Below are 57,671 nucleotides of genomic sequence, written 5' to 3' on the forward strand. Positions count from 1 at the left end.
ACTCGGGGCGAACGGAGCTGCTTGACCGGTTGAATGCTAGTGTCTGTGAATACTGCACCCAACCCTCGGGTCGTCTGGAAGTGCACCATGTGCGCAAACTGAAGGACATCTCGAAGGGTACGGAGCCATGGAAAAGGCTCATGATGGCAAGACGCAGAAAGACCCTGGTCCTATGCTTTGACTGCCACCGTGATCTGCACAAGGGGACACTACCCGACCTACGCGCTTTCCGGAAAAAGCTTGTTGGAGAGCCGTATGCATAGAAATGTGCACGTACGGTTCGGTGGGGGGGCAACGGCTAACCTCTTTGTGAGGCGCACGTGCCCTACCCAACCGCTTCAATTCGTTATGGTCGAATGGTTTTAGAGAACGCTTATGGCCCTGAAACCCTCGATCTGGCGATGCCGTTTGAAGTCCAGATCTGGAACGGGACTGATTTTGAGCTGCACAGTGATGAAATTTGCTGGGCTTACAATACCGCTGATGCGGTGATAACGGACATACCTCCGAACACCTCCGTGGATGCCAATTCAGGGACAATCAATAGCGGTCGGCCTGCCGCTGGAGCGCCGATCCGTCTCACTGCGCCGGGAGAAGGTAACACCGGTAATGTTCAGGTTGAATATCCCGTGCCTCTATATTGGCAGTCTGACTTCGACGGCGACGGTGTTGAGGAAAATCCGCAAGCAACCGCGACATTCGGCGTCTATCGGGGCCACGACAGAGTGATCTACTGGCAGGAACGATAAAAAAGGGCAGGACCTGAGTCCTGCCCCAAAACATCAACGAACCCCGGCGGTTCGCCAATCGTCAGTCGTCTTCGTGTTCCGGATGGTCCATCCCCAGTTCGTTGATCTTCCGGGTCAGCGTATTCCGTCCCCAGCCCAGAAGTATTGACGCATCACGGCGTCTGCCGCCGGTGTGCTTCAGGGCGGTCTCGATCATGATTTTCTCGAACTCGGGCACGGCCGTATCGAGAATGCCTTTCTTGCCCCGCTTGAGTTCCTGTTCGGCCCAGTTTTTCAGGCCTTCCTGCCAGGTTGTCCCGGTGGTCGGTGTTTCTGCCTGGTGCAGCAATTCCGGGGGCAAGTCATCAATGTGGATCTCGCGACCGCTGGCCATGACGGTCAGCCAGCGGCAGGTGTTCTCCAGCTGGCGGACGTTGCCCGGCCAGGGCAGGGTGGTCAGGTATTCTTCCGCTTCTTCACGCAGGATCTTCGGCTCTACGGCCAGCTCTTTTGCGGCCCGTTTCAGGAAGTGCTGCATCAGGCGGGGGATGTCTTCCCGCCGCTCGGCCAGCTTTGGCAGATGCACGCGAATAACGTTCAGGCGGTGGAAGAGGTCTTCACGGAAGGTGCCCGCCTGGACCAGCTTTTCCAGATCCTGGTGCGTTGCCGCGATGATGCGCACATCCACCTTTATCGGGGTGGTGCCACCTACGCGGTAGAACTCGCCATCGGCCAGAACCCGCAATAGTCGGGTCTGGGTGTCCGCGGGCATGTCGCCGATTTCATCGAGGAAAAGGGTGCCGCCGTTGGCCTGTTCAAAACGACCCTGTCGGGCGGCGCCGGCACCGGTAAAGGCGCCTTTTTCGTGGCCAAACAGTTCGGATTCAATCAGGTCCTTTGGAATAGCGGCCATGTTCAGGGCAATGAACGGGTGGTTGGCCCTGGGGCTGTGGTTATGCAGTGCCTGAGCCACCAGCTCCTTGCCTGTGCCGCTCTCGCCGTTGATCAGCACGGTAATATTGGAGTGGGACAGCCTGCCAATGGCGCGGAAAACTTCCTGCATGGCCGGTGCTTCACCAATAATTTCGGCGTTTCGCTGGGCCATCTCGGCCTGAGGCTCACCACTGGCCCGCTTCTCGTGGCTATGGGCCACAGCGCGTTTGACCAGCGCCACGGCGTCATCCACATCGAAGGGCTTGGGAAGGTATTCAAACGCGCCGGTCTGGTAGCTGGTCACCGCGCTCTCGAGGTCCGAGTGGGCGGTCATTATGATCACGGGCACGTCCGGGTGAACGTCCACAATCTGGGAAAGCAGGGTGATGCCGTCAACGCCGGGCATGCGGATATCGCTGACGATGGCATCCGGCTGTTCGTGCTCCAGCCGCATCATGATGCTTTCACCACTGTCAAAAACTCGGGGCTGCATACCGGCCTGGTTAAGGGCGCGCTCCAGCACCCAGCGAATACTGCGGTCGTCGTCTATGATCCAGACGTTCGCCGGTTGGCTCATGGGGTGTCCTCCAGAGGCAGGAAGATGATGAAGTCGGTTCGGCCTGGTTCGCTTTCGCATTCAACCAGTCCGCGGTGTTGACCGATGATGCTCTGGGTGATGGAAAGCCCCAGACCGGTGCCACTGGCACGGCCACTGATCATCGGATAGAAAATGTTCTGCACCAGCTCCGGCGGAATTCCGGGTCCGTTGTCGATCACGTCGACCCGACACACCAGTTTGTGGCGGCGGTTGCCAATGGTGAACTGACGCAGGGTGCGGGTGCGGAAGGTAATAGTCGGCGGTTCCTCGGAACTATGCCCCGCCTGGTTTTCGAAGGCCGCTTCCATTGCGTTCCGGGCGATGTTTAGAAACGCCTGGATCAGTTGTTCCTTGTCACCCTTGAACTCCGGAATGCTGGGGTCGTAATCCCGTTTGAAATTCAGTCGCCCTTTGCTCTCAGCCTCGAGCAGTGTGCCAACTCTTTCCAGTATTTCATGGATGTTGGTCGGCGCCAGCTTCAGTGCCTTGTTGGGGCCCAGCATCCGGTCAACAAGGCTTCTGAGGCGGTCTGCCTCGTCAATGATGACCCGAGTGTATTCCCGCTGGTCTTCACTGCTGAGTTCACGATCAAGCAGCTGGGCCGCGCCACGGATGCCGCCCAGCGGATTCTTGATCTCGTGGGCCATGCCCCGCACCAGGATACGGGTGGTCTCCTGCTGGGAGATGATGTCTTCCTCACGGCTGATCCGCATCAGCCTGTCCCTGGGCTGGATTTCGATCAGCAGTTCCGTCGGCTCCAGGCTGATAGGCGTTACGGAATAATCCACAGTGAGTCGGGAGCCGCTGGCGAGCAGAAACTCGGCTTCGCGGCGAGTGTAGGATTGCCCGTTACGGACGGCGGCAAACAGGGTTTTCAGGGCGTCTTCGGACTCGACCAGAATGTCCTGGAAGGGCTGGCCCTGGCTTCGGGTCATGCTGGTTTCGAACAGGCTTTCGGCGGCCGGATTAAGATACTGAATGCTCAGATTATCCTCGAGCACCAGGACGGCCGTAGTCAGGCTGTCGAGAATGCTCTTGTATCCGTTTTGCTGGGCCGAAGGCAATGCCATGCGTGAATCCCGTTGGTTCGACAAAGTGTGACCTCCGGAGTTTTGCAAAAAGCGAACCACTTTAGCCAGGTTCACAAATGAATGAGCAAAGTGCGGGCAAAAGGGGACATTGGCGCGGAAAAGTGCCGTAAGCTGGTGCAAATGGAAAGAAAGCCTCTGATCAGTCCGGAAAATGCGCCCCGTTGCTGATCAGAGTATGGCTGCTTTTTGGTGCGATCGCACCAAAATGGTGCGGATATGTGGGCGGCTTGGCTAGTTCAGAGCGGAAGGACGGTGAACCGTGAAGGTAATCGGTGAGCCGGTTTTTACCTGAACCCCGTTTTCATCCACGATATGGACCCGGGCTTCATGGGTTCCACGAAACACGTTGTTGACGGTGATTGAGCCGGAGGTGCTTTGCCCGACAGGCTGCCCGTCCAGGGTCACTTCGTATTTGTGGCCGGGCTGGAGGCCGGGGGTGCTGCGCACCTCGAACTGGACATCGCCGCTGCCACTGTAGAACGCCTGGTTGTTATCCGGATAGGCGAAGGACAGACTTTCGTAGGCAGCGCCTTCTCGCTGAACTTCTTCACGAAGCTTTTCGGTTTCCTGCACAGCCTCTGGCTTGGGCAGGGTGATCGTCGTGACCGGCTTGACCTCTACCGCTTCAGCGCCTTCGCTGGGCTCGTCAGAATAGGTGACGTTGCCGTAGGCATCAACGTTGCGATAAACCTCGGCCGAGACCGGAATCGCCAGAAAAAACAGAAGGCCGGTAACCAATCCAGACTTTGGATTCATAAGCTCACCTGTTATTGGGTTTCCCCGATTATCGGTGGCGCCCGGGGTCTTTTCAACGTCTGCAGCCCCGGATGTTGGTTACATATCGTTAAGGGCTGCAGGCACTGTGCTTTTGCTCAAAAAAAAGCCCCGCACGAGGGCGGGGCTTGTCTGCTTTCTCTCTAAAGAGAGATATTAGCAGGAGTAGTACAGATCGAACTCGACCGGGTGAGTGGTCATGTTCAGCTTCTCGACTTCACCGCGCTTCAGATCCACGTAGCCCGCGATCATGTCCTCGGTGAATACGCCGCCACGGGTCAGGAACTCGTGGTCCGCTTCCAGGCAGTCCAGGGCTTCAGACAGGGTTTCGGCAACCTTCGGAATGCTCAGCGCCTCTTCCTTCGGCAGGTCGTACAGATCCTTGTCCATGGCATCGCCAGGGTGGATCTTGTTCTGGATGCCGTCCAGGCCGGCCATCATCAGCGCCGCGAACGCCAGGTACGGGTTGGCCGCCGGGTCAGGGAAGCGAACTTCGATACGACGCGCCTTCGGGCTGTTCACGTACGGGATACGGATGGAGGCCGAACGGTTGCGGGCGGAGTAGGCCAGCATAACCGGTGCTTCGTAGCCCGGAACCAGGCGCTTGTAGCTGTTGGTTGCCGGGTTGGTGAAGGCGTTGATGGCCTTGGCGTGCTTGATAACACCACCAACATAGTACAGTGCCGCTTCGCTCAGGCCGGCATAGCTGTCGCCTGCGAACAGGTTCTTGCCGTCTTTGCTCAGGGACATGTGTACGTGCATGCCGGAACCGTTGTCACCAACCACCGGCTTGGGCATGAAGGTGGCGGTTTTGCCGTAGGCGTGGGCCACGTTGTGTACGCAGTACTTGAGAATCTGTACTTCGTCAGCCTTGCGGGTCAGGGTGTTGGCGCCAACGCCGATTTCACACTGGCCGGCAGTACCGACTTCGTGGTGGTGTACTTCAATTTCCAGGCCCATGGATTCCATGGCGGCACACATGGCGCCACGCAGGTCGTGCAGGCTGTCCACCGGCGGAACCGGGAAGTAGCCGCCTTTAACGCCCGGGCGGTGACCGATGTTGTTGCGGTCGAAATCTTCGCCGGATACCCAGGCGGCTTCCTCAGAGTGGATATGGTAAGAAGCGCCCTGCATGTCTACATTCCACTTCACGGAATCAAACACGAAGAACTCCGGCTCCGGGCCGAACAGCGCGCCATCGGCGATGCCGGTGGACTTCAGGTATTCCTCGGCACGGCGAGCAACGGAACGCGGGTCACGCTCATAACCCTGCATGGTAGAAGGCTCTACGATGTTGCAGGTGATGTTGACAGTGGTTTCTTCGGTGAAGGGATCAAGAACGGAGGTTTCGTCGTCCGGCATCAGGATCATGTCGGATTCGTTGATGCCTTTCCAGCCCGCGATTGAGGAGCCGTCAAACATCTTGCCGTCTGCGAAAAAGTCTTCATCCACTTCGGTGGCAGGCAGTGTAACGTGCTGCTCTTTACCGCGGCTGTCGGTGAAGCGCAGGTCAACCCATTTGACTTCGTGTTCTTTGATCAAATCAACTGTCTTGGACATTGTGCATGCTCCGTAAGTTATACCGCACAGGCGGCTGTATTCATGTTCGTGGTGCCGGATCGCCCGGATAAACGGGTTCCGATCTGTTTCTCAGGTTCGCGCAGCTTAGCAAATGCCGTTGCGTCTTACCTGCAAATTTCGGCTGATTTCGATAAAGCAAGGCGCTTGCCAATTTTTAGGGCATGCTCCAGAACAGCGCAACTGCAAGGGTTTGGGGCATGTTCACGAGAAATTAGTAGCTCTGGGCTGGTCGCTTGCACTTAATTGGTGCACCGCGTTGGTGCATTTATTGGCTATGCGCCCTAAATGAGTGCGAGTGCTTAGTGTAGAGAATAGGCGTTTTTCTTCATATTAACGACACAGACTTTTCGCTATACTGCGCGCCGCTTCATTTTTTACCCTGTCATTTCTTGATCGTGGATCGGAAAGCACCATGCAGGGTGCCGGGCAGCCAGCTCCGGTGAATGAGTTCATTTTACGGATTTGAGACGGCATGTGCTGGGATTCTCCCTGCGATAGACCTTCTCAGGTCATTGAGTGCATGCCGCAGGAATATTTTTGTGATTGAAAAACTTCGTAATATCGCCATCATCGCCCACGTTGACCATGGTAAGACTACCCTCGTAGACCAGCTCTTGCGCCAATCCGGCACCCTGGATCGGAAGGAGCTCGATAGCGAGCGGGTCATGGATTCCAACGATCAGGAAAAAGAACGGGGCATTACCATTCTGGCCAAGAACACGGCCCTGAAATGGAACGACTACGATATCAATATTGTGGACACCCCGGGCCACGCTGATTTCGGCGGTGAGGTTGAGCGAGTCATGAGCATGGTCGATTGCGTGCTGCTGGTGGTTGATTCCATTGACGGCCCCATGCCTCAGACCCGGTTTGTTACCCAGAAGGCATTTGCCGCGGGCCTGCGCCCGATCGTCGTGGTTAACAAGATTGACCGTCCCGGCGCTCGTCCAGACTGGGTCGTGGACCAGGTATTCGACCTGTTTGACAACCTGGGAGCCACTGATGAGCAGCTGGACTTCCCGATTGTGTTTGCCAGCGCTCTGAACGGCATTGCCGGGATGGATCACGAAAACCTGGATGACAACATGGATGCCGTGTTCCAGGCGATTGTTGACCACGTGCCGGCGCCGAACGTGGATCCGGATGGCCCGTTCCAGATGCAGATCTCCCAGCTGGACTACAACAGCTTCCTCGGTGTGATCGGTATTGGTCGTATCATGCGCGGTAAGGTCAAGACCAATTCGCCGGTAACCGCCATTGGCGCCAACGGCAAGAAGCGTAACGGCCGTATCCTCAAGATCATGGGACATTCCGGTCTTCAGCGTGTTGAAGTCGAAGAAGCTCAGGCTGGCGACATCGTCTGTGTCAGTGGCATGGACGAGCTGTTTATCTCTGACACTCTTTGTGATCAGGCCAACGTTGAAGCTCTGCCGGCACTGACGGTGGATGAGCCGACCGTGTCCATGACCTTCCAGGTCAACGATTCGCCTTTTGCCGGCAAGGAAGGCAAGTACGTCACCAGCCGGAACATCAAGGAGCGCCTTGAAAAGGAGCTGCTGCACAATGTGGCGCTGCGTGTTGAAGAGGGCGACTCCGCGGACAAGTTCAAGGTATCCGGTCGTGGCGAGTTGCATCTGTCTGTACTGATTGAAAACATGCGTCGCGAGAACTTTGAGCTGGCGGTTGGTCGTCCGGAAGTTGTTATCCGCGAAGTTGACGGCGTGAAGCAGGAGCCTTACGAGAACGTCATTGTTGATATCGAGGAGCAGCATCAGGGTGCCGTCATGGAGCAAATGGGGCTGCGTAAAGGCGACCTGACCAATATGGTTCCGGATGGCAAGGGCCGGATGCGTTTGGACTATACCATTCCAGCCCGGGGCCTGATTGGTTTCCGGAACACCTTCCTTACCATGACTTCAGGCACTGGCATTCTGACTTCGACTTTCAGCCACTACGGCCCGATCAAAGTTGGCGATGTAACCAGTCGCCAGAACGGTGTCATCGTTTCTATGGCTACGGGTACCGCTTTTACCTACTCTCTGGAAACCCTGCAGAGCCGTGGCAAGCTGTTCCTGGATCCGGGGCAGGAAATTTATGAAGGGCAGTTGTGTGGTATTCACAGCCGGGACAACGACCTGGTGGTCAACCCCACCAAGGCCAAAAAGCTCGACAACATGCGGGCCTCTGGCAAGGATGAAGTCATTGGTCTCGTGCCGCCGATCAAGTTCACCCTTGAGCAGGCGCTTGAGTTTATTGATGACGACGAGCTGGTTGAGGTAACGCCGAAGTCCATCCGGCTGCGCAAGAAACTTCTGACCGAAAACGAGCGCAAGCGCGCCAACAAGAAGTAACCGCCCGGCTCTTATCGAGCATGGGTAACAAGGGCTGGATGAATCTTTCATCTGGCCCTTTTTTTATGGTGTTAAGCTAAACTCCGGTTAAATCCTTCACGCGGAGCGTTTCATGCTCACCCTCTACCCGGAAATCAAGCCCAATGCCCAGCATCGCATAGCCGTTGATCCTCCCCATGAACTCTACGTTGAGGAAAGCGGGAACCCGGACGGGATACCTGTCCTGGTGGTCCACGGCGGCCCCGGTGGCGGCTGTGAAGACTACCATCGGCGCTTTTTCGACGCTGAGAGATTCCGGATCATTCTGATGGATCAGCGCGGCGCCGGGCGGTCCAGCCCCCTGGCAGAGCTCGAAGGCAACAGCACGGACAAGCTGGTTGAAGACATGGAAGTGGTACGTTCGTTTCTCGGTATCGACAAGTGGCTTCTATTTGGTGGCAGTTGGGGGGCGACTCTCAGCCTGGTATACGCCGAGGCCCATCCGGAAAGGGTGTCGGGACTGGTTCTTCGTGGGATTTTTCTCTGTCGGCCGCGGGATATTCACTGGTTTTATCAGGAGGGGGCGAGCCGGGTGTTCCCGGATTACTGGTCTGACTTCGAGGCGCAGATTCCGGAAGCCGACCGGGCTGACATGGTTTCGGCCTACTATCGCAAGCTGACCAGTTCCAACGAGCTGGAGCAGATCCAGGCGGCCAAGGCCTGGTCGGTCTGGGAGGGCAGGTGTGCGACGCTGCACCCGAACCCGAGGGTCGTTGAGCACTTTGGCCATCCTCATGTGGCCATCGCCCTGGCCCGCATTGAATGCCACTATTTCATGAATTCGGCCTTTCTCGAGCCGGACCAGATCATTCGCGATGCAGGCCGCCTGGCGGACATTCCCGGAATAATCGTCCACGGCAGATACGATATGGTCTGCCCTCTGGAGAATGCGCTGGCACTCAGCAAGGCCTGGCCGGAAGCGGAATTCCAGATCATTCGCGACGCCGGCCACTCGGCTTCCGAGCCGGCGATTGTTGATGCCCTCATCCGCGGTGTTGAGTCCGTTGTCGCGAAAACTGAAAAAAGTGCTGGCTGAATCCCGTTTTCAGGGTTGCGGCCCGTAATGGCCACGGATACACTCTTGCCCGATCTTAATGTTCGCCTGTTCAAACGTCCTCAAGGCAGTGAATGAAAGGATTGATCCAGCGAGTGTCGCAAGCCAGTGTTACCGTGGACGGTGAGCAGATAGCCTCGATCGACACAGGCCTTTTGCTGTTGCTGGGTGTGGAAAAGGGAGATAGCGAGCACGAGGCAAGGGAGCTTTGCCGAAAAATCCTCACTTATCGTGTGTTTCCCGATGAGACTGGCCGGATGAATCGTAGCCTGCTGGATATCGGTGGTTCCCTTCTTGTTGTTTCCCAGTTTACTTTGGCGGCGGATACGTCCTCCGGAACCAGGCCGGGCTTCTCTCTTGCAGCGGGGCCGGATGCCGCCAACACGCTGTATGAACGGTTTGTGGTAGAAGCACGTTCCGGTTTGGGGCCGGAAAAGGTGGGTGAGGGCAGATTTGGCGCAGATATGAAGGTCGGGTTGGTGAATGACGGGCCCGTCACGTTCATGCTCGAGACTCGATAACAGAGTGTATAAGTATTTGCGCTATTGTAGTGCGCGGGTGGTCATGCCGGCCTTTAATGGTGCGGAAATGTCCTCGGAGTCGTTGCGATCCAAGGGTTTTTTCAGTCTAAGTTTTGTTGATAAGGGGTTTGTTAAAATCTGGCCTCGGATTTGATATGCAACTGTAACGCAGCTCACGAGCACAAAATTGCATAAATGATTGCGTTTCTGGTGCCAAAAGAGCTAAAAACGCACTGCAGTTAATTTGCAAAATGAGAATGATTGTATTAAAGCATTTTCATCATCCAGAACTTTAAGAAAGTTCGATAAGTGATTGAGCTGTATAGATCTGGAATCTGCAAGATTTATTCGAAAAAGAAGAAAAGTTACTCCTTTGTCATAAAACTGACATAGGGTGATGCAGAATCGGCCTCATCCAGCCTGACTGGTGAAGCCTTACAAAATCGGGATAAGAACCCGTCGCTAAAACCTGAGTTAACTCAAAAAGGAAGGCGCAACATGAAAAAAACGCTCCTCGCATCTGCTATCGCAGTCGCAACGTTCTCTGGCTCCGCGCTGGCCCAGGAAACCATGTCTGCTTCCGAGCTGGCAGCCAAAATGGATTCCATGCCGACCGTGTAAGGTAACATCCAGTACGTTCTGTACCATGACAGCGTCAAAGGCGGAAGCTCTGAAGTTGAGCACGCTGACAACGGTTCCACCATCGGTGTTTAGCACGACCACGAATTCGCCCCTGGCTGACGACGCCAACGACACTGAAACTTCTACCGTAACCTTCCAGGCTCTGCACAACCTGTCTGACCACATGTATGTGTACTTCGAAGGCTACCTCGGTGGCGGTGACGACGGTGTATACGGCGTTGCTGACGAAAGCGAGCGTTCTATCGCTTCCGTTGGTGGTGTTTACTACTTCTGATCAGCCAATCGGCTAATCCTGTAGTATGAAAACCGGCGACCTCAGGGTCGCCGGTTTTTTGCGTTTATGAATCCCGAAAAATAAGGCATTGGCATGGCAACCGAACTGGAAATCAAGCTCAGTGTTTCTGAGGCCGCACAGGCACAGGCTTTAAAGTGGCTTTCCTCACTTCCTGAAGTCCGAGCTGGAAAAACCAAATCCCTGATCAATCACTATTTCGACACGCCCAATGCCGATCTGAATCGAGCCAAAGCTGCGCTGAGGGTTCGCAAAGCAGGTGATGACTATATCCAGACCCTGAAAACCCGGGGCGAATTCGTTGATGGCGCCCACCGACGCGAGGAGTGGGAGTGGCCTGTATCCAGTCCTGAACTGGCTTTGTCGTTACTGGAAGACACACCGCTGAATGCCGGGTTGGACCTCAGCCGGCTCCAGATTGTGTTTGAAACCAACTTTCAGCGCCAGGTGCTCTGGCTGGAAGAAGGGCAGACTTCCATTGAGATAGCAGTCGATTCCGGCACTGTGGCCGGCAATGATGCCAGGTGGCCGCTCCACGAGGTGGAGTTTGAGCTCAAGAGTGGGGACGACAGCAAGCTGGTGGCTTGGGCGCTCGAGCTGGCCAGGGAAGTGCCGGTTTTCCTGAATCTGGTCAGTAAGGCCGAGCAGGGCTATTTTCTGGCGGGCCTGTATCACCCGGAGCCGGCGCGTAAAAGCGAGGCGCTTTCCATTACCGAATTCCTTCAGGCCTTGAGTGTCTGTTGGTTGCTGGATCAGCCGTTTCCTGCACAGGAATACGACCTGTCGCGCGTCGCAAATGCGGCTGGCGCCGCAGGGTGCGGTGAACTCTGGGAGTGTGTGATGTCTGATCTGGCCACGGGCGCTGCAATTCGTGATCTCGCTGAAGGCTCCACGACGTTGGGTGTCCTCCAGTTACAGCTTGCCACTGCCGGTCAGTAATCGCCGGTTTCCTGATCCGCGGAATGGGCGCGCCACTGCTTCAGGAATGCCCGGTACCGCTCCAGTGCTTCCTGCACCACAGAGACCTCCGGTGTTTCAGAAGATTTAACCAGTACTATCAGCCCCTTGCCTTCGATTTCTTCGTTGGTTGGCGGATGACAGATAACCTCGTCATCTTCATCAATGTAGGCGAGAGCGGTGCCAATGCCATGGCGTACCAGAGCGCTTACGATGTCGGCCCAATTCAGGTCGTCCAGCTGCAAGTCATAACGATGAGGGTGGTCATGCTCGTAGTTGAACATATCTTCCAGCACTTTCTCGGAACCGGGTGCAACCACAGAACGAACCATAATCTCCGGGTATGTTCTCACTGGGCGGAGCACAATGCGCACTCCGAGGGATTTGAAGCGCCCACGGTTCTGGTCGTTTACACACTCGACAATGGTGCGATGGCCCAGATTGATTTCTGTGAGGCGGTGGGCAATATCGAACGTCAGGCTGTCTGAAAATGGGTCCGCTTCGTCTGCGGCCAGCACAATGATATGCCTCGCGCTGCCTGCATGGACGGCCTTCAGCGCCTCTGGATCAAAGCCTGCTCCGTGGTGATGCACCACCCCGATGTCCGAGAGCTCGGTGGGTAGCCCCATTGGAAACTTCCGGGTCAGAATCATGATTGGAATGGTTTCGTACCCTGGAATCTCCCGAATCTGGGAAGCAAATCTCATAAAATACTGGTCGCCGCCGTGCTGGGGCGTGTTAATGATGATGATGTGGTTATTCATTTTATAGATCCACCTTCCCGACAAAATACGTTCCCGGCGGTAGAACCGGTATTCGATATAGTCGCTGACGATCAGTGTCAGCAGCGTAATTGAGGAGATAAACATCAGCACAATGGTGCTGAACCGCCCGATCATCGTCTGGGGTGCGTAATCGCCATAGCCGACCGTTACCAGCGTGGTCATGGTCAGCCAGGCGGCTTCGAATAGTTCCAGGTCCTCGACCGCCCAGATGATCAGGACCTGCACCAATAGCAGTGTTCCCAGGATCGCAAAGAGGCGCTTCATCCGGCTCCGAATCATCCCGCCCATGGGCAGGTGAGTTTGCTGATGCTCCGGATTCAGTGGGCGGCGGTTTCGTTGCATCCGTGTCTGCGGCCTGTTCAGTTGCGGGTAAGTTCGTTATACAGTACCCGAAATATAACAGAGAGACAGGGGTTTGCATTATGTCCGAGCCATGGCACAGCCTTCCGAAACCGCTGGCGGATGATGTCGCCGGGTGCTGGGAATCAGTGTTCCCGGAAGGGGTTCCGGCCTGGTTGACCTCACCGGAGGGTATGGATGACACCTTAGTGGCTACGGCGATCTCCCGCAGTTTGTTCCTTCGCCAGACTCTGGAACGCCATGCCGATCAGGTAGAGGCATTGATGGCCTCTCGTTCGTTGTCTGAGCCAACCACTCCGGATTATCTGGAAAGTCGATGGCAAGAGTATCTCTCTGAAGTTGATGGTGAGCCTGGCCTGCACTCGGCCCTCAGACAATTCCGCATGGAGACCCAGTTCCGGATTATATGGCGGGATCTGATGCGATGGGCAGACCTGGCTGAGACCATGTCGGCGACGAGTGTATTTGCCGATATCTGTATTGATGGAGCGCTCAGCTGGCTATACCAGGACGCCTGCGAGCAATACGGTACGCCTCGAGGGGCTGACCCGGTAACCGGCCAGGAAACCGACCAGAAAATGGTGGTTCTGGGTATGGGTAAGCTGGGTGGTCGGGAGCTGAACGTCTCCTCGGACATTGATCTTATCTTTGCCTTTCCGAGCAAGGGGGAAACCGTTGGCGGGCGGCGCTCACTGGATAATCAGCAGTTCTTCGTTCGCCTTGGCCAGCGGCTGATCCAGGCTCTGGACCAGATTACGGCAGATGGTTTTGTGTTCCGGGTGGACATGCGTCTCCGGCCTTATGGCCAGAGTGGCGCGCTGGCGCTGAGTTTTGCTGCTCTGGAAACCTACTATCAGGACCAGGGGCGGGATTGGGAGCGGTACGCCATGGTCAAGGCCCGGGTGGTGGCGGGCGATCAAAGGGCGGGTCAGGTGCTCATGGAGACGCTGCGCCCCTTCGTGTACCGCAAGTACATCGATTTCAGCGCGTTCGAGTCCCTGCGTAGCATGAAGGCCATGATTGGCCGGGAGGTGCGCAGAAAGGGGCTCGAAAACAATATCAAGCTGGGTAGCGGCGGTATCCGAGAGATCGAGTTTGTGGTTCAGGCATTCCAGCTCATTCGCGGTGGCCGGGACAGGGAGCTTCAGCAGCGGGAGCTGCTGGTCATCCTGAAAGAGCTGGAAGAGCTCGAGCTGTTGCCGTCGCCGGTGGTTGGTGAGCTTCGCGACGCCTATGTGTTTCTCAGAAACCTGGAGCATGCGCTCCAGGGTATGGAAGACAAGCAAACCCAGTTGCTGCCGGAAGATGAGCTGTCCCGGGCACGGGTCGCCACAATTATGGATTTCGAGAACTGGCAGGCGTGCGAACAGTGCCTCAGAGAACACCGGGAGCGGGTCGCCACGCATTTTTCCAACATTATTACCACGGAAGATGACGAAGATGAGGGGCAGGGGGCCCTCGAAGAAGGGTGGTTCGAGCTCTGGCTTTCCGAAATGGAAGAGGCGGCCGCCGCCGACTGGCTCAAATCACGGGGCTATGAAGACCCCGGTGCTACGTTGGCGGAGCTGGCTGAACTTCGTGAAAACAGGACTGTTCAGAATCTACAGACCCAGGGGCGCCGGCGACTCAATCAGTTCATGCCCATGCTGCTTGAGGCGCTCACCCAGGTTGATAACCCGTCCGAGACCCTGTCCAGGGTGTTGCAGCTGGTGGAAGCCATACTGCGTCGCACGGCCTACATGGTGTTGCTGCTGGAAAATCCGGGCGCCTGTACCCAACTGGTGCGGTTGTGCAGTGAGAGCCCCTGGATTGCCAGGCAGCTGGCGGAAACACCGCTCCTGCTGGATGAGCTGTTGAACGCCGAGAGCCTGTACAGCCCACCCGCGAAAGCAGAATTGCAGGATGATTTGCGCCAGCAGATGCTTCGGATTCCGTTTGAGGATCTGGAAGAGCAGATGGAGTCACTGCGGCATTTCAAGAAAGCCCATATCCTGCGGGTTGCGGCGTCCGAACTGAAAGGCACATTACCGTTGATGAAGGTCAGTGACTACCTCACCTGGATCGCCGAGGTTGTTCTGGATCATGTGGTGGACGTAGCCTTCGCCAACCTGGTCAGCCGCCACGGCTATCCGCGCCGGGAAGATGGCTCCGCCTGTGAAACCGATTTTGCCATCATTGGCTATGGCAAGCTGGGCGGGATCGAACTGGGCTATACCTCCGATCTTGACCTGGTGTTTGTGCACAAAGCTGATCCGGAGCTGGCCACCGACGGTGAAAAGCCCATCGACAATGCGGTTTTTTACACGCGGCTTGGGCAAAGGATCGTCCACATCCTCAACACCCAGACGCCCTCGGGGCAGCTTTATGAGGTTGATATGCGCTTGAGGCCGTCCGGTAACTCCGGGCTGCTGGTCAGTACTCTGCAGGCCTTCGAAAAATATCAGCGCGAGGACGCCTGGACCTGGGAGCATCAGGCGCTTGCCCGGGCCCGGGGTGTTGCCGGATGCACGGAGACCCTTGAAGCTTTTGAATCCATACGCCACGAGATCCTTTGTCAGCCCCGTGACCGTGAGAAACTCCGGAACGAGGTGGTCGAAATGAGGGAGAAGATGCGGGCCAGTCTGGCCACGCCGGAAAGCCGGCAGGACGAGGTGTTTCATATCAAGCATGATACCGGCGGCATCGTTGATATCGAGTTTATCGTCCAGTACCTGATGCTGGCGTGGTCCGCTGAGCACCCGGAGCTGACCCAGTGGTCCGATAACATTCGCCAGATGGAGGAGCTGGGGCGCGCCGGGGTGATGGCGGTCGAAGATGCCGAAAAACTCAGGGAAACCTTCATCGCCCTGCGTTCCACGATTCACCGGCGGGCGCTTCAGAACCTCAATAGTCAGGTGGAGGGTGATGCCTTCTCACAAGAGCGTGACTACATCCGCGCCATGTGGAAAAAAGTGATGATTGAGGCCTGAGGCAAATTCAATTCCGGCAGATTTTCCTGCTAGAATGCCGGTTCCCCCGAAAAACGCTTTTTTAGGAGCAATGAAGAATGTCGATGGCTGATCGCGATGGCGTTATCTGGATGGATGGTGAAATGGTTCCCTGGCGGGATGCCAAGACCCACGTCCTGACTCACACCCTGCATTACGGCCTGGGCTGTTTTGAAGGTGTGCGGGCCTACAACACCGCGAATGGCCCGGCCATTTTCCGCCTGAAAGAGCACACGGATCGTCTTTTCCGTTCCGCCCACATCCTGAACATGAAAATGCCGTTCAGTAAGGACGAGATCAACGAAGCCCAGCGTGCGGCGATCCGGGAAAACAATCTTGACGAAGCCTACCTGCGCCCAATGGCGTTTCTCGGTTCCGAGGGTATGGGGCTCAGGGCTGATAACCTGAAGGTGCACGTAATGGTTGCGGCCTGGAGCTGGCCTTCCTACATGTCACCGGAAGCGAAGGAAATGGGGATCAAGGTGCGCACGTCCTCCTACACGCGTCACCACGTCAATATCACCATGTGCAAGGCCAAGGCGAACGGCAACTACATTAACTCGATGCTGGCCCTGAACGAGGCCATTTCCGGTGGTGCCGAGGAAGCCCTGCTGCTGGACAACGAAGGTTACGTTGCCGAAGGCTCCGGAGAAAACATTTTCATCATGCGTGATGGTGTGCTGCATACGCCTGAACTCACCTCCTGCCTGGAGGGTATTACCCGTGCCACGATCATGGATTTTGCGCGCGAGCTCAACATTCCGATCAAGGAGCGCCGGATTACCCGCGATGAGGTCTACATCGCCGATGAAGCCTTCTTCACAGGCACAGCGGCCGAGGTGCTGCCGATCCGCGAACTGGATGGCCGTGTGATCGGTGCCGGCAAGCGTGGCCCGGTGACCGAGAAGCTTCAGGCTATGTACTTTGATGCAGTCAAGGGCAAGCTGGCTGAGCACAGCGGTTGGCTGACGCACGTTAAAGGCTGATTCCAGAATAATTACAGGCCGCCGTTTGCTGTTTCAGCCCGGCGGCTTTGTTGTTTAACACACCCTGTTTACTGGCGGGACGAGCAAATGGCAGACGTTATCAAGGTACCGGTATCTTTTGGCGAGGTGCTGGACAAAATCACCATTCTCGAAATCAAGTCCGAGCGCATCAAGGATGAAACCAAGGTCAAGAATGTCCGGCTTGAGCTTGATGAGCTGAGCGCTACCTGGGACGAGGCAGTAAAGGACAAGGCTGCTGAAATCGCCGATCTCCGCAAGCAGCTGAAAGCGGTCAACGAAGAGCTGTGGGTGATTGAAGACGATATTCGGGATCAGGAAGCCGCCCAGGACTTTGGCGCGAGATTTATTGAGCTGGCACGCGCTGTATACGTCACCAATGACAAGCGCGCTGCGATCAAAAAAGAGGTCAACCTGGCCCTGGGGTCTCGTTTCGTGGAAGAGAAGTCCTACCAGGACTACACCGCACGGAAGTGAAATTTTGGGTCAGATGAACGCTTTCATCTGACCCCGCTTTCAGCTTTGGCCACCGGGTTCACTTCAACCCAACGATCCAGCATATTCGTGGCATCTGCAACCGTGATCAGGTCCATCGCCCCCTCGAACTCTGCTTTCGCCCCCCACCGGGCCTGTTCCACCGTTTTGCCGGTAAACTTCTCCAGTGCTTCAGGATACCGGTTCACACACCAGTCCAGAGAATTATAGGGCCCGGAGCGGTAAGGATTGCTTGCGGCAAACAACCCAAGGACATCGGTGCCCACCGCACTGGCGATATGTGCCGGCCCAGTATCGGGCGCTACCACGAGGTCGGCATGGGTCATTAACGCTGTCAGTTGCTTCAGGGTGTCCTTGCCGCAGATGTTGTGCGCTTTTTCCTTCATTGCGGCTTCGATGGCGGCGCAGTACTCGGCCTCGAACGGGGCGGGGCTGCCCACCAGAATCACCTTCATACCGTGCTTCTGAATCGCGTGATCAGCCAGCTGTGCGTAACGCTCAGCGGGCCAGTTACGCAGTGTGTGGCTGGCACACGGACTTATTACAAGGTTTTTGCGGTCATTAGCCAGTTGCTCACGCGCAAAGTCATGGTCTGAATCCTTCAACGGAATCTGCCAGCGCGGCGGCGCGGCCTTGAGGTCCAAAGGTTCGAGGAAGCTGGCAAGGCAGTCTCGCACGTGCTGCTTCGGTGCCGGTTTGATCCGGTGGTTGATAAACAGGCTGTGCAGATCCTTGCTGCGGGCCTTGTCATAGCCAATCCTGACTCTGGCCGGAATGCAGGCAGCGGCGAGGTTGGCTCGGAAAGCCACCTGCATGTGAAGCAGCGCGTCAAACTTGCGACCCGTCATTTGTCTGCGAAGCTCAGCGTAGCCTTTGCGACCGGCCTTTTTGTCGAAAATAATGAACTCAACGCCGGGCAGATCGCCAACCAGCTTGGCTTCGATCTTGCCGATAACCCAGGTAATCTTCACGCCGGGAAGCTGCTCCTGGAGGCTCAGTACGACAGGTATTACGTGAGTCACGTCGCCGATGGCGGACAGGCGAAGAATGCAGATGGAGTTCATCAGATATTGATCCGGTTCAGGTTGTGGCCTGGTGCTGTGGAGCTTTGTCGGCATTCATTGGTAAACTGGCCGCCATTCTAACTTACTCGCGCGTTTCCGTCCCGGCGTGAGTGGGTAGTACGTGCCTTCTTTCAATTTCGGTGACCGGGGACCCAGCATGGTGGAGTCTGAAATCTGTATCCGGGAAAGGTCTTCGGCAATGCTGATTCACCCGGATTACGAGGGCAGGGTTACCGAGGACTGGTTCAATTCCGCCTCTTGGGGCAATCAAGCCCGCCCGGTAAGCAGCGGGGGCCGCGGCGGCGCCTGGTTTTTGCAGGCCGGAGAGGACAGACTGGTGCTTCGAGAATATCGCCGGGGCGGGTTGATGGCGAAATTTGCGCGATACGCCTATGCCTTCACCGGCGAGGAGCATGTGCGGTCCTTTGCAGAGTTCCGGTTGCTCAACAAACTGGTTAGCCAGGGGCTTCCCGTACCCTGTCCTGTTGCGGCCTGGTATCGCAAACTGTCGCCAATTCAGTACCGGGCCGCCATCATCATTGAACGGTTGGAGAATACCACGCCCCTGGCTGACCTTATCTCGGAGCTGGACAATGAGGCGTGGACGTCCATTGGAGAAACCATTCGTCGATTTCACGACGCCGGCGTCATGCATGCGGACCTGAACTGCTTCAATGTACTGGTCCGGGGCAACGAATACTTTCTGATTGATTTCGACAAGAGCAGGTTGATGACTGGCAGTGCCCCGGCGCGCTGGAAAGAGGCCAATCTTGATCGCTTCTCGCGATCGCTGGTAAAGGTGGCCGGAGAAGACGCACGGGCAAAAGCCTGGAGTTATTTCATGAACGGATACAACAGGGGAATGGCCACTTGACCAATCCACAACAGGGCGGATCGCTTCCGTCGATACTTTGTCTTACGGATGCCTGTGATCGTCCGGAGACTGAACTCTTTATCGGGCTCAGAAAGGCCGGGTTCGACGTCGACGTCATGTGTAACCCCAAGGGCCGGAACTATCGGCGTCTTGTTGACGAGGGCATGGTTGCCTGCCCCATGGCCTTGAAGAACCGCTTTGACAAAGAGGGCACCGAGTCCATCCGCCAACAACTGGCCAAGAAAAACTACAAGGTCATTCATGCCTATAATCCCCGGGCCCTGGCCTGCGGATTACGGGCTTCCCGGGGCACGGATATCAAGATCGTCGCCTATCGCGGTGTGATCGGTAACATCAGTTTTCTCAATCCGGAATCCTGGATTACCTTCCTGCATCCTCGCGTCAGCAAGATTGTCTGTGTCGCTGATGCCATCAAGGATTACCTGGCCAGCCTCCGGTTTCTGTGGATGCACATTCCTGAACGGAAGCTTCAGAGAATCTACAAAGGGCACGACCTGGACTGGTATCAATCGCCCAAGGCCGACCTGACACAGTTTGGTGTTCCGGAAGATGCCTTCGTGGTGTGCTGCACCGGGAGAAATACCCCGAGAAAAGGCTTCGATGACCTGATTGAAGCGATCGATAAGCTGCCTGAGGATTTAGATATACATTTGCTGCTGGTGGGAGACGTTATTGATAACAAAGAGATTCAGGCGCAGGCCGCTGCCACCTCTCACCCCGAGCGGATTCACTTTACGGGTTACCGCAACGATGCGCCGGCCATAGCGGCGGCCAGTGATGTGTTTGTGCTTCCCTCGAAGGAAAGGGAAGGTCTGCCCCGTGCGGTCATCGAGGCGATGGTCTATGGAGTGACGCCGGTAGTGACCAGTGTTGGCGGTATGCCGGAGCTGGTGGAAGATGGCGTCAGCGGTATTGTGGTTGAACCGAAAAATGCTCCCGGGCTTTCAGCGGCTATTGAGCGGCTTTACCGCGATCGTGAATTGGCGGCCTCTCTTGGGCAGGCTGCGAGGCAACGGATAGCCCGGAATTTTCACACCTCACAGACCGTCACTGAGACGGGTGAGCTATACAAATCGCTGACGGGCAGGGCTTGAATGCGCCGGTACCTGTTTTTTGTAAACCAACCCTATTCCTATTCAATACTGCGACCGCTGCAGGAAGAGATACGGCGCCGGGGCGATGAGGCTGCCTGGTTCGTCGCCGGGTGCTCAACAGCTCCACTTCAGGCCGATGAGCGCCGTCTCGTTTCCGTAAAAGAGGTCATGGATTACAACGCGGATGCGACCTTCGTTCCCGGTGATTGGGTGCCCTACTTTTTTCCCGGAATCAAGGTTGAGGTATTCCATGGCATGGCGCGCAACAAGCGGGGCCATAGCAGCGAAGATGAAAGTGACCATTACCGAATTCGGGGATGGTTCGATCTTTACTGTACGCATGCCCTTAAAGACACGGAAAAGTTCCGTGAACTGGCCGAGCGGTACCAGCATTTCGGGGTTGCTCACACAGGTTGGCCAAAGCTCGATCCATTGCTGTCGCGGAATGAAATCGGGAAGAGAAACCGTCTGGAAAATGAGTTGCCGGTTGTTTTTTACGCTTCAACGTTCAGCCGGTCCGTTACGTCAGCTCCGGATTTGGTGGAGAAGATCGGCGAGCTCTCCAGAAGTGGTCGCTGGAAGTTCATTGTAACGCTTCATCCGAAAATGGATCCCGCGGTAGTGGATCAGTATCGCAAGCTGAGTGGCGAGAACCTTCGTTTTGTCGAGAGCGATGAAGATCTGCTGCCTCTGCTGCCGCAGGCTGATGTGATGCTCTGCGACACCTCGTCCATCATGTTCGAGTTCATGTTCCTGGATCGCCCGGTGGTCACATTCAGAACCAAAATGCCGGGGCCTTATCTGATCGATGTCCAGGAAGTGGCGGGCGTTGAGAAAGCTCTGGAAGAGGCGGTGCAGTATCCCGATCCGCTGATGAAAGAAACGCGAGCTCTTTGCGACCAGTTGCACAGTTTCCGGGATGGTCGTTCCAGCAAGCGGGTTCTTGATGCGGTCGAGGATTTCCTGATCAACAAGCGTAGCCAACTCAAGCCAAAGCCGATAAACCTTTTACGCAAACTGAAAGTCCGACGTCGGTTGCGGAAGGAACTTGCACGCATGGCACCTGAAAGCTCAGGATAGACCAAGCGAAGATCCCGGCCAGGAAAGGAATGATTTGATCAGCGCCGCAAGCCCAATCAATGTCTTTGTTGCGAGTACGCCCCTGCAACTGATCAGTTGCTCCGAGGCTCGTTACCACTATGGCTGCGACTCCGAAAAAACACTTCTCATCATTGCTAGACCTGATAACCGCGAGACCGAGGGGCAAATGGCTTTCCTGGCCGAGGCGTTGGGCTGGCAGGGCATCGAAACCATTTATCTTAAAAAGAGTTCCTTTTACCTTCGTCTGGGGTCAGTTGCCAGGAGTCTCTCAAAGCGAACTATTGAGAGGTTGTTTATCGGAAACAAATCCAGCTGGATTCACGAAGTGTTTTATCGGGGGTTCGACAGCGAACAGCTGATTTTCGTGGATGACGGCTTGGCAACAGTAACCTATTACCATGCCATTCACGACGAGGGCATCGCCTCCCGGATTTCACCGGCCAAGAAGCGACTTTTGCGAACCATGGGGATCAGGATCCATCGTGTTGTTCCGGAGGTGATCGCTTTCTTCTCCTTCTTTCCGTTACCGAACTCCGAGCTTGTCCAGGTGCGCGTTCACGATTTCCCGGTGTTTCGTAAAACTTTCAAAAAAACGCCCTGTGACAATAGCCAGATGCCCATGGTCGGGTTCCTTGGCCAACCCTTTGGTGGTGAGGATCGGCTTCAGCAATTGAAACTGCAAATCCAGCACGTGGTGGAGCGTCATCCTGATAGCCGCGTGGTGTACTTCATGCACCGAAAGGAAAGCCGGGAAGAGTTGGAGGCTTTGCTGGCAGAATTTCCGCTCGAGATACGGCAGGCCGGTCGTCCGATCGAGGTCGAAGTGGCTCTGTCCGGGGAAATCTATCTCGCTTTCTACAGCTTTGCTTCAACCGCTCTGTTTACCCTGAAAAAGATATTCCCGGAAATCCGGGTGTTCCAGATCGATGATGCCGCTCTGGGCGCCCGGCTCCCTTACTATGACGAATTAAGGCGTATGTTCGGGAGCGTCGGCGTGGAAACGACGCTCCTTCGGGGGTCACGACTTTTCAAAGCGGGCCGGCCGGTCCAGAGTCCATAACCCGGCATACTTGTTGAAAGTCACCTGTGCGTACGTCACAGCGGTAAGATAGCCCACAGCACCGTCCAGAAACCCGAACCGAATAAAGTACACCTGCACGAATGTCATCAGGCCCCTCAGGGTGGGGTAGATCATGGTGCGGGTCTTCTTGCCTTTGCGATGTTTCTCCAGTGAGCCAAGCCAGGCGTACTTGGCGCTTTTTTCCAGCGAGTGGCCGAAATCCCTGTGTGTATAATGTGTCAGGCGGCCCCTTAGGGTTTTGATCTTGCGTCCGGACGGAATCAGTATCCGCTCGTGTACGAGGGCGTCCGAAAAGCTTACTCCCTCGCGACGGAACAGCCGGAGGGGGGCTCGGCCGCTGCGCCCGAAATCCAGGCGGCTGCCGTAGATCGTTACGGCCCAGGGAAGCTTGTACGCGTCCGCGTCAGGATCTACCAGGTGATCGTTGATCTCCCTTGCCAGCTCGGGTGTGACACGCTCATCGGCATCCAGTGACAGCACCCACTCTCCTGTCGCTTTCTCGAGAGCTCGCTGTTTCTGGATGCCAAAGCCAGGCCAGTCTGTGACTTCGACAACATCTGCAAGCTCTCTGGCCAGTTCCACCGTTCTGTCAGTACTGCCGCTATCCAGAACGATAATTTCGTCGGCAACCAGCCTTGCGGACTTCAAGCAGTCGGTGATGTGGTCTTCTTCGTTTTTCGTGATGATAGTGGCAGACACCTTGCGGGCCCTGTTTCGAACATAGGACGCACTCAGCTCTGTAAACATGGCCGAGGCGATGGAGCTAACAGCCAGCAGATAGAAGGTGAGGAACAAAGTCCGATTGAAGGTGGCTTCGGTCAGGCCAAAGAAAAAGTATCCAAGGGATACCATGCAGCCAGCCGCCGCAAGGTGCGCCGTGGCTGCGTGGCGGCTGGACAGGTTTCTGCCAAAGATGGCCAGCGGAATGAAAATAAGCAGGGCCCAGCTGAGAATGCCGGGAATACCGCTGGTTGCGGCATTGTTCAGCAGATCGTTATGCGCATGCCCCGTGCAACAGTCCAGGAAATGCTCTGGCAGATTGCCCGCGGCAACTTCCGATTCTATGCGGTGGGTATAGCCACCAAGGCCAGCGCCCGACCAGGGGCTTTCTCTGAGCATGTTCAGCGCCTGCCCCCAGACCTCCAGGCGAATTTCCATGCCGGAGTCCAGTTGGCCATCATGTAGCAGTCCATTGAGCGAGCTGGACATGCGGTCGCTGGTAATAATCGCGCCGGCGACGAGCATTGGCACAACAATCAATCCGGCAATTCGAAGTCTTTTACCGACTAGTGGTACCAGCGCAATCAGAAGGAAGGGTAGAGCGACCAGATTGCTGCGGGTTTCCGACAACATGGAAATGAGAACGGCCGCCGTTCCACCGATAAAAAACAGTACCGCCAGGCCCCCCCGTTTTTCCCGGACAAAAAACATGGCAGCGACGATCGTCAACATGCCCCCCAGGAGGGCGAGATTGCCAAAGCTGATAGGGTTGATTCCACCGCCAAAACGGGAATTCAAGACCTGACCAAGCGCGCCCTGGCGGGCAGCAATGGTCACCAGAAAAATCCCGATGACAGACACGGCCACCAGTCCGATGGCGGCGAAAGTCGTGCGGGCGCCAATCCGTGCATAGCTGATGGCAACAATCAGGGGCCAGAACAGGATGAACCGGGCGTGCGTGCCAAGGGTTTTTCCACCCTCGTAATCAAACCCTTCAAGGGCCCAGGACAGAAAACTCACCAGCACGAAGAACCAGAAGGAAAAGTGAAGCAGCCTGAGCTCTTTGGGTTTGTCCCAGCCGTCTTTATACAAAGATTTGCGGGCACTGAGCACCATTCCGGCAATCGCAAGCAAGAGAGTCGCGCCGGCCAGGATGCTTGAGGACAGGAGCGCGCCGCCGAGCCCGATGATCAGCAGCGCATGAAAGGCGAGTCTGGGGTTCAACATACTCGGTCCGGATTATAGGGGTTGATTTCGCCGGGCGGCCGATGGCGCATACGCTTGTATTCCCATTGATACTGCTCGGGGATTTCTCGCACGCATTGCTCAATCGCGTGATTCATGGCACTGGTCGCGGCAACAGGATCCTTGTCACCGAGGCCCGGGCCGGTCTCACGTACAACGATCCGGAACCCGGAAGCGTCGGGCAGGCGCTCGGCATAAGTAATCAGCACGTTGGCACCGGTGCGCTGAATCAGCTTGGATACCAGGGTCATGGTTTTCACTTCCATGCCGAAGAAAGGCGCAAAGGCGTTGCCCTTTCCGCGGGGCGACTGGTCCGGCAGGATTCCGGCAACCCCGCCTTCCCGAAGAATCGAGGCGAGCCTGGCCAGGCCGCGGCGGTCGCCCCGGACCAGCTCTGAGCCAAGTCGCCCGCGTACCTTGATCATGTAGTCCTCGAACTCGGGCATATTCGGCGGACTATAGAGCGCTGCCATTTTGTAGCGTGAGGAAAAGAACAGCCCGGCCAGTTCCCAGTTACCGAGGTGCGGCGCCAGGAGAATCAGGCCTTTGTCGCCGGCCATGGCCTTGTCGATAAGATCCAGGCCTTCGGTTTCCCGGATCAGGCCAAGGCATTTCTCCACCGGCCACTCCCACATCAGGGGCACCTCGAGCATGGTCATGCCGGTCTGGGCCAGGGATCTCTTTGACATAACCGCGCGTTCGGTGTCTGAAAGTACGGGGAGGCAAATGGACAGGTTAATGTCGGTTACCTGGCGAGATTTGGTGGGCAATCGCCATACCAGATAACCGACGAAACGACCTACCCTCTGGGCGCCGGCAAGGGATAGCCAGCCGGCAATCCTGAGCAGCCCGGCGATGATGAAATACTTGAGCTTGCTCATTTCCTACCGTACCGATCCTCGTAACGAACAATGTCGTCTTCACCCAGGTAAGAGCCGGACTGAACTTCGATCAGTTCCAGGTCGATGACGCCCGGATTCTCCAACGAGTGCACCTGACCAACCGGAATGTAGGTGGACTGGTTCTCGGTGACCAGGTAGGTTTTCTCGCCGTTGGTGACCCGGGCCGTGCCGCTTACCACGATCCAGTGCTCGGCGCGATGGTGATGCATCTGCACGGAGAGCTTGGCGCCGGGTTTCACAGTGATGCGTTTGACCTGATAGCGGGCACCGTTGTCGATGGAATCGTAGACGCCCCAGGGCCGGTAGACTTCCCGATGGTTCATGTGTTCGTGGCGGCCATCGGTTTTGATCCGTTCCACCACGGTTTTGACGTCCTGAACACTGTCTTTATGGGCGACCAGCAGGGCATCCTTGGTTTCGATAACCACCAGGTTGTCCACACCAACGGTGGCCACCAGCCGGCTATCGGCACGGATCAGCGTGTTGGCGGTGTTATGGGTAATCACGTCGCCGGTCAGGCTGTTGCCGTCCGCGTCCTTGTCACTGACTTCCCATAGCGCGGACCAGGAGCCAATATCGCTCCAGCCGGCATCCAGGGAAACCACGGCGGCCTTGTCGGTCTTCTCCATGACGGCGTAGTCCACTGAGTCCGACGGGCATTCGGCGAAGCGCTCGGCGTTGATTCGCGTAAAGTGCAGGTCATCGGCGGTGTCTGCGATGGCGGCACGGCACGCGGCCAGGATATCAGGGCGATGGGCTTCCAGTTCCTCGAGGTACTGACGGGCACCAAACAGGAACATTCCGCTGTTCCAGAGGTACTCGCCGGAATCGAGGTAACCATTGGCGGTCGCCTGGTCCGGCTTTTCGACAAACTTGTCCACAAGGTAGCTGTCTGGCCCCAGTTCGGTGCCACGGTGGATGTAACCGTAGCCGGTTTCCGGATGGTTGGGGACAATGCCGAACGTAACCAGTTTTCCTTCCCGCGCCAGCGGAATGGCTTTCTTCACGCCCTCCTGAAAGGCCGTAACGTCCTTGATCAGGTGGTCGGCGGCCAACACCAGCATCAGGGGATCATCAGCGCCGTTTTCTGCAGCCTCGGTCAGCTGCAGTGCTGCCAAGGCAATGGCCGGCGCCGTATTCCGGCCACAGGGCTCCAGAATGATCCGCGTATCCTCGTGGCCGGATTGCCGCATTTGTTCCGCAGCCAGGAACCGGTGTTCCTCGTTGCAGATCAGAAGAGGGTTTGCTGCGTCCATGCCCTCAAGCCGCGCAACGGTGGCCTGCAACATCGACAGGGGGCCGTTGGTCAGTTTCAGGAACTGCTTCGGATTCAGCTGGCGCGACATCGGCCAAAGGCGTGAGCCGGTACCGCCAGCCATAATGACGGGGTGAATCATCTGTACACTCCGGGCTTGAGTTAAAGAATTCCAAGAAAAACATCAAAATCAGGCGCGCCATCTTATCATAAGGCAACCATGATATTGTTTTGACCAGTCCGTAAACTGATTGCCCGATACCAGGAATTTTGATGAAGCTACCGTTATCCGTTTATTACATCACCCAGGATGAAGAACTGCGATTGCCGGAATCCCTCGCAAAGGTTTCCGGCTGGGTTGATGAGATTATCGTAGTCGATTCCGGAAGTATTGACCGAACCCGTGACATTGTTGAAGCGGCGGGTGCCCGTTTTGTTCATAACGACTGGCAGGGGTTTGCCTGCCAGAAAGCCTTTGCTGCAAGCCTTTGTCGTAATGACTGGGTGCTGGACCTGGATGCGGATGAGGTGCTATCGGACGAGCTTGTGGCCAACATCCAGGACCTGTTTTCAAAGCCGATTGACCCGGCCATTGCGGGATTCCGGATGCGCTGGGTGCTGTCCCAGCCGGATCCCCGGCATCCGTTCCGCCATGATAAATCGAAGAAGATCCTCAGGCTCTACAATCGTAACAAGGCAGTGATTGAGCCCGAAAAAGACAGCAACAATGACCGGCCGCAGGTGAAGGCTGGCCGGGTTGTGGATTTAAAGGGCGATGTGTTGCACCGCACGCTGATTTCTCTGGAGCAGATGGAGCGCAAGTACTGCCAGTTGTCGACGGAGCAGGCCCGCTTTATCGCCGCAAAGGGACGGCGAATTTCCAGCCCCCGCCTGTTTGCCGAGTTTCCCTTGAAGTTCCTGAAATATTACCTGCTTCACCGCCAGATCCTGAACGGTTGGTTTGGTCTGAGCGTTGCCATTACCGCAGCCAACAGGAATTTCATGCGCCTGGCCAAGGCTCGCGAGATGCAGATGCTATCCGAATTTGAGAGGGAAAATACACGCTAGCTCTCAGCCCAATACAGCGGACATCAGGTGCCTCGTTGCTCGCCCATTGCCCTCAGGTATAGCGCTTCCGTTTGCTCCGCCATGGCGTTGATCGTGAGAGTTTTACGGGCAAATGCTATTGCGGGCTGCTCACTCTGTTTCAGTGTCTCCAGATCAGCGAGCGCTCGCGCTATCAGTTCGGCAAGGTCCTGATCCCGGTGGCCTGCACTGAGAGACGTTTCTGGAAGAATATCCCGCGGTCCGGACACCGGAGTGGAGACCACGGGGCAACCATTGAGAAGGGACTCCGCCAGTACGTAGGGAAAGCCTTCCCGTTCGGAGCTGATCACCGTCAATTCGGCCCTGTCGTAGATGGGCGCCAGATTCTCCCGGAACCCTGCGAGGGTTACCGAGGTTTCCAGTTTCAACTGGCGAATCAAGTGCTCAAGCCGTGATCGCTGGCTGCCTTCGCCAAAAATGGTCAGATGGTAGCGATGTGCCGAATCGCCGAGCATGGCCCAGGCTCTGATCAGCGCATCAAAACCTTTGACGGATTCGAGTCGTCCGACGGCGATTACATTGGTGACTCCCGGCGGTAGCTCCGGGCCGTCGTCTGTTGTTGTTCGTTCGCTCCCGGAATCCACGCCGTTGTAGATAAGGTGTTTTCGGGGGTGTCGCAGAGTAGCCAGAATCCTGGGGCTTACGGCAATGATCTCGTCGAGGCGATCAAAGGCCTTATGGCTGGACTTGGTGCCGTGCACCGTGCCGATTCGCACCCGGGCAAGGCTTCCGGTTTTCGCCGCGAGCTGCGCAGCCTTGTTGCCCTGGGCGTGCAGAATATCAGGTGCTATTTCTCGAAGTCGCCGGCGGAGGGCAAGTTGGAGCCAGAGGTTCCGTCGCCCCAGTTGAACGGGCAGCGCATGAAAGTGGATGCCGGAATGGAATTTATCCCGGTAGTCTTTGTGAGCCACTACATGGACGCAATGCCCCCGTCTGGCCAGATCGGCCGCCAGATCGGCGGTGTGTTTTTCCATGCCGCCCCAGGTTGTGCCGGGCGTGGCAATCAGAAGGGCGATCGTTAACCGGGGCGGTGAGGTCATGATCGGCCTGCGGTATTCTGCAGCACCGTTTCGTAAACGGCCAGGCTCGCTTCTGTCTGTGCCTCCAGGCGGAATCGGTAGGGGATCTCAATGGCCGGAGGCCCGGCATCCAACATCCGGGAAACGGCCTGTGCGAACTCATCCACGTTATCCGGCGCCACCAGGCCTTCCCGGAAGCACGCCTGCAGTGTTTCCGCCGCCCCGCCACGATTATAGGCCACGACCGGTGTTCCCGAAGCGAGGGCTTCGGTCACTGTCCGGCCAAAGGGCTCGGGTTTGGTGCTCATGTGACAGACCACGTCGGAGAGCAGATACAGGTTGGTCATGTCATTTCGCTGGCCCAGGAAGCTGACCTTTTCGGTCAGGTCCAGGCGAGACCGCTCCTTCTCCAGTTCATCCAGGAAATGCTCTTTGCCGGGCTCCGCACCACCCACAATAATACCGTGGCAATCGGGCCGCTCCCGCACCAGTTTCGCCATCATGGCCAGGAAATCCAGTTGGCCTTTCCAGCGGGAAATCCGTCCGGGCATCATGATGATTTTCTTGCCGGCAAGCTGCGGATACTGACGGAACCAGCGGTCCAGCCATTGCTGGCTAAGTTCACGTTGGTGGAACGCATCCACATCGACACCACGCTGAATAACCGTCAGCTTCTCCGCCGGAACGGGGTAGTTGTTCATCACGTAGTCCCGCACACACTGGGACACAGCAATGATGTGATCGGCGCGGGTCATGATGGCGCTGTAGGGTGTTACCGAATACATGCCGTGGAATGTGGACACAACCGCCGGGCGTTCCCGTTTCGGGATGCTTTTCAGAGCCAGGAAGATAATCCAGGCGGGCATGCGCGAGCGGACATGAACGATGTCCGGCTTCAGTTCAAGAAGCAGTTTTCGCATCGGCAGGATTTGCCCGAAGGACGCCGGATTTTTCCGGTGAATCGGCATGAAAATATGCTTTGAACCCTGTCCCCGCAGTTGTTCCGCCATGGGTCCGCCCTTGGAGACGACAAAGGATTCGTGGCCGCGTTTGACGAGGTCTGCAGCGAACTCTACGGTACCTCTTTCTACACCGCCGCTGTACAGCGCTGGAAGTGCCTGAAGAATTCTCAAGGCTGGGCCCCCTTGGGCAGGCGTTGATTGGTTTTGTGGCTCTTTGGCAGTAACCCGTTTTCGATGACCCATAGGGCTGCGCGATTGGCTTCCCAGAGCGACTGGTTGTGGTCGGCCCTGCCGGCCATGACGCTGGCGTGATCCGTCCACTTGGCAACATAGCCGTCCCGGACCAGCCGTTCCACTCCGTCCACGACCCGGCTGCCGGGTCTCGCCGCCAACTCGAAAAGGCCCGTTGGCACTCCGGAGGTTGCCGCCTCGCAAACCATGGACATGCTGTCGGGAGTCACCCAGACCGCCCGTGAGGCGGAAAGTTGATGGCTTAGCCAATCCTCGTGGGTCTGCTGGGGGTGAACAACGGTGATCCGCACTCCGGCCATGTCGTCGAGGCGGTCCTGCAGGGGCTCCGGTGTTCGCCGTGAGGTGCTGATGGTCCAGCGCCAGTCAGGGTACTGACCGATCAGGTGGGATATCTGGCCCAGGACGACATCGTCGTCCCAGTCGAAGTGCGGCGAAGGCCCGCCTATGAGTAATAACGCTTCCCGTTTCTCGGTGATTCTGGCCAGGGGTGTGATGGTGTTCAGAACGCCTTCGGTTAACAGCACCCGCGGGCCTGGTTGGACGCGATCATGGGCTGGAATCAGGGCGCCGCTGACCAGAGACAGCGGAAACGCGGGCTTCATGATGACCAGCGTTCGGGTCCCGCGACGTTTTCGCAGCGCAAGCAGTAATCGATGCGTGCCGGACCCTGCCGCGACGACAAGATCGGGGCGAGGCAGTGACGCCTCCATACGTGGCGAAGAGGCCAGCAATGCCCGCCACAGAGGTACCTCTACGGTGGAGGCATCAACCCAGTAGGTGCTTGCTCCCGCCAGGACGCGAAGCCGGTTGCCAAGCCCCTTCAGCTGATTCCGGTGACCCGGCTTGTTGTCGGTCAGAAGCCACACCACCGGAGTGGATGCATCCTGCGTTCTGGGCTCGGGTTTGGCCATGGTGTTCCGGCATGTATTGCCGGCCTCCGTGTTGCCTGAGTTCGTTATTACCGGCGTTTGTAGAATCCCGGATCGTTCTCATCAGGGCGGGTCTTGAAGCGCCGGTGCATCCACAGATATTGATCCGGGGCGCGCCGCACTTCTCGCTCGATAGTCTGGTTGATCAATGTTGCATCCTGAAGATCGTCCCCGCTGGGAAAGCTCTCAAGGGCAGGATGGAAGTAGATGTCGTAACCCGGACCATCGTCACGTCGGAAATGACTGAACGGGACGACCTTGCAGCCGCTGCGCTCCGCGATCCTGGACGTAGCGGTAATCGTGCCCGCCGGTATTCCGAAGAAGGGCGCAAAGACAATATCCTTGCGGCCGTAATCCTGATCGGTGGCATACCAGACGGCCCGGTTTTTCTTAAGGCTGCGAAACAGGCCCCGGAGGTCCTTGGCGCCGAGCACGTTGCCATACCGGCGTTCACGGGCTCTCGTCATCACGGCGTTCATCAAAGGGTTGTTATGGTCCCGCTGCATCACGTCTGCTTCAATGAACTCGGTCACCAGGCTCCCGCCCAGATCCAGAGTGCTGTAATGGCCTCCCAGTAATAAAACGCCTTTGCCCTGCGCCAGAGCATGCTCGAAATGCTCAAGGCCATGGACCTGTGTGATGCCTGTCAGTTTGGCTGGATCGCGGAACCAGGCGATGCCAATTTCCAGCAAGCCAATACCATTGGCAATAAACGCTTTCCGAACCAGCGCAGATTGCTGAGCGGCCGTGAGTTCCGGGAAGCACAGCCGAATGTTCACCTCGGCGATGTGCCGACGTTCCCGGGCAAGGCGGAACGCCAGCAGTCCCGCCAGTTTGCCCAGCCACCACTGAACGCGTATTGGCAGCCGGGACACACACCACATCAAAAAGACTCCCAGCCAGGTGGGCCACCATCGGGGATGGCGGTAGGCCGAGTAATCCGTGTTTCGCGGTATTTTGCGGTATTTCGTTTTCACGTAAAGCCGGTCCTGCAAAGTCTGAATCGATTGATGGTGGCACAATGGCCCGAGCCATCAATCGGAAGCAAATCAATAGGTTTTGCGCTATGATAGCGCACTGTTTTGCCCGGAGTCCTGTGTGCTGCAATTTATCTATTCCCAGCTTATTAGGCTGATTCTGCCGTTCATTCTGCTGCGCCTGTGGTGGAACGGACGTCGAGCTCCGGAACTCAGGCGCAACTGGTACCAGCGCTTGGGCATTGTGCCCCGGGCTAGCGGCACGGTTGTGTGGGTTCATGCTGTCTCGGTGGGTGAAACCATAGCGGCAGCGCCCATGGTTCGACGATTGCTGGCCCGGAACCCGGGTATCACCATCCTGATGACAGCCATGACCGACACCGGCCTGGCCCAGGCACGCAAGATGTTTGGTGATCAGGTGCAGTACGCCTACGCACCCTATGATACGCCGGGCGCCATCCGGCGTTTCCTGGATCGCGCCAGCCCGCGAATACTGGTCATCATGGAAACCGAAATCTGGCCGAACATGATTCGTCAGTGCCGGGCTCGCCGGGTTCCGGTGTTTTTGATCAACGCCCGCCTGTCAGAACGATCCGCCCGGGGCTATGAGCGTATTCGCGGCCTCGCAGCCCCAATCATGCGCAGTATCAGTTGGGTGGCGGCCCAGGCAGAGAAAGACGCCGAGAGGTTTCGGCGAATTGGCGTTGCGCCTGAGAAAGTGGCCGTAACGGGTAGTGTCAAATTTGACGTTGATATCCCTGAAGATGTGCGAGCTGCGGCTATGGCGCTCCGACAGGAGCTGGCGGGGCGGCCAGTCTGGATTGCCGGCAGCACCCACGGCAGCGAAAACGATCAACTGCTGGCGGCTCATGGAAAAGTTTTGGCAGAACATCCAGGCGCTCTGCTGATCCTGGTTCCGAGACACCCCGACCGCTTTGAGCCTGTGGCAGAAAAAGCGGTCAAGGAGGGGCTGACTCTGGCCCGTCGCTCCCTTGGAGAGGGCCCTGCCCAGGCCCAGGTGTATCTCGGAGATACCATGGGGGAGCTGATGATGCTTTACGGCGCCAGTGACCTGGCCTTTGTAGGCGGCTCACTGATCGAGCGCGGCGGCCACAACCCCCTCGAACCCGCCGGATGGGGTATTCCGGTGTTTTCAGGCCCGCATATCTTTAATTTCGAAACTATATACCAGAGCCTGCTGAATGACCGGGGCGTTAAACTGGTTACCGATGCAGATGATCTGGCCGCTCACGTGTCGTCTCTTTTTAGTGACGGTCAGGAACGTGAAGCGATTGGTCAGCGAGCCCTGGAAGTGGTGAACAAGAACCGCGGGGCGTTAGACAAGGTGGTTGATGGGATTATTGAGCGGGTGTGATACATCCGCCCAAAAGATGCGGGCGAGCCTTCGGGCCCGCCCTGGTGGTTACTGGGTAGGATCGTCCAAGGTTTTCTTCTCGTTGGCCAGAGCCTCGATCCCGGGGGCAGCGGCGCTCAGCCAGTTGTTCAGGTCGATCAGATCCCGAGGGGTCAGGATTCCGGCGGCCTGTTTGAGCTGAAGCGAGTTGATCACATAATCATAGCGGGCGTTGGCGTAATCCCTCAGGGCTACGTAATAGGCCCGTTCCGCATCCAGCACTTCCACAATATTGCGCGTCCCAACCTCATAGCCGGCGCGGGTGGCGTCCAGGGCGCTGCGGCGGGAGATGATGGTCTGTTCCAGCGCCGAAGCGGTCTCTATATTGTTGTTGACCGTCAGGAACAGGCTCCGGGTATTCACGCGTACGTCCCGGCGCACCGTATTCAGGTCCTGTTCGGCGGCGGTGAGCAGCGAGCGCTGTTCCCGGACGCCGGCCTGGGTGCCGCCGCCCGTGTAGAGCGGGATGGTCAGTGACAGTGAGGCAATGGACTGGTTGCCCTCCTGCTGAGTAAAAAGGGCGTTCTCCAGACTGGTCTCCTGGTATGAGGCGCTCAGGTCAAGGGTCGGCAAATGACCGGACTTTGCCGCTTTCAGGGTGGCTTCGCTGGCATTGAACTGCCTCAGGGCTGCCTGAATGGACCAGTTCTGCTCCACGGCGGTTGTTTCCCAGGAAGTCGGATCCATGGGCTCCGGCCGTCCGAGCGGAAAATTCTGCCTGAGGTTTTCCATGACCTCGGGATATTCGCCGGTTAACCGGGCCAGTTGTTCCCTGGCCACATTCAGGTCGTTGTCGGCGGCGATGCGCTGGCTCCTGGCATCGTCGTAGCTGGCACGCGCTTCATAGACTTCGGTGATGGCAATGAGCCCCACGTCAAACCGTTCCCGGGCCTGTTCGTACTGGCGCTGGATGGCCGTTTCAGTCGCTTTCGCGGTTGTGACGGTGTCCCTGGCGCGCAAGACACCGAAGTAGGCGGTTGCCACGTCGAGAATCAGCTGTTGCTGGGCCAGGTTGTACTGGGCCTCGGCCGCCTCGGTCTGGAACTGGCTGGCTTCGTAGCTGAACCAGTCTTGAGCCCGGAACAGTGGCTGAGTCAGCTCGACGCCGTAGCGGTAGGTTCGATAACTGTCTCCCGAGAAGAGTTGCCGCGTCAGCTCATCGGCGTTTGCCCCCCCGGGTATATTCCTGGGCTCGAAACTTGTGTAGCTTGCTGACCCAACCGCCGAGATTTTGGGCAGCAGGGCGCTCTTGCTGACATCGCTGGTTGCCTGCTGCGCCTGGAACTGCGCCAGGGACGAGGCAATGCCGGAGTCATAGGACAGTGCCTTTTCATAGGTTTCCATCAGATCCAGAGAGAACGCAGGCTGGGCTGCGAGCAGGCTGATCAATCCTGGAAGTAAACGCTTATTCATTGCTTCTCCTGAAAAACTATCTCCGGGTATCCCTGATCTGGATAGGGGGTTCGGAAGGCCTGTATTCAAGGTATGGGCCGGTGCCGACGGTGACCCAAAGGTATTGGTTGCTCATTATGGACAATAAACGCCTCCGCTTCTACACTTGCAGAGTTCACTCATTTTGTGAGCAGTTCGCGTCTTGACGGGGTGCTGATACACCGAAAACCGGTGGTTGGCTGAGATTGCAGTGCGGAACCCGCAACCTGATCCGGATAATACCGGCGTAGGGATTAAGACCATTCAAAACGTGCTGGTTCCAGCCTCTTCCGTACCGGAAGGCCCGTCATACGCGACCCGACAACCCTCCAATACCGGGAGCAGACCATGACGGACTTGCCAGCCTATCTCAGTGAATCCGCAGCGGCGGATTCCGCCGCCATCAAACCATTATCAGGCTCACGAAAAGTATACGTGCAGGGTAGCCGATCCGATCTGCGGGTACCTATGCGGGAAATTACCGTGCAGGACACGCCCACGGAGATGGGCGGCGAGCCGAACCCTCCGGTGGTTGTGTACGATACGTCCGGCCCGTACACAGATCCTGAAGCTGCTATTGATCTTCGTAAAGGTCTCAAACCAGTCCGCGCCGCCTGGATCGCCGAACGCGGTGATGTGGAACAGCTTCCGGACTACTCTTCCGGGTTCACCCGCCGCCGCATGAAAGACCCCCAGCTTGACCCGCTGAGGTTCATGGACGAGCGAAAACCGCTACGGGCCAAACCTGGCCAAAACGTTTCCCAGATGCACTACGCCCGGCAGGGTATCGTGACCCCGGAGATGGAGTACATCGCCATCCGTGAAAACATGAAGCTGCAGGAGGCCCGGGAACAGGGTCTGCTGAAAGACCAGCATCCCGGACAGTCCTTCGGTGCGGGCCTGCCGGACCAGATTACCCCCGAATTCGTCCGGGACGAAGTGGCTCGCGGCCGCGCCATCATCCCCGCGAACATCAATCACCCGGAATCCGAGCCGATGATCATTGGCCGTAACTTTCTGGTGAAGATTAACGGCAACATTGGCAACTCAGCGGTCAGCTCCTCCATTGAGGAAGAAGTCGAGAAACTGACCTGGGGCATCCGCTGGGGCGCCGATACCATCATGGACCTGTCTACCGGCAAGAACATCCACGAGACCCGGGAATGGATCATCCGCAACTCCCCGGTACCCATCGGCACCGTGCCGATTTACCAGGCCCTGGAAAAAGTCGGCGGCGTGGCCGAAGACCTGACCTGGGAAATCTTCCGGGACACCCTGATTGAGCAGGCCGAGCAGGGGGTGGATTACTTTACCATCCACGCCGGCGTCCGCCTGCACCATGTGCCTATGACTGCCAAGCGCACCACAGGCATCGTCTCCCGGGGTGGTTCGATCATGGCCAAATGGTGCCTGGCTCACCACAAGGAAAGCTTCCTGTACGAGCACTTCGAAGACATCTGCGAAATCATGAAAGCCTACGATGTCTCTTTCAGCCTCGGCGACGGCCTGCGCCCCGGCTCCATCGCCGACGCCAACGACGCAGCCCAGTTCGGCGAACTGGAAACCCTGGGTGAGCTGACCAAAATTGCCTGGAAACACGACGTCCAGTGCATGATCGAAGGCCCCGGCCACGTGCCCATGCATCTGGTAAAAGAGAACATGGACAAGCAACTGGAATGCTGCGACGAAGCCCCGTTCTACACCCTCGGCCCGCTGATCACCGATATTGCGCCGGGCTATGATCACATTACCTCCGGCATCGGCGCGGCGATGATCGGGTGGTATGGCTGCGCCATGCTCTGCTATGTGACCCCCAAAGAGCACCTGGGCCTGCCCAACAAGGACGACGTGAAAACCGGCATCATCACCTACAAGATCGCCGCCCACGCCGCCGACCTGGCCAAGGGCCACCCGGGCGCCCAGATCCGCGACAACGCCCTCTCCAAGGCCCGCTTCGAGTTCCGCTGGGAAGACCAGTTCAACCTCGGCCTGGACCCGGACACGGCCCGCGCCTACCACGACGAAACCCTGCCGAAGGAATCCGCCAAGGTGGCCCACTTCTGCTCCATGTGCGGCCCGAAGTTCTGCTCCATGCAGATCTCCCAGGAGGTTCGGGATTATGCCAGGGAGCATGGCCTTGATGAGGTATCCGCAGTGGATGCCGGCATGCAGGAGAAATCCCGGGAGTTCGTGGAGTCTGGGAGTAAGCTTTACGACAAGGTTTGAACTTGAAGTAATACCCAACTAAAGGCTATCGTTCCAAGTCGATTCAACGACCGGACAAAAAATGGCCAAACCGTTCCAGTTCAACGCCGACGACGTCAACGTCGAAAAACGTGAAACCGTCTTCCAGGGCTTCTTCCGCATGGATAAGCTCTGGTTGACCCATCCGCGTTTTGACGGCCGGGACATGCCGGTGTTTACCCGAGAACTCTTCATTCGTGGCGATGCCACCTGTGTACTTCCCTACGACCCGGAACGGGACGAGGTAGTCCTTCTTGAGCAGTTCCGTCTTGGTGCCCTGGGTCGTGATCAGTCGCCGTGGCTGCTGGAGCTGGTGGCTGGTATGAACGAAGACGGCGAGAGCCCTGAAGAAGTCGCTCAACGCGAGGGCCAGGAAGAGGCCGGACTTACCTTTGAGCCGCTGGAAAAAATCTGCGATTACCTGGTGTCACCCGGCGGCAGCACGGAAATGATTCACCTTTATTGCGGGTGTGTCAGCACCGCGGATGCCGGTGGTCTGTATGGTATGGAACATGAACATGAGGATATCCGTGCCCATGTGGTGTCATCCGACGACGCCATAGCGATGATCCACGATGGTCGCATCAACAACGCGGCCGCCATTATAGCCCTGCAGTGGCTCGAGCTGAATCGGGCCCGTTTGAGGAAAGGGTGGCAGTGATGGGCGAGTGGACCATGAAACCCAGGCGGTATGTTCCGGATCTCAGACAGCTCGGCGCCTTGTGTGACGGAAACTATCAGCGGCTCCGTAAGCTGAGGCAGCTGGAGGTGGACGGCAAGCCCGTGTGCGAGTTCGAGCTGCATCGGGAGAACCACTACCTGGGACGAGTCCGGATTCAGGTGCTCCAGACAGCAAAGTTCACCGAAACCCTGTTGCTTGAGCAGGTCCATAATTCCGGTCGTTGGTTAAACAACCCTCAAATGACCGTACGGGTCTACCACGACGCCAGCATGGCGGAAGTGATCAGCTGCTACCGTGATCGCCAGATTGCTCCCGTCAACGATTACCCCAATCGCTTCATGCACCATCCGGATGAAAAGGTCCAGGTCAACGGCTTCCTCGCCGATTGGCTGGATTACTGTCTCAGGTTTGGTCACCTGCCCATGGAACATGCAGCCTGGTCTGCCGGCGAAGGCGTCGACTGAGGCGGTTCGATACACGCTTATCCTGTACTAAAGTGGTGTGGCTATGGCGCACCGATGTGCCATAGTTGTCAAAAATTGCAATATATCGTCTAAGCCTTGCCAGAATGTGACCCGGGTTCGATTCGAAAGTGATAAATCTGTGAATCGGCGTCGTACACTTGTTATCAGACCACGTATTGCCAGCGAGTAGATCCAGAACGCCATGACCACGAAGGAAAAAAACCGGCCACTGCGGGTACTGCAGCTGACTGATCCGCACCTGATGGCGCGTGCCGACGGAGATCTGTTGGGCGTTAGAACCCGGGAAAGCCTGCAGGCGGTTATTGCAGAGGTATTGAAAGTGCACGGTCAGCCGGATCTGATTCTGGCTACCGGGGATCTCGCTCAAGACGGGTCGGTGGAAGCGTACCGAGTCTTTGGTGAGAGCCTGAAGTCTTTCTCCTGTCCCTCAGTCTGGATCGCTGGTAATCACGATCATATCGATAACCTGCTCCAGGTTTCTCGCGAGTACAACGCTTCTGATCGTCACGTGATTCAGGGTGGCTGGCAGTTTGTGATGCTGGATTCCTCTGTGCCCGGCAAGGTTTTCGGCGCTTTGGCTGAATCCGAACTGGCGTTCCTCTCGGAGACGCTTGAGCAACATCCGGACATACCGGCAGTGATTGCACTCCATCATCATCCGGTGGATATCGGCTCCGACTGGATGGAGAAAATTGGCCTAACCAATCGCGATGCGTTCTGGCAGGTGCTAGATCGATTTCCTCAGGTCAGGATCGTGTTGTGGGGGCATATCCATCAGGAGCACGAGCGCGAGCGCAACGGCGTGCAGCTGTTGGCCACGCCGTCCACCTGCATCCAGTTTACTTCCGGTTCCAGTAAGTTCTCGGTTGAGGATTTACCGCCCGGTTACCGCTGGTTCGAATTCCACGATTATGGCGACTTCGCAACGGAAGTCCGCCGGGCCGAGGATTTCCAGTTCGAGCTGGATCAGAACAGTTCCGGTTACTGAATACTTTCTCTGAGTTCCCGAGCGGCGGCGACCATGCCTTTCAGGGCAGGGCGGACCTCCTCCCACTGACGGGTCTTCAGGCCACAGTCTGGGTTCACCCATAGCCGCTCTGCTGGTATCCGCTCTGCCGCCTTTATCATCAATGATCGAATCTGCTCGCTGTCGGGAATATTCGGCGAGTGTATGTCATAGACACCGGGCCCGATGTCGTTCGGGTAATGGAAACCACGGAAGGCATCGAGAAGCTCCATGTCCGACCGGGAGGTCTCGATGGTAATCACATCAGCGTCCATCCGGGCGATGGCTTCGATAATGTCGTTGAACTCCGAATAGCACATGTGGGTGTGGATCTGGGTTTCGTCTCGAACGCCGTTGGCAGATATCCGGAATGACTCGATGGCCCAGTCCAGATAGTTCTTCCAATCGGCTTGCCGCAGCGGCAAGCCCTCCCGAAGGGCGGCTTCATCGATCTGGATAATTCGGGCGCCCGAGGCCTCCAGATCCAGCACCTCCTCCCGGATGGCCAGTGCCAGTTGAAGGCAGGTCTCTCGCCGTGGCTGGTCGTCCCGCACGAACGACCAGTTGAGGATGGTGACAGGTCCGGTCAGCATGCCCTTCAGAGGCTTTTTCGTGAGCGACTGGGCATAGCGGATCCATTCGACGGTCATGGCTTTCGGGCGAGATATGTCTCCGAACAGGATGGGTGGTTTCACGCATCGCGAGCCGTAGGACTGAACCCACCCGAACTGACTGAAGGCATAGCCGTCCAGTTGTTCGCCGAAATATTCGACCATGTCGTTTCGCTCGGCTTCGCCGTGAACAAGCACATCGAGCCCCAGGGCCTCCTGCTCGACAATGCAGCGACGAACCTCTTCGCGAATCCGGGCGTTGTATTGCGGCTCCTTTAGCTCACCCTTTCGGAACTGCAAGCGGGTCTGGCGGATATCCCGTGTTTGGGGAAAGGACCCGATGGTGGTTGTCGGGAAGCGGGGTAGGCCAAGCTTCCGTTGCTGTATGGCGATGCGGTCCGGGAAACGGCTTTGCCGCTGACCGAGTGCCGGGCTGACGTCGGCGAGACGGGCCTGCACAGAAGCGCTGTGAACTTGTTCGGATGTTGCCCGACTGTTGACGGCTACCGTCGATTCCGCCAGTTGTTCGCGAACGGCCGCTCTTCCATTACTCAACGCTGTGGCGAGAGTCTTCAGTTCATCCAGTTTCTGGACGGCGAATGCCAGCCAGCTGCGGATTTCCGGGTCAAGCTTGTCTTCACTCGTTAGATCGACAGGCACATGAATCAGTGAGCAGGATGGCGCGAGCCAGAGACGATTCCCCAACTTTTCATAGACCGGTTCGAGCCAGTCGAGGGTCTTCTCCAGATCCGATCGCCAGATATTCCGGCCATTGATAACGCCCAAAGAAAGTTGCTTGTGGGGCGGTAGCCAGTCGACCACACGGGGGACTTCCTGTGGGGCACTGATGGCATCGAGGTGGAATCCGGCCACGGGTAATTCACAGGCCAGCTGCAGATTTTCTCGCAATTCACCGAAGTAAGTGGTTACCAACAACTTCGGCGTGCTTGTCTTGAGGTGGTGATAAGCGAGGCTGAAGGCGTGGCGCCAGTCCGCATCCAGGTCGGTCACAAGCGCGGGTTCGTCTACCTGAACCCACTCAACGCCACGGTCTGCTAACAGTTCCAGAAGCTCTGAGTACACGGGCAGTAGCGACTCCAGCAGCAACAGTCGGTCGCTGTCGTCTTTGGCTTTGCCAAGCCAGAGATAGGTGACGGGGCCGATAATCACCGGCTTTGGTGTCACTCCTTGGGCTCGCGCCTCGTCGATCTGATCGATTAGTCGGTTGCCATTGAGTCGAAAGCGGGTGTTCTGGTGGAACTCGGGCACGATGTAGTGATAGTTGGTGTCGAACCATTTGGTCATTTCCCCTGCCTGAACACCACAGCAGGCTGATTCCTGCCCGGAACGCCCCCGGGCTACACGGAAATAACGGTCGAGTTCGCTGCCTTTGGTGTCGTTCACCCGCTCAGGCAGGTTGCCCAGGGTGACACTCATATCCAGTATCTGGTCGTAAAAGGAGAAGTCTCCGACGGGCACTCGGTCCAGTGGGTGTTGGTTCTGCCAATGCCTGCGCCGGAGATCAGCACCGGTAATCTGCAGATCCTCCTCGCTTATCTGGCCTTTCCAGAATGCTTCCTGGGCAAACTTCAGCTCGCGGCGGGCCCCGATTCGTGGGAAGCCGAGATTGTGGGTGGTTACCATGGTGTGTCCTCTGCTTGATTCTGTGATTTTGAAGAAAGTGCAGAGTATCCATCTGGCGGAATGAAAAATAATGGTATTATTTCAGCGATCAATGAATATTAGTCATGTAAAGGGTGCTAATGATCGAGCGAAGCCATCTGGAAATTCTCCGGGCAGTGAATCAGCAGGGGTCTTTGACGGCGGCCGCCGAGTGCCTGCACTTGACGCAATCTGCCCTCAGCCATTCCATCCGTAAGCTGGAACACCAGTTGGGTACCGACGTCTGGGTGCGGGAAGGGCGGCAGTTGCGACTGACCCAGTCGGGGGAATACCTGCTTTCACTGGCCAACAGGCTGCTGCCGCAGTTGGAGCACGCGGAGATGCTGATCGGCCAGTTTGCCAGGGGGCAGCGTGGCACGCTGCGTATCGGAATGGAGTGCCATCCATGCTATCAATGGCTGTTGAAAGTAGTCGGGCCCTATCTGGAGAGCTGGCCCGGGGTGGATGTGGATGTAAAACAGAAATTCCAGTTTGGCGGCATTGGCGCCCTGTTCGGTCACGACATCGACATGCTGGTAACTCCAGACCCCCTGCAGCGCCCGGGCCTGGTTTTCGAGCCGGTGTTCGACTACGAGCAGGTGTTGGTGGTGGCTGCGGACCATGCTCTGGCGGACAAGGCATGGGCTGAACCCGGGGATCTGGAGAAAGAAACCCTGATCACCTACCCGGTGGAGATCGAACGTCTGGATATCTACACGCGGTTCCTGCTTCCGGCCCACGCCAGTCCCGCGCGGCATAAAACCATCGAGACCACCGATATCATGTTGCAAATGGTCGCGGCAGGGCGCGGGGTGGCCGCGCTCCCACGCTGGCTGGTCGAGGATTACGGTACTCGGATTCCGGTTCGGCCGGTTCAGCTGGGGGAAACGGGGATTCCGAAACAGATCTTTTTAGGACTTCGTGAGCGGGATCGGGAGGTGGATTACCTGAATTCGTTCATGAAGCTGGCACGTGAGGTTCGCTGGAATTAACCTCTTCAGTTAAACTGCGCAAAAAATTCGTTCAGGAAACCAGACTATGAGTGAGATACCCGCAGACCTGAAATACATTGAGACCCATCAATGGGTTCGCGTGTCAGACGATGGCACGGCGACTGTCGGTATTACGGATTTTGCCCAGGAGCAACTGGGTGATGTGGTATACATCGGTGTTCCGGATGTGGGCGCAACGGTTAACGGAGGAGAGGAAGCCGGGGTCGCTGAGTCTGTGAAGTCGGCTTCGGATGTGTTCAGCCCGGTGACCGGTGAGGTTATCGAGGTGAATGAGAGCCTCGAGGACGAGCCGGAGAAGGTCAACGAAGATCCCTACGGTGACGGCTGGCTTTACAAGGTGCGGCTTGACGATGCTGGTGAGCTGGATGGCCTGATGGATTCTACAGCTTATGCGGAGCATGTGGCGGCCGAGGAATAACACTTCCGCTTGGGAGGCTGGCCTGACGGGGCGGGCCTTCCAAAACACGCTGTGAATACGTCCCTGTACGCTTGGCTCCGCCATCCCTGGCTCCGCACAGTTTTGGAAGGCCCGCCCCGTCAGCCCGTCATACATCGGTATCAGTTTCAACTCATCTTGTATAATCCCTGTCTTTCCTTTCCAGGTGGTCTTTATGAATTTTCCGGTTCTGTATCTTCGAAAAGGCGCAGAGCGCCGTCTCCGTGCTGGCCATCTATGGGTTTACAGCAATGAGGTGGACACCCGCCGCAGTCCGCTGACGGAATTCGAGGCCGGTGTTCAGGCGGAGCTTCGGGCGTCGAACGACAAGCCTCTGGGTACAGTGTTCGTTAATCCCCATGCGCTGATTTGTGGCCGGCTGATCAGTCGGGATCCGGGCCACGGTATGACGCCCCAGCGGTTGACCCAGCGGATGGAGGCTGCGCTTGCGCTCAGAGAACGGCTTTTCGACAAGCCGTTTTACCGTTGGGTGTTTGGCGACAGTGACGGGCTTTCGGGGTTGGTGATTGACCGGTTTGATTCCACGGTGGTGGTGCAGATTTCCACGGCCGGTATGGAAGCGATGAAGGAGGCAGTTGTTCGGGCAGTTCAGCGGCTGGTGCACCCGGCGGCGATCATCCTCAAGAACGATGGCAAGATGCGCAAGGTGGAAGGGCTGGATACCTACGTGGAGCAGGCCCATGGCGCTGAAGTCAGCTTGTTGGAGGTGGAGGAGAACGGTGTCCGGTTCGAGGTACCTTTGGAAGGCGGGCAGAAGACGGGCTGGTTCTATGATCATCGGATGAATCGTGCCCGTTTGCAGGCTTATGCGCCGGGTAAGCGGGTCCTGGATGTGTTCAGTTACGTTGGTGGCTGGGGTATCCAGGCAGCCTGTGCGGGGGCCACCCAGGTGACCTGTGTGGACAGTTCGGCCAGTGCCATTGATTCGGTCCACCACAACGCCAGACTCAACGGCCTGGACAATGTGGAAACCATTGAGGGCGATGCTTTCGAAGCCCTGAAGGCGCTGGCGGATGAGAAGGAGAAGTTTGATGTGGTGGTTCTCGATCCGCCGGCACTGATTCCCCGGCGCAGGGACCAGAAGGCGGGTGAAGAGGCCTATGCCCGGCTGAACCAGCTCGGTCTGCGGTTGCTGGAGCGCGATGGGATACTGGTTTCCGCGTCCTGTTCGATGCATCTCTCGCAGGAGAAGCTGGTGGACATCATTCGAGGCAGCGGCCGCAAGATCGACCGCTTTGTCCAGTTGCTCGAGCAGGGGCATCAGGCTCCGGATCACCCGGTGATTCCGGGCATCCCCGAGACCGATTACATCAAGTCCTGCTTTGTACGCTCACTAACAGGCTTCTTCTGAAGCATTTGAAGTCGGGGTCAGATGAAAGCTTTCATCTGACCCCATATTCACATTTCAGCCTCTCAGTGACATCACTTTCCAGCCGTTGTCCCGGGCAAATTGCTCCAGGGTCGGGTCCGGGTCGACGGCTACCGGGTTGTCCACTTTTTTCAGCAGCGGCAAGTCATTGTGGGAGTCGCTGTAGAACCAGGCCCCCTCGAGTGTCCTGTTATGGGCACTCAGCCAGTCATCCAGTCGCGCGACTTTGCCATCCTGAAAGCTCGGAGTGCCGGCCACTTCGCCTGTATAACGGCCGTTGACAAGCTCGGGCTCGGTGGCAATCAGATGTTCGATGCCGAGGGCCTCGGCAATGGGTTCAGTCACAAAACGGTTGGTGGCGGTGATGATCATCAGGGTGTGACCCTGCTCCCGGTGGCTGTCCAGCAGCGTATTCGCAGTGGCCTGCATCATGGGGCGTACTTTTTTCTCCATAAAGGCTTCCCGCCACGCCAGTAGCTCTTCCATGTTGTGACTGGCCAAAGGCTGAAGGGCAAACCCCAGGTAGTGCAGAATATCCAGCTCGCCGTTCAGGTATTCCTGATAGAAGCGGTCGTTGGCAAGGCGGTATTCCTCGGCATCGACAATGCCTTCCTCCACCAGAAATTCGCCCCAGGCGTGGTCGCTGTCTCCGGCTAAAAGGGTGTTGTCGAGATCAAAAATTGCGAGCGTCAAGCGGCTACCTCCGGTGATCACAGGGCTTGCAGTAAAACGCCAAGTCTATCATGACCTGTCCCCAACGGCTCCGTTTGCCGAACCCTTGGGATTCTGTAAGAATGAGAGCAACTTGGACAAATCCGACCGGTGAATTTTTGTACCGGTCAACCGACTTTTGAGAGGACTGTGCCGTGATCGATTCAGACGGTTTCAGACCCAACGTCGGAATCATTCTGGCCAATCACAGAGGAGAAGTTCTCTGGGCAAGGCGAATAGGGCAGGACTCCTGGCAGTTTCCCCAGGGTGGCATCAAACATGATGAATCCCCCGAGGATGCGCTGTACCGGGAGCTTGGAGAGGAAATCGGCCTCTGTGCAAACGATGTGGAAATCATCAGCTGCACGCGAGGCTGGCTGAGGTATCGACTCCCGAGGAGGATGGTACGCCAAAACTCCCACCCCGTTTGTGTGGGCCAAAAACAGAAATGGTTCCTGCTGAGGATGTTATCGCCGGACGCGCAGGTTTGCGTGGATGGTACGGATTCACCGGAGTTCGACGGCTGGCAGTGGGTAAGCTACTGGTATCCGTTGGGGCAGGTGGTTTCATTCAAGCGAGAAGTGTATCGACGCGCGCTGAGAGAGCTTGCGCCGCGACTGTTCTACAACATGGAGCAGTGGCATCGGGCGGAGCAGAATCGGCGTTTACAGGAACACCAGAAATGACGGACTGACACCGCCATGCTGAGCATTCTGCGAAGTCTAGTACAAGAGGTAAACAGCGCCCGCGATCTGCAGGAGGCGCTGGATATCATTGTATCGCGGGTGCAGAAAGCCATGGGAACCGAGGTCTGTTCCGTCTATCTGCTTGACCCTGCCACCAACCGCTACATTTTGATGGCCACCGAAGGCCTTTACCGCAAGGCGGTAGGCCAGGTGAGCCTGGCTTACTCTGAGGGCCTTGTCGGTCTCGTGGGTTCCCGCGAAGAACCCATCAACCTTGAAGATGCACCGTCCCACCCGCGCTACCGCTATTTCCCCGAGACCGGGGAGGAGCGCTTCCGCTCGTTCCTGGGTGTTCCGATTATTCACCATCGCCGGGTGCTGGGGGTGCTCGTTGTCCAGCAGCGGGAAAGTTCCCGGTGCTTTGATGAGGGCGAAGAGGCATTCCTGGTAACCGTTTCCGCTCAGCTGGCGGGGGTCATAGCCCATAGTGAAGCCACCGGCGCCATCAGTGGCCTGTCCCTGACCGGTGAGGAGGCACACGATGTCAGTTTCAACGGCGTGCCGGGTGCTCCAGGTGTTGCCATCGGCAATGGCGTTGTCGTTTATCCATCGGCTGATCTTGATGTGGTACCGGAAAAGCCGACTGATGATATTGATCAGGAACTGGCCCTGTTCGGAGCGTCGGTGAAGGCGGTAAGGGAAGATATCGAGCGGGTTGCCAAGCGGTTGGCTTCGCAGCTGCGTCCTGAAGAGCAGGCCCTGTTCGATGTTTATCTGAGAATGCTGGGCGACGATGCCATGCCTGGTGAGGTGTCGAACAAGATCAGGGAAGGGATCTGGGCCCAGGGCGCTCTCAAGCAGGTGGTTCAGCAGTACATCCGTCATTTCGAGATGATGGACGATCACTACCTGCAGGAACGCGCTGTTGATATCCGGGACCTGGGCCGCCGTCTGCTGTCTCATCTGCAGGAAGGCGAGCAGAAGCACCTGAACTACCCCGAGCGCACGGTCCTGGTCAGCGAAGAGCTGACACCGGCCATGCTTGGCGAGGTCCCCAAGGGGCAGCTGGTGGGTCTGGTGTCGGTCAAAGGCTCCAGTAACTCTCATGTCGCCATCCTGGCACGTGCCATGGGCGTGCCCACGGTTATGGGGCTTGTCGACATTCCGGTGAACCAGCTTGATGGCAAGGAGCTGATCGTAGACGGCTTTGAGGGCCAGATTTTTGCTTCGCCATCGGCAGACCTCCGCTCCTATTACCAGGCGATCTGCGACGAAGAAGACGAACTTATTCGCGGGCTTGAAGTTCTCAAGGACAAGCCCTGTGAAACCACCGATCACCATCGGGTCTCACTGCTGGTGAACACCGGGTTGATGACCGATGTGGTGCGCTCGCTCTCGCACGGTGCCGAGGGTATCGGTCTTTACCGGACCGAAGTGCCCTTCATGATCAAGGACCGCTTCCCCTCAGAGCAGGAGCAGCGAGAGTATTACCGGGAGCAGCTCGAAGCCTTCGCGCCGAGCCCCGTTACCATGCGTACGCTGGATATTGGCGGCGACAAGGCGCTGACCTATTTCCCGATCCAGGAGGAAAACCCGTTCCTGGGCTGGCGGGGTATCCGCGTTACCCTCGACCACCCGGAGATCTTCCTGGTTCAGGTTCGGGCCATGCTCAAGGCCAGCGAGGGGTTGAACAACCTCCAGATCATGCTGCCAATGATCTCCAACATCTCGGAGGTGGAGGAGTCCCTGCACCTGATTTACCGGGTGTACCACGAAGTTCGGGAAGAGGGTTACGACATTCACATGCCCAAGGTGGGCGTGATGGTCGAAATCCCCGCTGCCGTTTACCAGATCCGGGAGCTGGCGGACCGGGTGGACTTCCTCTCTGTTGGTTCCAACGACCTGACCCAGTATCTGCTGGCGGTCGATCGTAACAATCCCCGGGTTGCCCAGCTCTATCACTCGTATCATCCGGCGGTACTCCAGGCGCTGGTGCGAATCGCTCAGGACGCTCACTCGGTGGGCAAGCCCGTTGGCATCTGCGGTGAACTGGCGGGTGATCCCGGCGGTGCGCTGCTGTTGATGGCCATGGGTTACGATTCCCTGTCCATGAACGCCGCCAGCTTGCCGAAGGTCAAATCGGTGATTCGCAGTGTCAGCCGTGAGTGGGCCATTCAGCTATTGGAAGATGTGTTGTTGCTGGACTCGCCTCACGTGATCAAGAGCTGTGTCGACCTGGCGTTGCGTAATGCCGGCTTCGGCCGTTACCTGCGCCCCGGCAAGTCAACGGCCATGGCGGTATCAGAGGCCGCCGTTTCCTGATCGCAGGTGCGGGTTTGGGCAATATAGGGTGCGCACTCTAAATACGGTTGTTATCTTGAGAATGGAATTATCCGGCGGCCTGCCCGACGGGCCCGCATTCTTAATCCGGAAAAGGGAAGGCTATGAGCTCGCCAATTGACCATAAACCCGCTCCCCGCATCGGGCTTGCCCTTGGTGGCGGTGGTCCTCTGGGCGGCATTTATGAAATCGGAGCGCTCCGGGCGCTGGATGAGGCACTTGATGGTCTCGATTTCAACAACATCGATGTTTATGTTGGTGTAAATGGCGGATCTTTTGTGGCGGCGAATCTCGCCAACCAGATGACCACGGCGCAACTTTGCCGGATTTTCGTGCGCAACGAGGCGGAAGTGCACCCGTTCCATCCGGAAGTATTCTATCGCCCGGCTTTCCGGGAGATTGGCAGTCGATTGCTGGCAATTCCCGGGTTGGTTTCGACGGCAGTGAGTCGCTTCGTCAACAACCCCTACGATCAGAGTCTGCTGGAAGCCATGACCATTCTGGCCCAGGCAGCGCCGGCCGGGCTGTTTGATAACGAAGGCCTGCATGAGTATCTCAAACGGGCCTTCACCATGCTTGGGCGCACCAATGATTTCCGTCAGCTCAAGCGCAGCCTCTACATCGTGGCTGCCGATGTTGAGAGTACCGAAGCGGTCTGCTTTGGTGCTCCCGGTTTTGATCATGTGCCCATTTCCAAGGCTATTCAGGCCAGCACTGCCTCACCGGGGTTGTATGTGCCAGTGGAAATCGATGGGCGGTATTATGTGGACGGTACGCTGCGCAAGGGTTTGCACGCCTCCGTGGCTTTTGAAGACGGTGCCGACCTGGTTTTCGCCGTGAATCCCCAGGTGCCGATTGACGCCAGTGCGGCGGTCCGGGCCGGCTCCATGAAGCCGGGCGAGCTGACCCGCTCAGGTATGCCAAACGTTCTGTCACAGACCTTCAGGACCATGGTGTACTCAAGGATGCAGTCGGGCATTGCCCAGTATGCCCGGGATTATCCCGACAAGGATATTCTGCTGTTTGAACCCACCCGAGACGACGCCAAGCTGTTCTTCTCCAACGTATTCAGCTTCCAGTCCCGTAGAATGGTGTGTGAGCACGCCTATCAGATGACACGGCGGGATCTTCTGAGTCGCGCAGATCAGCTGGAGCCCAAGCTGGCGAAATATGGCATCAAGCTTCGCCGGGATCGCCTTGAAGACGAGCAGCGGACGATCAGTACCAGTCTATACGGCGAAATGCTGCCACTGTATGTGGCCAAGGGCAGGAAGAAAAAAGCCGAGAAGGGCCGGTTGGCGGGTGGCTTGACTAACGTTTCGCACCTCTTTTCAAAGGCGCAATAATGTTCAGTAGGCGAGGGGGCAGATGACTGTGTCATCTGCCCCCTCGCTCACGCCTACAGAATGTACCGGCTCAGATCCTCGTCTTCGGACAACTCTCCAAGCTTTTCATCCACGTATTCGGCGGTTACCTCGAAGCCATCGGTAACCTTGTCACCGGCATCGAAGGAAAGGGTTTCAAGCAACCGCTCAAGGACGGTATGCAGCCGACGGGCACCGATGTTTTCAGTGCTCTCGTTCACCTTCCAGGCAACCTCGGCGATACGTGCAATGGCATCCTCCCGGAAGGTCAGTTTCACACCTTCGGTCAGCATCAGCGCTTCGTACTGCTGCACCAGGGAGGCATCCGGTTCGGTCAGGATGCGTTTGAAGTCCTCGGGTGTCAGTGCCTGAAGCTCAACGCGGATCGGCAAGCGGCCTTGCAGCTCCGGAATCAGATCCGAGGGCTTGGACAGGTGGAACGCGCCGGAAGCGATGAACAGAATATGATCGGTGCGCACAGATCCGTATTTCGTGCTTACGGTGCTGCCCTCAATTAACGGGAGCAGATCGCGCTGGACGCCCTCGCGGGAAACATCCGACGAGGTATTCTCGGATCGCTTGGCGACCTTGTCGATCTCGTCCACGAACACGATGCCATTCTGCTCGACGGCCTGAATGGCTTTCTGCTTGATCTCTTCTTCGTTGACCAGCTTCGCAGCCTCTTCTTCCTTGGCCCGCTTGAGGGCGTCAGAAACCTTCATCTTCCGTGTTTTTCGCTTGTCGGAAGACAGGTTGGAGAACATGCTCTGCAGCTGATTGGTCATCTCCTCCATGCCCGGAGGCGCCATAATTTCGACTCCGGCGTTGGAATTACGCAGGTCGATCTCGATTTCCTTGTCATCCAGTTCGCCCTCCCGGAGTTTTTTCCGGAACAGCTGGCGAGTGGAGGAGTCGGAACTGCGTTGGCTGTCTTCACCGAAATCCCGGGGCGGCGGGATCAGTGCATCAAGGATGCGCTCTTCCGCCGCGTCCAATGCCCGTTCTTCGTGACGCTTCATTTCTGCTTCGCGCAGCATCTTGACGGCCATATCCGCCAGATCACGAATGATGGATTCCACGTCGCGGCCGACGTAGCCGACTTCGGTGAATTTGGTGGCCTCCACTTTCAGAAACGGGGCATCGGCCAATTTTGCGAGGCGCCGGGCAATCTCGGTTTTACCCACACCCGTGGGACCGATCATCAGGATGTTCTTGGGAGTGATCTCATCGCGCAGGCTGCTGTCCAGCTGCATCCGGCGCCAGCGATTTCTCAGGGCGATAGCCACCGCCCGCTTGGCTTCTTCCTGGCCCACGATGTGTTTGTTGAGCTCGTGGACAATCTCACGGGGAGTCATTGCAGACATGGTCGCTCCGGATCAGTCGTTTTTGGAGAGCACTTCAAGGGTGCGATTGTGGTTGGTGTAGATACAAATATCGGCGGCGATATCCAGACCTTTCTCGACTATCTCGTGGGCGGACAGGTCTGTGTTTTCCAGCAAGGCCCGGGCTGAAGCCTGGGCAAAGGGCCCGCCAGACCCGATGGCAATCAGGCCCTGTTCCGGCTCGATCACATCCCCGTTGCCGGTGATGATCAGCGAGGCGGTTTTGTCCGCTACAGCCAGCAAGGCCTCGAGCCGGCGCAGCGCACGGTCAGTTCGCCAGTCTTTCGCCAATTCCACCGCAGCCCTGGTGAGGTTGCCCTGGTGTTTTTCAAGCTGGGCTTCGAATCGCTCGAACAGGGTGAAGGCATCGGCGGTACCGCCCGCGAAGCCGGCGATCACCTGGCCGTTGTAGAGGCGGCGAACCTTCCGGGCATTGCCTTTCATTACGGTATTGCCGAGGGAAACCTGGCCGTCGCCACCCATGGCAACTTCGTCATCGCGCCTGACGGAAAGAATGGTAGTCATTTGGGCTCCAATTGCCTGATTGAAATTGGTATCCCGTTGTTATGGAGGCTTCTGGTGCGAATTCAAGGTGTTCGCACCCGGCCCGAAAGATCAGCCTTCCTTGGGGATCTTCCGGACCAGTGGCTGGATATTCAGGGAAACCAGTTTGTCGATGGCGGAGTTCATCTGGCTTCGGGAGGTGAAGGGGCCAACGTTGACGCGGTACCAGACCGAACCGTTGTCCAGGTCAATCCTCTGGGTACTTGCCCGCAAACCCTGGAAGGCAATCTGGGCCCGCTGTCGTTCGGCGTCCTCCTTGCTGCGGAAAGAGCCGGACTGAAGCAGATAATTGAAATCCGTTTGTGTCGGTCCGGGTGTGTATTCTTCGACTTTCGGCGGTACCACCTCGGATTCCGGCAGCATCTCGTAGAAGCGGAACCCGGGTTTTTCCTCTTCCTTCGCGGTCTCTGCGGGCGTCTTCGCAGGTTTCTGGGCCGGTTTCTCAGTGACTGCTGGCTGCTGCGAATGTGGACTCGTTGGCAAGGAGTTCAGGTAGACGATAAACCCGATAAAGCCGCCCACGGCCGCCAGGGACAGTATCCACTTGAGCGACAGGCCACCGTGCTGGGAGCGGGCACTGGCCGCCGGTTTCGGCCGGGCAGCCGTCGGCTTTGCCTGTTTCGCAGGCTTTTTGCGTGACGTAGCCGACGCTTTGGCGGGTCTGTCCTTACGGGCGTAGTCTCGGGACATTCGTCTTACATCTCTTCCGGTGCGCTGACGCCCAGCAGGTCCAGACCGTTGGCGATAACCTGCCTTATGGCAAGGTAGAGGCTGACCCTGGCGTCACGAACGGCGGTATCTTCAATCAATACCTTATGGGCGTTGTAATACGTATGGAACTGGCCCGCCAGGTCCCGCAGGTAGTGCGTGAGATGGTGCGGTTCACGTTGCACGGCGGAATTGGCAATGAGCTCCGGATACTTGGCCAGCTGGTTGGCCAGATCCTTTTCCTCGTCGAGCGTTAGCAGTGAGAGGTCGCCGATGCATTCGTTGCGGCCGCGCTCTGCACCTTCCTCGGCCAGTTTTCGAAGCACGCTGCAGATGCGCGCATGGGCATACTGCACGTAATAAACCGGGTTTTCATTGGTCTGGGAGCGAGCCAGATCGATATCGAAGGTCAACTGGGAATCCACCCGGCGCGCGGCCAGGAAGAAACGGGTCGCGTCGCGGCCAACCTCATCAATCAGGTCTCGGACGGTCACGTAGCTGCCGGCGCGTTTGGAGATTTTCACCTCCTGGCCGGAGCGGGTCACCATCACCATCTGGTGCAGCACGTAGTCTGGCCAGCCTTCCGGAATGCCGGCATTCAGTGCCTGCAAGCCGGCGCGAACGCGGGTAACGGTAGAGTGGTGGTCGGCACCCTGTTCGTTGATAACAGTGGTAAAGCCCCGTTGCCACTTGTCCAGGTGATAGGCGACATCCGGCAGGAAGTAGGTGTAGCCACCGTCCTTCTTGCGCATGACCCGATCCTTGTCGTCGCCGAACTCTGTGGTTTTCAGCCACATGGCACCATCCTGCTCGTAGGTGTAGCCATTTTCTTGCAGGCGTTTGACCGTGGCTTCAACCTTGCCGTCCTCGTACAGGGAGGATTCCAGGAAATAGACATCGAACTGAACGCCGAAGGCTTTCAGATCCAGGTCCTGCTCCCGGCGCAGGTAGGCGACGGCGAATTCGCGGATGGCGTCGCGGTCTTCGGGGTCCGCCTTGGCGGTCACTTCCCGATCGTCCGCTGTGACGGTGTCGCCAGCAAGGTAGGCCTTGGCGACATCAACGATGTAGTCGCCCCGGTAGCCGTCCGCCGGCCAGCTCTCGTCGTCCGGCGTCAGACCTTTCACCCGCGACTGAACTGAGAGTGCCAGGTTATCAATCTGGGCCCCGGCGTCGTTGTAGTAGAACTCCCGGGTCACATCGTAGCCGTTTGCTTCGAGCAGCCGGCAAAGGCAGTCGCCAATCGCCGCGCCACGCCCGTGGCCAACGTGGAGTGGGCCTGTGGGATTGGCCGAAACAAACTCCACCTGAACTTTTTCGCCCTGGCCCTGGTTGTTGCGGCCAAAACGATCGCCTTCATTCAGTATGGTGTTGACCACTTCAAAAGCACTGGCCGTGCTCATAAAGAAGTTGATGAAACCGGGCCCGGCAATCTCCACCTTCTCCACCGCACTGCTCTCAGGCAGGTTCTCGATCAGAGCCTCCGCCAGTTTGCGGGGCGCGCAGCCAGCCGCTTTCGAGGCAACCAGGGCAATGTTGCAGGCATAATCGCCGTGGGACTTGTCCTTGGTATTGCCCACCTGTGGAGTGAAGGACTGGTCCGCAGGCAGCGTGCCATCGGCTTGGAGTGCTGCCAGTGCAGACTGGAGCAGATCGGAAACGGTCTCTTTCATGCTGTCAGATGACTCGGTTTACAGGAGAATTGGATTCGGGGCAGGAGGCCCGTTGAAAACAGAAGGCGGCTATTATCGCGGAAAGTTTGGCTGCAAGCAAAAGGCTCGGGATTCCGCAGTCTCGGCTCAAATTATCCTGTTTCCTGCGGATCAACATCAATCATCCATTTGACCCCGGCAGGCAGCTTTCTCTGGTCCAGTTCCTGACAGATTCCGGTAAGCAGGCTGTTCAGCTTTTTCCGGTTGCGGGCGTTGAGGATCAGTTGCGCGCGGTGCTTGTCGGCGCGCCGGGCAATCATGGCTGGCAACGGCCCCCAGGTTTCGATGCCTGTGGTATTCGCGAGGGGCTTAATTGTATCCAGCGCTTGCAAGCTTTTCTCCATGGTGTCGCCTTCTGCCCTGAAGATAGCCATGGCGCGGAATGGCGGGAATTGGCCTTCTTCCCGCTCTTTCAGGAGTTGGTCGGCGATGTCGAGGTAGTGGCCCTCGCACAGTGTCTTTAACAGCGGGTGGTCGCTGTGGCAGGTTTGCACAAGCACTTTGCCGGGCTTTGTGCCCCGTCCGGCACGGCCACTGACCTGCAGAAGAGTCTGTATGAGTTGCTCGGGGGCGCGAAAGTCCACGCTAAACAGCCCACCATCCGCGTTTACCACCACCACGAGTGTGACATTCGGGAAGTCGTGTCCTTTCGCCAGCATCTGGGTGCCCACAAGCACGCACGGTTTGCCGGTGTTTACCTGGTTCAGGATGCCCTGGATGCTGCCTTTGCGCTGCGTACTGTCGCGATCCACTCGCACCACTGGTGTATCCGGGAAAGCCGTGGCAAGAATGTCCTCCGTTCTCTCGGTGCCCTGCCCAACCGGTTTGAAGGCCTCACTCTTGCACTTTGGGCACTGCTCGGTCGCCGCCGTCTGGTAGTCGCAGTGGTGGCATCTCATCGCCCGGTCCCGGCGGTGGTAGGTTAGGCGAGTGTCACAGCGCGGGCATTCAACCATGTGGCCGCAGTCAAAGCACATCATGACCGGGGCAAATCCTCGCCGATTGACGAAAACCAGCGCCTGCTCCCCTTTTGCCAGAATCTGTTCGATGGCATTCAAGGCGGGGCGGGAGAGGCCGCCCTCCAATGGGCGACTCCGGATATCCAGCAAGCTGATGACCGGAGGCGCAGCATTGCCGGCGCGCTCTTCAAGCTTCACCAGATGGTATTTGGCCTGCTCTGCATTATGAACGGATTCCAGCGACGGAGTGGCGGATCCCAGAATTACGGGGCATTTGTTCAGGTGTGCGCGGTAGACGGCCAGGTCCCGGCCGGAGTACCGAAAACCTTCACCCTGCTTGTAAGAGCTGTCGTGCTCTTCATCGACGATGATGGTTCGCAGGTTGGTGAACGGTAGCAACGCAGCCGATCGCGTACCTACAAGGATAACGGGCTCGCCGTTCCGCACTTTCAGCCATGTCGCCAGGCGCTCACCGTCGTTCAGCGCTGAGTGCCATACGACAATCCGTGCGCTAAAATAGTGCTGGAATCGGGCGACCGTTTGGGGCGTCAGATTGATCTCCGGAACCAGTACCAGGGCCTGATCCTGATTCCCCAGGTGTTCTTTCAGGTAATGAAGGTAGATCTCGGTTTTTCCGCTACCGGTGATGCCGTATAGAAGGAAGGCGGAAAACCCTTCGTCCGGGGTAGCCAACTGCTCTGCGGCAGATGTCTGCGCCTCGGATAATCTGGGTCGGCGGGCCAGCAGCTCGGGGGCTTCATTGAAATCCGCTGGTCGGGCTGGCGAGACAATCTCGATCAGTTGCTTCTCCTGCAGTGCCTTGAGTTGCGCCCGGTTGAATCCCGCCCTCAGAATATCGGTTGTCGGGGCGCCGTTGGATCGCTGGTTCAGCCAATCCCAAAGGGCTTTCTGTTTATGCGCATTCGCGGGAATCGTCGAGCCGCTGTCGATTGCCCGCCACCACTGATCCTTTTTTTCCTCTGCAATGCGCCCTCGTCTGAGTGCTGGGGGCAGGGCAGTGAACAGGCATTCGCCGAGCGGATGCTGGTAATAGTCGCTTGCCCAACTGAGAAGCTTGAAGGTTTCCACGGGCAATGCAGGCCAGTTTTCCATTGCACCTGCCACAGCCTTGAGAGTGATGCCGGGAGGAGGCTCAACGCCCACCTGAACAACAAGACCCGTTGCCTGCTGCCGGCCAAAGGGTATTCGCACCCTCTGACCAGGCGTCAGTTCAAGGCCTTCCGGGATAATGTAATCGAAGAGTCGACGCAGGGGACGATTCAAGGCAATGCGTGCGATCAACGGCACTGAGTGCTCCACGGGATGACGGGTGTCACGGTTTTTCCTTATCCTGTCTAGTCGGCGGCCTGCCGCGAAATCCAAGGTGGGCGAGTCCGGAGGTCAGTGTGGTGCTTGCCTGCAGAACTAATTGCAAGTAAGATTCGCGGTCTGTTTCCGGCAGGGCATGATTGTGCCCCGTCTTCTCAATTGATTCAAACGTGCGGTGCCTGGCGCCTGGGCAGATTCGATGCCCCGTGATCAGGTAGCGGCATGACCTAACGAGGTTCGCCATGAAAGAAGGTATCCACCCGAAGTACGAAGAGATTACTGCGACCTGCTCTTGCGGTAATACATTCAAGACTCGTTCTACCTACACCCATGATCTGCAGCTGGATGTGTGTTCCCAGTGCCACCCATTCTACACCGGCAAGCAGAAAGTTATGGATACCGGTGGTCGTATCGACCGTTTCCAGAAGCGTTTCGGTGGTCGCATCGGCGCCAAGAAAGACTGATCGAGCTGGATTCGGGAAAAGCGCCTTCGGGCGCTTTTTTTGTGCTCGGTCGTCAGAGTGTACCTATAAGATACATACGCAATTAGCCCTATTGACTGTTCACAAAATGTTCATGAGGCACTTGTCGTTTCCGGGCTGGCGGGCCATAATGGCGCGCTCCGCCGAGTAGGGGCCTTCGATTTGGAGTTGATCCGAGGCTCTCTGGCTTCGGCGGTTCACTACCTTTAAACGTGACAAACGGAACAGTGGCAATGTCTCAAGATCTGAAAGAAGCAGCCCTTGAATATCACGCCAAGCCGCGGCCTGGTAAGCTGAGTGTCGAAATCACCAAGCCAACCAAGACCTCCCGCGACCTTTCCCTGGCGTATAGCCCCGGGGTTGCCGAACCGGTCCGCGAGATCGCAAAGGACCCGGAGAACGCATACAAGTACACCGCCAAGGGCAACCTGGTGGCTGTCATCTCTGATGGTTCTGCGATTCTTGGTCTGGGTAACCTGGGTCCGCTGGCAAGCAAGCCGGTTATGGAAGGCAAGGGCGTACTGTTCAAGCGCTTTGCCGGAATTGATGTCTTCGATATTGAAGTCAATTCCGAGAGCCCGCAGGCGTTTATCGAAACAGTTGAGCGTATTGCAGATACCTTCGGTGGTATCAATCTGGAAGACATCAAAGCGCCCGAGTGCTTTGAAATTGAGCGCGCGCTGATCGAAAAGTGCAACGTGCCCATCTTCCACGATGACCAGCATGGTACTGCCATCGTAACTGCAGCCGGCATGATCAATGCCCTCGAGCTGCAGGGCAAAAAGATTGAAGAGGCGAGGGTGGTCTGCCTGGGTGCCGGTGCTGCCGCCATTGCCTGCATGAAGATTCTGATCAGCTGCGGTATTCGTTCTGAGAACATCTTCATGCTTGACCGCAAGGGTGTGATCCACTCTGGTCGTGATGATTTGAATCAGTACAAGGCAATGTTCGCCAACGACACGGACAAGCGCACTCTGGACGACGCGATTGATGGTGCTGACGTATTCCTGGGGCTGTCCGGTCCGGATCTCCTGACTGCTGAACAGCTCAAGAAAATGGCTCCCAAGCCGATCGTTTTCGCCTGCTCCAACCCGGATCCGGAGATTAGCCCGGAAATTGCCCTGGCAACCCGCGATGATCTGATCATGGCCACCGGTCGCTCTGATTATCCGAACCAGGTTAACAATGTGTTGGGTTTTCCGTTCATTTTCCGTGGAGCGCTGGACGTTCGTGCCACCGCGATCAACGAGGAAATGAAGGTGGCG

The 57,671-nt window shown here is 57.3% G+C and carries 50 protein-coding genes and 1 riboswitch (1 of these 51 running past the window's edge); of the genes, 29 read left to right on the forward strand and 21 right to left on the reverse strand.

Annotated elements, in window-relative coordinates; genetic code table 11:
- Positions 1-29: 29 nt before the first annotated feature.
- Together BM035_RS23205 and BM035_RS15065 are read left to right on the forward strand one after the other, a co-directional pair.
- Positions 30-263 carry an HNH endonuclease gene (locus BM035_RS23205; RefSeq protein ID WP_368073273.1) on the forward strand — a complete coding sequence of 78 codons (234 nt, stop codon included), beginning with the start codon at positions 30-32 and terminating at the stop codon, positions 261-263.
- Between the two features lie 57 nt (positions 264-320).
- Entirely contained in the window at positions 321-749 is a 429-nt protein-coding gene (locus BM035_RS15065) for a DUF6701 domain-containing protein (RefSeq protein ID WP_139216055.1), read from the forward strand.
- Positions 750-810: 61 nt separating this feature from the next.
- On the opposite strand, the gene ntrC is transcribed toward BM035_RS15065, so the two are convergent.
- The 4 genes from ntrC to glnA all read right to left on the reverse strand — a co-directional run bounded on the left by ntrC (position 811) and on the right by glnA (position 5,684).
- Complete coding sequence (gene ntrC, locus BM035_RS15070; protein WP_014575986.1) at positions 811-2,238, reverse strand: nitrogen regulation protein NR(I); 1,428 nt, start codon at positions 2,236-2,238, stop codon at positions 811-813.
- Positions 2,235-3,329, reverse strand: a complete 1,095-nt coding sequence (gene glnL, locus BM035_RS15075; protein WP_053114311.1) for a nitrogen regulation protein NR(II) — start codon at positions 3,327-3,329, stop codon at positions 2,235-2,237. Before glnL ends, ntrC begins: the two co-directional genes overlap by 4 nt.
- 252 nt (positions 3,330-3,581) lie before the next feature.
- Positions 3,582-4,106, reverse strand: a complete 525-nt coding sequence (locus tag BM035_RS15080; RefSeq protein WP_053114314.1) for a DUF4124 domain-containing protein — start codon at positions 4,104-4,106, stop codon at positions 3,582-3,584.
- Between the two features lie 174 nt (positions 4,107-4,280).
- A complete protein-coding gene (glnA, locus tag BM035_RS15085) occupies positions 4,281-5,684 on the reverse strand; it encodes a glutamate--ammonia ligase (RefSeq protein ID WP_053114316.1) in 1,404 nt (467 codons plus the stop codon).
- 560 nt (positions 5,685-6,244) lie between these two features.
- Here glnA and typA point away from each other — a divergent pair.
- The 6 genes from typA (at position 6,245) to BM035_RS15110 (ending at position 11,543) form a co-directional block, all read left to right on the forward strand.
- A complete protein-coding gene (gene typA / locus BM035_RS15090; RefSeq protein ID WP_008170894.1) occupies positions 6,245-8,056 on the forward strand; it encodes a translational GTPase TypA in 1,812 nt (603 codons plus the stop codon).
- 112 nt (positions 8,057-8,168) lie between these two features.
- Complete coding sequence (pip, locus tag BM035_RS15095; RefSeq protein ID WP_008170892.1) at positions 8,169-9,131, forward strand: prolyl aminopeptidase; 963 nt, start codon at positions 8,169-8,171, stop codon at positions 9,129-9,131.
- A 92-nt stretch (positions 9,132-9,223) separates the two neighbouring features.
- Positions 9,224-9,670 carry a D-aminoacyl-tRNA deacylase gene (gene dtd / locus BM035_RS15100; protein ID WP_039881843.1) on the forward strand — a complete coding sequence of 149 codons (447 nt, stop codon included), beginning with the start codon at positions 9,224-9,226 and terminating at the stop codon, positions 9,668-9,670.
- A 498-nt stretch (positions 9,671-10,168) separates the two neighbouring features.
- Positions 10,169-10,291, forward strand: coding sequence for a hypothetical protein (locus BM035_RS23140; protein WP_008170889.1), 123 nt, complete (start codon positions 10,169-10,171; stop codon positions 10,289-10,291).
- Between the two features lie 25 nt (positions 10,292-10,316).
- Positions 10,317-10,586 (forward strand): hypothetical protein, encoded by a 270-nt coding sequence (locus BM035_RS22980; protein ID WP_008170887.1) that lies wholly within the window; start codon positions 10,317-10,319, stop codon positions 10,584-10,586.
- Between the two features lie 93 nt (positions 10,587-10,679).
- Positions 10,680-11,543 carry a CYTH domain-containing protein gene (locus tag BM035_RS15110; RefSeq protein ID WP_008170885.1) on the forward strand — a complete coding sequence of 288 codons (864 nt, stop codon included), beginning with the start codon at positions 10,680-10,682 and terminating at the stop codon, positions 11,541-11,543.
- Here the strand turns inward: BM035_RS15110 and BM035_RS15115 are convergent.
- A complete protein-coding gene (locus BM035_RS15115; RefSeq protein WP_008170884.1) occupies positions 11,537-12,688 on the reverse strand; it encodes a potassium channel family protein in 1,152 nt (383 codons plus the stop codon). The genes BM035_RS15110 and BM035_RS15115 overlap by 7 nt on opposite strands.
- 80 nt (positions 12,689-12,768) lie before the next feature.
- On the opposite strand from BM035_RS15115, the gene glnE reads away from it, so the two are divergent.
- The 3 genes from glnE (at position 12,769) to BM035_RS15130 (ending at position 17,174) form a co-directional block, all read left to right on the forward strand.
- Positions 12,769-15,675 (forward strand): bifunctional [glutamate--ammonia ligase]-adenylyl-L-tyrosine phosphorylase/[glutamate--ammonia-ligase] adenylyltransferase, encoded by a 2,907-nt coding sequence (gene glnE, locus BM035_RS15120; RefSeq protein WP_053114325.1) that lies wholly within the window; start codon positions 12,769-12,771, stop codon positions 15,673-15,675.
- 77 nt (positions 15,676-15,752) lie between these two features.
- Positions 15,753-16,679 (forward strand): branched-chain amino acid transaminase, encoded by a 927-nt coding sequence (locus BM035_RS15125; RefSeq protein ID WP_092032917.1) that lies wholly within the window; start codon positions 15,753-15,755, stop codon positions 16,677-16,679.
- 87 nt (positions 16,680-16,766) lie between these two features.
- Positions 16,767-17,174, forward strand: coding sequence for a DUF6165 family protein (locus BM035_RS15130; RefSeq protein WP_008170872.1), 408 nt, complete (start codon positions 16,767-16,769; stop codon positions 17,172-17,174).
- Between the two features lie 23 nt (positions 17,175-17,197).
- Here the strand turns inward: BM035_RS15130 and BM035_RS15135 are convergent, their stop codons facing one another.
- The gene (locus BM035_RS15135; protein ID WP_092032919.1) at positions 17,198-18,256 is read right to left on the reverse strand and encodes a glycosyltransferase family 9 protein; all 1,059 of its coding nucleotides are present in this window, start codon (positions 18,254-18,256) and stop codon (positions 17,198-17,200) included.
- Positions 18,257-18,413: 157 nt separating this feature from the next.
- Here BM035_RS15135 and BM035_RS15140 point away from each other — a divergent pair, with 157 nt between their 5' ends.
- Genes BM035_RS15140 through BM035_RS15155 form a run of 4 tightly spaced genes read left to right on the forward strand, consistent with a single transcriptional unit; the run spans position 18,414 to position 22,406 of the window.
- A complete protein-coding gene (locus tag BM035_RS15140; protein ID WP_092032920.1) occupies positions 18,414-19,130 on the forward strand; it encodes a 3-deoxy-D-manno-octulosonic acid kinase in 717 nt (238 codons plus the stop codon).
- Positions 19,127-20,245: a glycosyltransferase family 4 protein gene (locus tag BM035_RS15145; RefSeq protein ID WP_092032923.1), complete on the forward strand. Its 1,119-nt coding sequence runs from the start codon at positions 19,127-19,129 to the stop codon at positions 20,243-20,245. Before BM035_RS15140 ends, BM035_RS15145 begins: the two co-directional genes overlap by 4 nt.
- Complete coding sequence (locus BM035_RS15150) at positions 20,246-21,325, forward strand: CDP-glycerol glycerophosphotransferase family protein (protein WP_053114330.1); 1,080 nt, start codon at positions 20,246-20,248, stop codon at positions 21,323-21,325. It begins immediately after the preceding gene.
- 34 nt (positions 21,326-21,359) lie between these two features.
- Positions 21,360-22,406 (forward strand): polysialyltransferase family glycosyltransferase, encoded by a 1,047-nt coding sequence (locus BM035_RS15155; RefSeq protein WP_092032926.1) that lies wholly within the window; start codon positions 21,360-21,362, stop codon positions 22,404-22,406.
- On the opposite strand, the gene BM035_RS15160 is transcribed toward BM035_RS15155, so the two are convergent.
- Genes BM035_RS15160 through BM035_RS15170 form a run of 3 tightly spaced genes read right to left on the reverse strand, consistent with a single transcriptional unit; the run spans position 22,365 to position 26,691 of the window.
- Positions 22,365-24,374: a glycosyltransferase gene (locus BM035_RS15160; protein ID WP_053114334.1), complete on the reverse strand. Its 2,010-nt coding sequence runs from the start codon at positions 24,372-24,374 to the stop codon at positions 22,365-22,367. The two genes, BM035_RS15155 and BM035_RS15160, sit on opposite strands and share 42 nt — an antisense overlap.
- Complete coding sequence (locus BM035_RS15165; protein WP_092032929.1) at positions 24,368-25,273, reverse strand: lysophospholipid acyltransferase family protein; 906 nt, start codon at positions 25,271-25,273, stop codon at positions 24,368-24,370. The genes BM035_RS15160 and BM035_RS15165 overlap by 7 nt, the downstream gene beginning before the upstream one ends.
- Entirely contained in the window at positions 25,270-26,691 is a 1,422-nt protein-coding gene (locus tag BM035_RS15170; RefSeq protein WP_014576003.1) for a mannose-1-phosphate guanylyltransferase/mannose-6-phosphate isomerase, read from the reverse strand. The genes BM035_RS15165 and BM035_RS15170 overlap by 4 nt, the downstream gene beginning before the upstream one ends.
- Before the next feature lie 131 nt (positions 26,692-26,822).
- Between BM035_RS15170 and BM035_RS15175 the strand changes: the two genes are divergently transcribed.
- Positions 26,823-27,617 carry a glycosyltransferase family 2 protein gene (locus BM035_RS15175; protein ID WP_008170849.1) on the forward strand — a complete coding sequence of 265 codons (795 nt, stop codon included), beginning with the start codon at positions 26,823-26,825 and terminating at the stop codon, positions 27,615-27,617.
- Between the two features lie 23 nt (positions 27,618-27,640).
- Here BM035_RS15175 and BM035_RS15180 read toward each other — a convergent pair whose 3' ends face one another.
- The 4 genes from BM035_RS15180 to lpxL are packed head-to-tail and all read right to left on the reverse strand — an operon-like array spanning position 27,641 to position 31,795.
- Positions 27,641-28,696, reverse strand: coding sequence for a glycosyltransferase (locus BM035_RS15180; RefSeq protein WP_092032930.1), 1,056 nt, complete (start codon positions 28,694-28,696; stop codon positions 27,641-27,643).
- Positions 28,693-29,808, reverse strand: a complete 1,116-nt coding sequence (locus tag BM035_RS15185) for a glycosyltransferase family 4 protein (protein WP_092032933.1) — start codon at positions 29,806-29,808, stop codon at positions 28,693-28,695. Before BM035_RS15185 ends, BM035_RS15180 begins: the two co-directional genes overlap by 4 nt.
- Positions 29,805-30,800 carry a mitochondrial fission ELM1 family protein gene (locus tag BM035_RS15190; RefSeq protein ID WP_053114346.1) on the reverse strand — a complete coding sequence of 332 codons (996 nt, stop codon included), beginning with the start codon at positions 30,798-30,800 and terminating at the stop codon, positions 29,805-29,807. Before BM035_RS15190 ends, BM035_RS15185 begins: the two co-directional genes overlap by 4 nt.
- Positions 30,801-30,847: 47 nt before the next feature.
- A complete protein-coding gene (gene lpxL, locus BM035_RS15195; protein WP_075267653.1) occupies positions 30,848-31,795 on the reverse strand; it encodes an LpxL/LpxP family Kdo(2)-lipid IV(A) lauroyl/palmitoleoyl acyltransferase in 948 nt (315 codons plus the stop codon).
- A gap of 121 nt (positions 31,796-31,916) precedes the next feature.
- Here lpxL and waaA point away from each other — a divergent pair, with 121 nt between their 5' ends.
- Entirely contained in the window at positions 31,917-33,170 is a 1,254-nt protein-coding gene (waaA, locus tag BM035_RS15200) for a lipid IV(A) 3-deoxy-D-manno-octulosonic acid transferase (protein ID WP_008170840.1), read from the forward strand.
- A gap of 48 nt (positions 33,171-33,218) precedes the next feature.
- On the opposite strand, the gene BM035_RS15205 is transcribed toward waaA, so the two are convergent.
- Positions 33,219-34,622 (reverse strand): TolC family outer membrane protein, encoded by a 1,404-nt coding sequence (locus BM035_RS15205; protein WP_092032935.1) that lies wholly within the window; start codon positions 34,620-34,622, stop codon positions 33,219-33,221.
- Between the two features lie 175 nt (positions 34,623-34,797).
- A riboswitch (TPP riboswitch) is annotated at positions 34,798-34,911 on the forward strand.
- A gap of 77 nt (positions 34,912-34,988) precedes the next feature.
- Here BM035_RS15205 and thiC point away from each other — a divergent pair.
- From thiC to cpdA, 4 genes are all read left to right on the forward strand, one after another.
- On the forward strand, positions 34,989-36,866 hold the full coding sequence (thiC, locus tag BM035_RS15210; RefSeq protein WP_092032939.1) for a phosphomethylpyrimidine synthase ThiC: 1,878 nt from the start codon (positions 34,989-34,991) through the stop codon (positions 36,864-36,866).
- Between the two features lie 61 nt (positions 36,867-36,927).
- Complete coding sequence (locus BM035_RS15215) at positions 36,928-37,545, forward strand: NUDIX domain-containing protein (protein ID WP_008170832.1); 618 nt, start codon at positions 36,928-36,930, stop codon at positions 37,543-37,545.
- A complete protein-coding gene (locus BM035_RS15220; RefSeq protein WP_008170830.1) occupies positions 37,545-38,030 on the forward strand; it encodes a DUF1249 domain-containing protein in 486 nt (161 codons plus the stop codon). Before BM035_RS15215 ends, BM035_RS15220 begins: the two co-directional genes overlap by 1 nt.
- Positions 38,031-38,232: 202 nt before the next feature.
- Entirely contained in the window at positions 38,233-39,039 is an 807-nt protein-coding gene (gene cpdA / locus BM035_RS15225) for a 3',5'-cyclic-AMP phosphodiesterase (RefSeq protein ID WP_008170828.1), read from the forward strand.
- Here cpdA and metE read toward each other — a convergent pair.
- Positions 39,033-41,312 carry a 5-methyltetrahydropteroyltriglutamate--homocysteine S-methyltransferase gene (gene metE / locus BM035_RS15230; RefSeq protein ID WP_092032942.1) on the reverse strand — a complete coding sequence of 760 codons (2,280 nt, stop codon included), beginning with the start codon at positions 41,310-41,312 and terminating at the stop codon, positions 39,033-39,035. The genes cpdA and metE overlap by 7 nt on opposite strands.
- Positions 41,313-41,431: 119 nt before the next feature.
- On the opposite strand from metE, the gene BM035_RS15235 reads away from it, so the two are divergent.
- The 3 genes from BM035_RS15235 (at position 41,432) to BM035_RS15245 (ending at position 44,151) form a co-directional block, all read left to right on the forward strand.
- Positions 41,432-42,322, forward strand: coding sequence for a LysR family transcriptional regulator (locus tag BM035_RS15235; protein ID WP_092032944.1), 891 nt, complete (start codon positions 41,432-41,434; stop codon positions 42,320-42,322).
- Positions 42,323-42,368: 46 nt separating this feature from the next.
- Entirely contained in the window at positions 42,369-42,761 is a 393-nt protein-coding gene (gene gcvH / locus BM035_RS15240; RefSeq protein WP_092032947.1) for a glycine cleavage system protein GcvH, read from the forward strand.
- Positions 42,762-42,954: 193 nt separating this feature from the next.
- Positions 42,955-44,151 (forward strand): class I SAM-dependent rRNA methyltransferase, encoded by a 1,197-nt coding sequence (locus BM035_RS15245; protein ID WP_092032949.1) that lies wholly within the window; start codon positions 42,955-42,957, stop codon positions 44,149-44,151.
- Between the two features lie 54 nt (positions 44,152-44,205).
- Here the strand turns inward: BM035_RS15245 and BM035_RS15250 are convergent, their stop codons facing one another.
- The gene (locus BM035_RS15250) at positions 44,206-44,862 is read right to left on the reverse strand and encodes a histidinol-phosphatase (protein ID WP_053114358.1); all 657 of its coding nucleotides are present in this window, start codon (positions 44,860-44,862) and stop codon (positions 44,206-44,208) included.
- 173 nt (positions 44,863-45,035) lie between these two features.
- On the opposite strand from BM035_RS15250, the gene BM035_RS15255 reads away from it, so the two are divergent.
- From BM035_RS15255 to BM035_RS15265, 3 genes are all read left to right on the forward strand, one after another.
- Complete coding sequence (locus BM035_RS15255) at positions 45,036-45,566, forward strand: RNA pyrophosphohydrolase (RefSeq protein WP_041644941.1); 531 nt, start codon at positions 45,036-45,038, stop codon at positions 45,564-45,566.
- A gap of 15 nt (positions 45,567-45,581) precedes the next feature.
- Positions 45,582-47,888: a phosphoenolpyruvate--protein phosphotransferase gene (ptsP, locus tag BM035_RS15260; RefSeq protein ID WP_014576019.1), complete on the forward strand. Its 2,307-nt coding sequence runs from the start codon at positions 45,582-45,584 to the stop codon at positions 47,886-47,888.
- Between the two features lie 122 nt (positions 47,889-48,010).
- Complete coding sequence (locus BM035_RS15265) at positions 48,011-49,252, forward strand: patatin-like phospholipase family protein (protein WP_008170814.1); 1,242 nt, start codon at positions 48,011-48,013, stop codon at positions 49,250-49,252.
- Positions 49,253-49,305: 53 nt separating this feature from the next.
- On the opposite strand, the gene hslU is transcribed toward BM035_RS15265, so the two are convergent.
- From hslU to BM035_RS15290, 5 genes are all read right to left on the reverse strand, one after another.
- Positions 49,306-50,634 (reverse strand): ATP-dependent protease ATPase subunit HslU, encoded by a 1,329-nt coding sequence (hslU, locus tag BM035_RS15270; RefSeq protein WP_092032952.1) that lies wholly within the window; start codon positions 50,632-50,634, stop codon positions 49,306-49,308.
- A gap of 12 nt (positions 50,635-50,646) precedes the next feature.
- Entirely contained in the window at positions 50,647-51,177 is a 531-nt protein-coding gene (gene hslV / locus BM035_RS15275; protein ID WP_008170810.1) for an ATP-dependent protease subunit HslV, read from the reverse strand.
- Positions 51,178-51,267: 90 nt separating this feature from the next.
- Positions 51,268-51,906, reverse strand: coding sequence for an SPOR domain-containing protein (locus tag BM035_RS15280; RefSeq protein WP_092032955.1), 639 nt, complete (start codon positions 51,904-51,906; stop codon positions 51,268-51,270).
- A gap of 5 nt (positions 51,907-51,911) precedes the next feature.
- Complete coding sequence (argS, locus tag BM035_RS15285) at positions 51,912-53,597, reverse strand: arginine--tRNA ligase (protein ID WP_092032957.1); 1,686 nt, start codon at positions 53,595-53,597, stop codon at positions 51,912-51,914.
- A gap of 131 nt (positions 53,598-53,728) precedes the next feature.
- Positions 53,729-55,903 (reverse strand): primosomal protein N', encoded by a 2,175-nt coding sequence (locus tag BM035_RS15290; RefSeq protein WP_092032960.1) that lies wholly within the window; start codon positions 55,901-55,903, stop codon positions 53,729-53,731.
- Positions 55,904-56,166: 263 nt separating this feature from the next.
- Here BM035_RS15290 and rpmE point away from each other — a divergent pair, with 263 nt between their 5' ends.
- Complete coding sequence (gene rpmE / locus BM035_RS15295) at positions 56,167-56,388, forward strand: 50S ribosomal protein L31 (RefSeq protein WP_008170804.1); 222 nt, start codon at positions 56,167-56,169, stop codon at positions 56,386-56,388.
- Between the two features lie 251 nt (positions 56,389-56,639).
- A protein-coding gene (locus BM035_RS15300) for a malic enzyme-like NAD(P)-binding protein (RefSeq protein WP_053114367.1) crosses the window boundary here: on the forward strand, positions 56,640-57,671 show its 5' portion. The gene runs 234 nt beyond the window's last position; only the first 1,032 of its 1,266 coding nucleotides appear in the window; its start codon is at positions 56,640-56,642; its stop codon lies off the right edge, out of view.

Source organism: Marinobacter sp. DSM 26671 (assembly GCF_900112835.1).
Classification (GTDB): Bacteria; Pseudomonadota; Gammaproteobacteria; order Pseudomonadales; family Oleiphilaceae; genus Marinobacter; species Marinobacter flavimaris.

What these genes read in the sequence shown, in the direction of transcription:
- BM035_RS15110 (WP_008170885.1), top strand. Translation starts at nt 10,680, where the DNA reads ATGGCAACCGAACTGGAAATCAAGCTCAGTGTTTCTGAGGCCGCACAG.
- BM035_RS15175 (WP_008170849.1), top strand. Translation starts at nt 26,823, where the DNA reads ATGAAGCTACCGTTATCCGTTTATTACATCACCCAGGATGAAGAACTG.
- BM035_RS15265 (WP_008170814.1), top strand. Translation starts at nt 48,011, where the DNA reads ATGAGCTCGCCAATTGACCATAAACCCGCTCCCCGCATCGGGCTTGCC.
- rpmE (WP_008170804.1), top strand. Translation starts at nt 56,167, where the DNA reads ATGAAAGAAGGTATCCACCCGAAGTACGAAGAGATTACTGCGACCTGC.
- BM035_RS15235 (WP_092032944.1), top strand. Translation starts at nt 41,432, where the DNA reads ATGATCGAGCGAAGCCATCTGGAAATTCTCCGGGCAGTGAATCAGCAG.
- BM035_RS15150 (WP_053114330.1), top strand. Translation starts at nt 20,246, where the DNA reads ATGCGCCGGTACCTGTTTTTTGTAAACCAACCCTATTCCTATTCAATA.
- glnA (WP_053114316.1), bottom strand. Translation starts at nt 5,684, where the DNA reads ATGTCCAAGACAGTTGATTTGATCAAAGAACACGAAGTCAAATGGGTT.
- BM035_RS15205 (WP_092032935.1), bottom strand. Translation starts at nt 34,622, where the DNA reads ATGAATAAGCGTTTACTTCCAGGATTGATCAGCCTGCTCGCAGCCCAG.
- hslV (WP_008170810.1), bottom strand. Translation starts at nt 51,177, where the DNA reads ATGACTACCATTCTTTCCGTCAGGCGCGATGACGAAGTTGCCATGGGT.
- glnE (WP_053114325.1), top strand. Translation starts at nt 12,769, where the DNA reads ATGTCCGAGCCATGGCACAGCCTTCCGAAACCGCTGGCGGATGATGTC.
- dtd (WP_039881843.1), top strand. Translation starts at nt 9,224, where the DNA reads ATGAAAGGATTGATCCAGCGAGTGTCGCAAGCCAGTGTTACCGTGGAC.
- BM035_RS15160 (WP_053114334.1), bottom strand. Translation starts at nt 24,374, where the DNA reads ATGTTGAACCCCAGACTCGCCTTTCATGCGCTGCTGATCATCGGGCTC.
- ptsP (WP_014576019.1), top strand. Translation starts at nt 45,582, where the DNA reads ATGCTGAGCATTCTGCGAAGTCTAGTACAAGAGGTAAACAGCGCCCGC.
- BM035_RS15170 (WP_014576003.1), bottom strand. Translation starts at nt 26,691, where the DNA reads ATGATTCACCCCGTCATTATGGCTGGCGGTACCGGCTCACGCCTTTGG.
- BM035_RS15280 (WP_092032955.1), bottom strand. Translation starts at nt 51,906, where the DNA reads ATGTCCCGAGACTACGCCCGTAAGGACAGACCCGCCAAAGCGTCGGCT.
- gcvH (WP_092032947.1), top strand. Translation starts at nt 42,369, where the DNA reads ATGAGTGAGATACCCGCAGACCTGAAATACATTGAGACCCATCAATGG.
- thiC (WP_092032939.1), top strand. Translation starts at nt 34,989, where the DNA reads ATGACGGACTTGCCAGCCTATCTCAGTGAATCCGCAGCGGCGGATTCC.
- argS (WP_092032957.1), bottom strand. Translation starts at nt 53,597, where the DNA reads ATGAAAGAGACCGTTTCCGATCTGCTCCAGTCTGCACTGGCAGCACTC.
- cpdA (WP_008170828.1), top strand. Translation starts at nt 38,233, where the DNA reads ATGACCACGAAGGAAAAAAACCGGCCACTGCGGGTACTGCAGCTGACT.
- BM035_RS15220 (WP_008170830.1), top strand. Translation starts at nt 37,545, where the DNA reads ATGGGCGAGTGGACCATGAAACCCAGGCGGTATGTTCCGGATCTCAGA.
- BM035_RS15180 (WP_092032930.1), bottom strand. Translation starts at nt 28,696, where the DNA reads ATGACCTCACCGCCCCGGTTAACGATCGCCCTTCTGATTGCCACGCCC.
- BM035_RS22980 (WP_008170887.1), top strand. Translation starts at nt 10,317, where the DNA reads ATGACAGCGTCAAAGGCGGAAGCTCTGAAGTTGAGCACGCTGACAACG.
- BM035_RS15215 (WP_008170832.1), top strand. Translation starts at nt 36,928, where the DNA reads ATGGCCAAACCGTTCCAGTTCAACGCCGACGACGTCAACGTCGAAAAA.
- hslU (WP_092032952.1), bottom strand. Translation starts at nt 50,634, where the DNA reads ATGTCTGCAATGACTCCCCGTGAGATTGTCCACGAGCTCAACAAACAC.
- metE (WP_092032942.1), bottom strand. Translation starts at nt 41,312, where the DNA reads ATGGTAACCACCCACAATCTCGGCTTCCCACGAATCGGGGCCCGCCGC.
- BM035_RS15245 (WP_092032949.1), top strand. Translation starts at nt 42,955, where the DNA reads ATGAATTTTCCGGTTCTGTATCTTCGAAAAGGCGCAGAGCGCCGTCTC.
- BM035_RS15135 (WP_092032919.1), bottom strand. Translation starts at nt 18,256, where the DNA reads ATGAACTCCATCTGCATTCTTCGCCTGTCCGCCATCGGCGACGTGACT.
- glnL (WP_053114311.1), bottom strand. Translation starts at nt 3,329, where the DNA reads ATGGCATTGCCTTCGGCCCAGCAAAACGGATACAAGAGCATTCTCGAC.
- ntrC (WP_014575986.1), bottom strand. Translation starts at nt 2,238, where the DNA reads ATGAGCCAACCGGCGAACGTCTGGATCATAGACGACGACCGCAGTATT.
- BM035_RS23140 (WP_008170889.1), top strand. Translation starts at nt 10,169, where the DNA reads ATGAAAAAAACGCTCCTCGCATCTGCTATCGCAGTCGCAACGTTCTCT.
- BM035_RS15130 (WP_008170872.1), top strand. Translation starts at nt 16,767, where the DNA reads ATGGCAGACGTTATCAAGGTACCGGTATCTTTTGGCGAGGTGCTGGAC.
- BM035_RS15165 (WP_092032929.1), bottom strand. Translation starts at nt 25,273, where the DNA reads ATGAGCAAGCTCAAGTATTTCATCATCGCCGGGCTGCTCAGGATTGCC.
- BM035_RS15080 (WP_053114314.1), bottom strand. Translation starts at nt 4,106, where the DNA reads ATGAATCCAAAGTCTGGATTGGTTACCGGCCTTCTGTTTTTTCTGGCG.
- BM035_RS15125 (WP_092032917.1), top strand. Translation starts at nt 15,753, where the DNA reads ATGTCGATGGCTGATCGCGATGGCGTTATCTGGATGGATGGTGAAATG.
- BM035_RS15140 (WP_092032920.1), top strand. Translation starts at nt 18,414, where the DNA reads ATGGTGGAGTCTGAAATCTGTATCCGGGAAAGGTCTTCGGCAATGCTG.
- pip (WP_008170892.1), top strand. Translation starts at nt 8,169, where the DNA reads ATGCTCACCCTCTACCCGGAAATCAAGCCCAATGCCCAGCATCGCATA.
- BM035_RS15190 (WP_053114346.1), bottom strand. Translation starts at nt 30,800, where the DNA reads ATGGCCAAACCCGAGCCCAGAACGCAGGATGCATCCACTCCGGTGGTG.
- BM035_RS15115 (WP_008170884.1), bottom strand. Translation starts at nt 12,688, where the DNA reads ATGCAACGAAACCGCCGCCCACTGAATCCGGAGCATCAGCAAACTCAC.